General features: G+C 56.6%; 50 protein-coding genes and 2 tRNA genes (2 of these 52 running past the window's edge). 31 read left to right on the forward strand and 21 right to left on the reverse strand.

Annotated features, from left to right (window positions below):
* The 4 genes in view from GOW48_RS00280 to GOW48_RS00295 are tightly spaced (at most 6 nt apart) and all read left to right on the forward strand, a layout consistent with a single transcriptional unit that may run on beyond the window.
* Window positions 1–685 carry the 3' portion of a carbohydrate ABC transporter permease gene (locus tag GOW48_RS00280; protein ID WP_170750476.1) on the forward strand. Its footprint begins 209 nt before the window's first position, so the window shows 685 of its 894 coding nt (coding positions 210–894); its start codon lies off the left edge, out of view; it ends in the stop codon at window positions 683–685.
* Window positions 685–1,566 carry a carbohydrate ABC transporter permease gene (locus tag GOW48_RS00285; protein WP_170750478.1) on the forward strand — a complete coding sequence of 294 codons (882 nt, stop codon included), beginning with the start codon at window positions 685–687 and terminating at the stop codon, window positions 1,564–1,566. The genes GOW48_RS00280 and GOW48_RS00285 overlap by 1 nt, the downstream gene beginning before the upstream one ends.
* A gap of 6 nt (window positions 1,567–1,572) precedes the next feature.
* Window positions 1,573–2,685: an ABC transporter ATP-binding protein gene (locus tag GOW48_RS00290; protein WP_170352692.1), complete on the forward strand. Its 1,113-nt coding sequence runs from the start codon at window positions 1,573–1,575 to the stop codon at window positions 2,683–2,685.
* Complete coding sequence (locus GOW48_RS00295) at window positions 2,685–4,277, forward strand: GMC family oxidoreductase (protein ID WP_170750480.1); 1,593 nt, start codon at window positions 2,685–2,687, stop codon at window positions 4,275–4,277. The genes GOW48_RS00290 and GOW48_RS00295 overlap by 1 nt, the downstream gene beginning before the upstream one ends.
* Window positions 4,278–4,348: 71 nt before the next feature.
* Here the strand turns inward: GOW48_RS00295 and GOW48_RS00300 are convergent, their stop codons facing one another.
* Window positions 4,349–5,290: a response regulator gene (locus GOW48_RS00300; protein WP_170750482.1), complete on the reverse strand. Its 942-nt coding sequence runs from the start codon at window positions 5,288–5,290 to the stop codon at window positions 4,349–4,351.
* A 557-nt stretch (window positions 5,291–5,847) separates the two neighbouring features.
* On the opposite strand from GOW48_RS00300, the gene GOW48_RS00305 reads away from it, so the two are divergent.
* Together GOW48_RS00305 and GOW48_RS00310 are read left to right on the forward strand one after the other, a co-directional pair.
* On the forward strand, window positions 5,848–6,594 hold the full coding sequence (locus GOW48_RS00305) for an acyl-homoserine-lactone synthase (protein ID WP_234899400.1): 747 nt from the start codon (window positions 5,848–5,850) through the stop codon (window positions 6,592–6,594).
* Between the two features lie 303 nt (window positions 6,595–6,897).
* Window positions 6,898–8,025: a response regulator gene (locus tag GOW48_RS00310; RefSeq protein ID WP_170750484.1), complete on the forward strand. Its 1,128-nt coding sequence runs from the start codon at window positions 6,898–6,900 to the stop codon at window positions 8,023–8,025.
* Between the two features lie 16 nt (window positions 8,026–8,041).
* On the opposite strand, the gene GOW48_RS00315 is transcribed toward GOW48_RS00310, so the two are convergent.
* Window positions 8,042–9,400 carry a cytochrome P450 gene (locus GOW48_RS00315; protein ID WP_170352696.1) on the reverse strand — a complete coding sequence of 453 codons (1,359 nt, stop codon included), beginning with the start codon at window positions 9,398–9,400 and terminating at the stop codon, window positions 8,042–8,044.
* Window positions 9,401–9,647: 247 nt separating this feature from the next.
* Between GOW48_RS00315 and GOW48_RS00320 the strand changes: the two genes are divergently transcribed.
* Entirely contained in the window at window positions 9,648–11,078 is a 1,431-nt protein-coding gene (locus GOW48_RS00320) for a sensor histidine kinase (protein WP_170750486.1), read from the forward strand.
* A 36-nt stretch (window positions 11,079–11,114) separates the two neighbouring features.
* Here the strand turns inward: GOW48_RS00320 and GOW48_RS00325 are convergent, their stop codons facing one another.
* Window positions 11,115–14,933: a PA14 domain-containing protein gene (locus GOW48_RS00325; RefSeq protein ID WP_170750488.1), complete on the reverse strand. Its 3,819-nt coding sequence runs from the start codon at window positions 14,931–14,933 to the stop codon at window positions 11,115–11,117.
* A 178-nt stretch (window positions 14,934–15,111) separates the two neighbouring features.
* Here GOW48_RS00325 and GOW48_RS00330 point away from each other — a divergent pair, with 178 nt between their 5' ends.
* The 12 genes from GOW48_RS00330 to GOW48_RS00390 all read left to right on the forward strand — a co-directional run bounded on the left by GOW48_RS00330 (window position 15,112) and on the right by GOW48_RS00390 (window position 30,140).
* Window positions 15,112–16,818 (forward strand): ABC transporter transmembrane domain-containing protein, encoded by a 1,707-nt coding sequence (locus tag GOW48_RS00330; RefSeq protein ID WP_269149588.1) that lies wholly within the window; start codon window positions 15,112–15,114, stop codon window positions 16,816–16,818.
* Between the two features lie 422 nt (window positions 16,819–17,240).
* Window positions 17,241–18,911 carry an ABC transporter transmembrane domain-containing protein gene (locus GOW48_RS00340; RefSeq protein WP_170756396.1) on the forward strand — a complete coding sequence of 557 codons (1,671 nt, stop codon included), beginning with the start codon at window positions 17,241–17,243 and terminating at the stop codon, window positions 18,909–18,911.
* Between the two features lie 35 nt (window positions 18,912–18,946).
* Entirely contained in the window at window positions 18,947–20,236 is a 1,290-nt protein-coding gene (locus tag GOW48_RS00345) for an HlyD family type I secretion periplasmic adaptor subunit (protein ID WP_269149592.1), read from the forward strand.
* A gap of 133 nt (window positions 20,237–20,369) precedes the next feature.
* Entirely contained in the window at window positions 20,370–21,395 is a 1,026-nt protein-coding gene (locus tag GOW48_RS00350; RefSeq protein ID WP_234899399.1) for a GlxA family transcriptional regulator, read from the forward strand.
* Between the two features lie 113 nt (window positions 21,396–21,508).
* Window positions 21,509–22,648: an aromatic ring-hydroxylating oxygenase subunit alpha gene (locus tag GOW48_RS00355; RefSeq protein ID WP_170750498.1), complete on the forward strand. Its 1,140-nt coding sequence runs from the start codon at window positions 21,509–21,511 to the stop codon at window positions 22,646–22,648.
* A complete protein-coding gene (gene betC / locus GOW48_RS00360; RefSeq protein ID WP_170750500.1) occupies window positions 22,645–24,180 on the forward strand; it encodes a choline-sulfatase in 1,536 nt (511 codons plus the stop codon). The genes GOW48_RS00355 and betC overlap by 4 nt, the downstream gene beginning before the upstream one ends.
* Window positions 24,177–24,968: an SDR family NAD(P)-dependent oxidoreductase gene (locus GOW48_RS00365; RefSeq protein WP_170750502.1), complete on the forward strand. Its 792-nt coding sequence runs from the start codon at window positions 24,177–24,179 to the stop codon at window positions 24,966–24,968. Before betC ends, GOW48_RS00365 begins: the two co-directional genes overlap by 4 nt.
* A gap of 97 nt (window positions 24,969–25,065) precedes the next feature.
* Window positions 25,066–25,806: an SDR family NAD(P)-dependent oxidoreductase gene (locus GOW48_RS00370; RefSeq protein WP_170750504.1), complete on the forward strand. Its 741-nt coding sequence runs from the start codon at window positions 25,066–25,068 to the stop codon at window positions 25,804–25,806.
* The gene (locus GOW48_RS00375) at window positions 25,806–26,744 is read left to right on the forward strand and encodes a 3-hydroxyacyl-CoA dehydrogenase NAD-binding domain-containing protein (protein ID WP_170750506.1); all 939 of its coding nucleotides are present in this window, start codon (window positions 25,806–25,808) and stop codon (window positions 26,742–26,744) included. Before GOW48_RS00370 ends, GOW48_RS00375 begins: the two co-directional genes overlap by 1 nt.
* 214 nt (window positions 26,745–26,958) lie before the next feature.
* Window positions 26,959–27,150: a hypothetical protein gene (locus GOW48_RS00380; RefSeq protein ID WP_170352707.1), complete on the forward strand. Its 192-nt coding sequence runs from the start codon at window positions 26,959–26,961 to the stop codon at window positions 27,148–27,150.
* Window positions 27,147–28,640, forward strand: coding sequence for a GMC oxidoreductase (locus GOW48_RS22695; protein WP_170750508.1), 1,494 nt, complete (start codon window positions 27,147–27,149; stop codon window positions 28,638–28,640). Before GOW48_RS00380 ends, GOW48_RS22695 begins: the two co-directional genes overlap by 4 nt.
* Window positions 28,641–28,802: 162 nt before the next feature.
* Entirely contained in the window at window positions 28,803–30,140 is a 1,338-nt protein-coding gene (locus tag GOW48_RS00390) for an MATE family efflux transporter (protein WP_234899398.1), read from the forward strand.
* Window positions 30,141–30,148: 8 nt separating this feature from the next.
* On the opposite strand, the gene GOW48_RS00395 is transcribed toward GOW48_RS00390, so the two are convergent.
* From GOW48_RS00395 to GOW48_RS00430, 8 genes are all read right to left on the reverse strand, one after another.
* Window positions 30,149–31,246 carry a M56 family metallopeptidase gene (locus GOW48_RS00395; protein WP_170750512.1) on the reverse strand — a complete coding sequence of 366 codons (1,098 nt, stop codon included), beginning with the start codon at window positions 31,244–31,246 and terminating at the stop codon, window positions 30,149–30,151.
* The gene (locus tag GOW48_RS00400) at window positions 31,233–31,628 is read right to left on the reverse strand and encodes a BlaI/MecI/CopY family transcriptional regulator (protein WP_170352711.1); all 396 of its coding nucleotides are present in this window, start codon (window positions 31,626–31,628) and stop codon (window positions 31,233–31,235) included. The genes GOW48_RS00395 and GOW48_RS00400 overlap by 14 nt, the downstream gene beginning before the upstream one ends.
* A 66-nt stretch (window positions 31,629–31,694) precedes the next feature.
* Window positions 31,695–32,096: a DUF2160 domain-containing protein gene (locus GOW48_RS00405; RefSeq protein ID WP_170352712.1), complete on the reverse strand. Its 402-nt coding sequence runs from the start codon at window positions 32,094–32,096 to the stop codon at window positions 31,695–31,697.
* A gap of 8 nt (window positions 32,097–32,104) precedes the next feature.
* A complete protein-coding gene (locus GOW48_RS00410; protein WP_170750514.1) occupies window positions 32,105–32,902 on the reverse strand; it encodes a carbohydrate ABC transporter permease in 798 nt (265 codons plus the stop codon).
* The gene (locus GOW48_RS00415; RefSeq protein WP_170724206.1) at window positions 32,899–33,762 is read right to left on the reverse strand and encodes a carbohydrate ABC transporter permease; all 864 of its coding nucleotides are present in this window, start codon (window positions 33,760–33,762) and stop codon (window positions 32,899–32,901) included. Before GOW48_RS00415 ends, GOW48_RS00410 begins: the two co-directional genes overlap by 4 nt.
* Window positions 33,762–34,835 carry an ABC transporter ATP-binding protein gene (locus GOW48_RS00420; protein WP_170750516.1) on the reverse strand — a complete coding sequence of 358 codons (1,074 nt, stop codon included), beginning with the start codon at window positions 34,833–34,835 and terminating at the stop codon, window positions 33,762–33,764. Before GOW48_RS00420 ends, GOW48_RS00415 begins: the two co-directional genes overlap by 1 nt.
* Before the next feature lies 1 nt (window position 34,836).
* A complete protein-coding gene (locus GOW48_RS00425; protein WP_170750518.1) occupies window positions 34,837–35,886 on the reverse strand; it encodes an ABC transporter ATP-binding protein in 1,050 nt (349 codons plus the stop codon).
* A gap of 81 nt (window positions 35,887–35,967) precedes the next feature.
* Entirely contained in the window at window positions 35,968–37,707 is a 1,740-nt protein-coding gene (locus tag GOW48_RS00430) for an ABC transporter substrate-binding protein (protein WP_170352717.1), read from the reverse strand.
* A 309-nt stretch (window positions 37,708–38,016) separates the two neighbouring features.
* Here GOW48_RS00430 and GOW48_RS00435 point away from each other — a divergent pair, with 309 nt between their 5' ends.
* From GOW48_RS00435 to GOW48_RS00465, 7 genes are read left to right on the forward strand one after another with little or no spacing between them, the layout of a single operon-like run.
* Window positions 38,017–39,378 (forward strand): V-type ATP synthase subunit B, encoded by a 1,362-nt coding sequence (locus tag GOW48_RS00435; RefSeq protein WP_170750520.1) that lies wholly within the window; start codon window positions 38,017–38,019, stop codon window positions 39,376–39,378.
* A complete protein-coding gene (locus GOW48_RS00440) occupies window positions 39,356–39,961 on the forward strand; it encodes a V-type ATP synthase subunit D (RefSeq protein WP_170352719.1) in 606 nt (201 codons plus the stop codon). The genes GOW48_RS00435 and GOW48_RS00440 overlap by 23 nt, the downstream gene beginning before the upstream one ends.
* Window positions 39,958–41,754, forward strand: a complete 1,797-nt coding sequence (locus GOW48_RS00445) for a V-type ATP synthase subunit I (RefSeq protein ID WP_170750522.1) — start codon at window positions 39,958–39,960, stop codon at window positions 41,752–41,754. Before GOW48_RS00440 ends, GOW48_RS00445 begins: the two co-directional genes overlap by 4 nt.
* Window positions 41,751–42,194, forward strand: coding sequence for an ATP synthase subunit C (locus GOW48_RS00450; RefSeq protein ID WP_170352721.1), 444 nt, complete (start codon window positions 41,751–41,753; stop codon window positions 42,192–42,194). The genes GOW48_RS00445 and GOW48_RS00450 overlap by 4 nt, the downstream gene beginning before the upstream one ends.
* The gene (locus GOW48_RS00455; RefSeq protein WP_170750524.1) at window positions 42,194–42,871 is read left to right on the forward strand and encodes a hypothetical protein; all 678 of its coding nucleotides are present in this window, start codon (window positions 42,194–42,196) and stop codon (window positions 42,869–42,871) included. Before GOW48_RS00450 ends, GOW48_RS00455 begins: the two co-directional genes overlap by 1 nt.
* Window position 42,872: 1 nt before the next feature.
* The gene (locus GOW48_RS00460) at window positions 42,873–43,565 is read left to right on the forward strand and encodes a hypothetical protein (RefSeq protein WP_170750526.1); all 693 of its coding nucleotides are present in this window, start codon (window positions 42,873–42,875) and stop codon (window positions 43,563–43,565) included.
* Window positions 43,562–45,403, forward strand: a complete 1,842-nt coding sequence (locus GOW48_RS00465) for a V-type ATP synthase subunit A (protein WP_170750529.1) — start codon at window positions 43,562–43,564, stop codon at window positions 45,401–45,403. The genes GOW48_RS00460 and GOW48_RS00465 overlap by 4 nt, the downstream gene beginning before the upstream one ends.
* 5 nt (window positions 45,404–45,408) lie before the next feature.
* On the opposite strand, the gene GOW48_RS00470 is transcribed toward GOW48_RS00465, so the two are convergent.
* From GOW48_RS00470 to GOW48_RS00495, 6 genes are all read right to left on the reverse strand, one after another.
* Window positions 45,409–45,483, reverse strand: a tRNA-Glu gene (locus GOW48_RS00470).
* Between the two features lie 22 nt (window positions 45,484–45,505).
* Window positions 45,506–45,580: transfer RNA gene (locus GOW48_RS00475), tRNA-Glu, on the reverse strand.
* 98 nt (window positions 45,581–45,678) lie between these two features.
* Window positions 45,679–47,421 carry a single-stranded-DNA-specific exonuclease RecJ gene (gene recJ, locus GOW48_RS00480; RefSeq protein ID WP_170750530.1) on the reverse strand — a complete coding sequence of 581 codons (1,743 nt, stop codon included), beginning with the start codon at window positions 47,419–47,421 and terminating at the stop codon, window positions 45,679–45,681.
* 93 nt (window positions 47,422–47,514) lie between these two features.
* Window positions 47,515–48,495, reverse strand: coding sequence for a class II fructose-bisphosphatase (glpX, locus tag GOW48_RS00485; protein ID WP_170352726.1), 981 nt, complete (start codon window positions 48,493–48,495; stop codon window positions 47,515–47,517).
* Between the two features lie 69 nt (window positions 48,496–48,564).
* Complete coding sequence (locus tag GOW48_RS00490; protein WP_170352727.1) at window positions 48,565–49,851, reverse strand: homoserine dehydrogenase; 1,287 nt, start codon at window positions 49,849–49,851, stop codon at window positions 48,565–48,567.
* Between the two features lie 124 nt (window positions 49,852–49,975).
* Window positions 49,976–50,224 carry a hypothetical protein gene (locus GOW48_RS00495; protein WP_170751360.1) on the reverse strand — a complete coding sequence of 83 codons (249 nt, stop codon included), beginning with the start codon at window positions 50,222–50,224 and terminating at the stop codon, window positions 49,976–49,978.
* Between the two features lie 99 nt (window positions 50,225–50,323).
* Here GOW48_RS00495 and GOW48_RS00500 point away from each other — a divergent pair, with 99 nt between their 5' ends.
* Window positions 50,324–50,911 carry a TetR/AcrR family transcriptional regulator gene (locus tag GOW48_RS00500; protein ID WP_170750532.1) on the forward strand — a complete coding sequence of 196 codons (588 nt, stop codon included), beginning with the start codon at window positions 50,324–50,326 and terminating at the stop codon, window positions 50,909–50,911.
* Here the strand turns inward: GOW48_RS00500 and GOW48_RS00505 are convergent, their stop codons facing one another.
* Window positions 50,912–51,823, reverse strand: a complete 912-nt coding sequence (locus GOW48_RS00505; protein WP_170750534.1) for a pirin family protein — start codon at window positions 51,821–51,823, stop codon at window positions 50,912–50,914. It abuts the gene before it with no gap.
* Window positions 51,824–51,981: 158 nt separating this feature from the next.
* On the opposite strand from GOW48_RS00505, the gene GOW48_RS00510 reads away from it, so the two are divergent.
* Window positions 51,982–52,482, forward strand: a complete 501-nt coding sequence (locus GOW48_RS00510; protein WP_170750536.1) for a hypothetical protein — start codon at window positions 51,982–51,984, stop codon at window positions 52,480–52,482.
* On the opposite strand, the gene GOW48_RS00515 is transcribed toward GOW48_RS00510, so the two are convergent.
* Genes GOW48_RS00515 through GOW48_RS00525 form a run of 3 tightly spaced genes read right to left on the reverse strand, consistent with a single transcriptional unit; the run spans window position 52,430 to window position 55,258 of the window.
* Entirely contained in the window at window positions 52,430–53,029 is a 600-nt protein-coding gene (locus GOW48_RS00515; RefSeq protein WP_170352731.1) for a TadE/TadG family type IV pilus assembly protein, read from the reverse strand. The two genes, GOW48_RS00510 and GOW48_RS00515, sit on opposite strands and share 53 nt — an antisense overlap.
* Window positions 53,030–53,033: 4 nt before the next feature.
* Window positions 53,034–53,567: a TadE/TadG family type IV pilus assembly protein gene (locus tag GOW48_RS00520; protein ID WP_170352732.1), complete on the reverse strand. Its 534-nt coding sequence runs from the start codon at window positions 53,565–53,567 to the stop codon at window positions 53,034–53,036.
* On the reverse strand, window positions 53,564–55,258 hold the full coding sequence (locus tag GOW48_RS00525; RefSeq protein ID WP_170750538.1) for a TadE/TadG family type IV pilus assembly protein: 1,695 nt from the start codon (window positions 55,256–55,258) through the stop codon (window positions 53,564–53,566). The genes GOW48_RS00520 and GOW48_RS00525 overlap by 4 nt, the downstream gene beginning before the upstream one ends.
* 302 nt (window positions 55,259–55,560) lie before the next feature.
* Here GOW48_RS00525 and GOW48_RS00530 point away from each other — a divergent pair, with 302 nt between their 5' ends.
* The 3 genes from GOW48_RS00530 to dnaG all read left to right on the forward strand — a co-directional run.
* Window positions 55,561–56,991, forward strand: a complete 1,431-nt coding sequence (locus tag GOW48_RS00530) for a Glu/Leu/Phe/Val family dehydrogenase (RefSeq protein WP_170352734.1) — start codon at window positions 55,561–55,563, stop codon at window positions 56,989–56,991.
* A gap of 126 nt (window positions 56,992–57,117) precedes the next feature.
* The gene (locus GOW48_RS00535) at window positions 57,118–57,414 is read left to right on the forward strand and encodes a hypothetical protein (RefSeq protein ID WP_170352735.1); all 297 of its coding nucleotides are present in this window, start codon (window positions 57,118–57,120) and stop codon (window positions 57,412–57,414) included.
* A gap of 81 nt (window positions 57,415–57,495) precedes the next feature.
* Window positions 57,496–57,671, forward strand: partial view of a DNA primase gene (gene dnaG, locus GOW48_RS00540; protein WP_170750540.1) — the beginning only. 1,771 nt of this gene lie beyond the right edge of the window; only the first 176 of its 1,947 coding nucleotides appear in the window; it begins with the start codon at window positions 57,496–57,498; its stop codon lies beyond the right edge, outside the window.

Here is a 57,671-nt window from a genome sequence, read left to right on the forward strand (position 1 = left end):
TTGGGAAATCTCGTTGAAGAACATGGGGATTTTCGCGGGGCTTTATATCGTGATCTGCACCTGTATAGGGCTTGGGCTGGCGATTTTCCTTGATCAGAAAATCCGTGGCGAAGGGTTGCTGCGCCCGATCTACCTGTACCCCATGGCGCTGAGTTTCATTGTCACCGGCACCGCGTGGAAGTGGTTTCTGGACCCCGGTATCGGGCTGGAAAATGTCATGCAAACATGGGGCTGGACCAGTTTCGAGTTTGACTGGATAAAGAACCGCGACTTTGCGATCTATACTGTTGTGCTCGCCGCTGTTTGGCAAACCAGTGGATTTGTTATGGCGATGTTTCTGGCCGGTCTTCGAGGCATCGACAATGAAATCCTGCGCGCGGCGCAGATGGACGGGGCCTCGAACTGGAACCTCTATCGCCGGATCATCATCCCGCAATTGCGCCCAGCATTCCTGTCGGCCTTCGTGATCCTCAGCCACCTTGCGATCAAGACCTTTGATCTTGTGATTGCCCTAACCGGTGGTGGGCCGGGCCGGGCGACCGAACTGCCCGCGACGTTTATGTATTCCTACACTTTCACGCGGAACCAGATGGGCATCGGCGCGGCTTCGGCCACGATCATGCTGATGACAATTGCGGCGATCATGATCCCCTATCTCTATGCCGAATTGCGGGAGAAACGCTGATGTCTCAAGCCTCGCAAGATACCGCAATTCGCACGGGCCGCGTCACCCGCACGCTGATCTATCTGGTGTTGCTGCTGTTTGGTCTGTTCTACCTGCTGCCGCTTTATGTGATGCTGGTGAACTCGGTCAAACCGCTGGAAGAGATCACTGGCGGCGGCATGATGAACCTGCCGCAGGTCTTCACGCTTGAGCCTTGGCTCAAGGCGTGGTCTTCGGCCCAGATCGGGGTCGATCCGACCGGGCTGAAGCCCTATTTCTGGAATTCGATCAAAATGGTGGTACCGGCGGTGATCGTCTCGACCATTTTGGGAGCGCTGAACGGTTATGTGCTGACCAAATGGCGGTTCAAGTACGACACCATCCTGTTCGGACTGATGCTGTTTGCCTGTTTCATCCCGTTTCAGATCGTACTGATACCCATGGCACGGATGCTGGGCCTGATGGGTCTGGCGGGCACCACATGGGGCCTTGCTCTGGTGCATGTGGTTTATGGTATCGGATTTACCACGCTGTATTTCCGCAACTATTACGCCGTTTTCCCGACCGAGCTGATCCGGGCGGCACAAATCGATGGCGCAGGGTTCTTTCAGATCTTCTGGCGCATCCTGCTGCCCAGTTCAGGACCGATCGCCGTGGTCTCGATCATCTGGCAGTTCACAAATATCTGGAATGACTTCCTGTTCGGGGCCTCATTCGCGGATGCCAACAGCCAACCTATGACCGTGGCACTGAACAATCTGGTGCAGTCATCCACGGGGGTAAAGGAATACAACGTTCATTTTGCAGGTGCCATTCTGGCCGCCATGCCAACTCTGCTCGTCTACATCGTGGCCGGTCGATACTTCGTCCGCGGCCTGATGGCGGGTTCGGTGAAAGGATAAGACCTCATGGGTTTTCTAGACATAGACAACGCGACCAAATCCTATGGCGCGGTCGAGGTTTTGCACAAGGTCGATATCTCGGTGCAAGAGGGCGAGTTTCTGGTGCTGGTTGGCCCTTCGGGTTGCGGCAAGTCGACCCTGCTGAACATGATCGCGGGGCTGGAAGAAATCACCAGCGGTGAAATCCGCATTAAGGATCAGGTGATGAACGGCGTCCACCCGTCGAACCGCAACATCGCGATGGTGTTCCAAAGCTATGCTTTGTACCCGAACATGACCGTTGGGCAGAACATCACCTTTGGGCTTGAGATGCACGGCGTGCCCAAGCCCGAACGTGAAAAGGCCATGGCCGAGGTCGCCAAGCTGTTGCAGATTGAGCAGTTGCTGGACCGCAAGCCCGGCCAGTTGTCGGGCGGTCAGCGGCAGCGCGTTGCAATGGGGCGGGCCTTGGTGCGCAACCCTGATGTGTTTCTGTTTGACGAGCCGCTCTCGAACCTCGATGCCAAGCTACGCGTGGACATGCGGACGGAAATCAAGAAACTGCACCAGAATCTTGGCACGACCATTGTCTACGTGACCCATGACCAGATCGAGGCAATGACGCTGTCCAGCCGCATCGCGGTGATGAACGGCGGCTACGTTCAACAATTGGGTACGCCGCAAGAGATCTACGACACACCCGCCAATATCTTTGTAGCAACCTTTATGGGGTCGCCCGCGATGAACGTGGTGCCGGCCAAAGTGGTGGTGCTGAACGGGCGACCCCATGCCGAGGTGGCCGTCCATGACGGGTCCATGACACAGCTACCGTTCAGTCAAGATAACCTGGCCGCGTGGGACGGGCGCGAAATCCTGCTGGGCATTCGCCCTGAAACGATCACTGATATGGATGGCGCGGATCGCAAGTCCTCGAACATTGCTCAGATGGGCAATCGGATTGTTGTGACCGAACCGGCGGGCTCGGACACGTTCGTATCGATGCAGTTGGGTGGGCGGGACGTAATCGCTCGCATGCGGTCGGACGCCGAGGTCGCGCCGGGGCAGGATTTCACTTTTGCAGTGAACATGGAAAAGGCTGTGGCGTTCGATCCCGAAAGTGAGATGCGGATCACGCCGTGATGCCCGAAGGGTATGATTTCATAGTGGTCGGCGGGGGCTCGGCCGGGTCGGTGATAGCGGCGCGTTTGTCCGAAGAAACCTCGGCCACGGTCCTATTGCTTGAAGCTGGATCGTCGGATCGGCACCCGCTTTTTCATCTGCCTGCCGGGTTTGCCAAGATGACCAAGGGCATAGGCAGTTGGGGATGGACCACCGTGCCGCAGAGGCACATGCTGAACAAAGTGTTTCCTTACACCCAAGCCAAGGTGATCGGGGGCGGCTCCTCCATTAACGCGCAGATATACACCCGCGGCGCGGCGCAGGACTATGATGATTGGCGACAAATGGGCTGCGTCGGATGGAGTTACAACGACGTTTTGCCGTATTTTCGCAAGTCCGAAGACAATGACAGTTTCGAGGATGAGTTCCACGGCAAAGGCGGGCCGTTGGGGGTCTCCAGGCCTGTCGCGCCCTTGCCGATCTGCGATGCCTTCATCGAGGCCGCCGGGCAGGTCGGTATTCCCAAAACGTACGATGTTAATGGTGATCATCAGGATGGGGCAGGCTATTACCAACTGACCCAGAGGAATGCACGTCGGTCTTCGGCGGCGATGGCGTTTCTTGCTCCGAACCGCAACCGTCAAAACCTAACCATTCGTACTGGCGCGCAGGTTCACCGACTGGTGGTCGAAAATGGACGGGTGGCCGGGATAGAGATGATGGATGGCTCGGTCCTGACCGCGGCGCGCGAGGTGATCCTTTGCTGCGGGGCCATTGGATCACCGCGTCTTCTGCAACTGTCCGGTATAGGCCCCGCCGATCATTTGGAGTCTTTGGGGCTTAAAGTCACATACGATCAGCCACAGGTTGGTGCGAACCTACAGGATCATCTGGATCTATACGCAATCTGCGAGGTCACCGGTCCGCATACGTATGATCGGTTTGCCAAGCTGCCCTTTTCGGCTCTGGCTGCGTTGAAATACGTGTTCACGCGAAATGGCCCTGTTGCGTCGAGCCTGTTCGAGACTGGCGGGTTTTGGTATGCAGATTCACAGGCTCGTTCACCCGACATACAGATGCATCTGGGCCTGGGGACGGGGATTGAGGCCGGGGTTCAGGCTATGCCGAACGGCGGCGTCACACTCAACGCATGTTTCTTGCGTCCACGATCACGCGGGACAGTGCGTTTGCAAAGTTCGGACCCTATGGCGATGCCCTTGATCGACCCGAACTATCTGGCGGATCCTTATGATCGAGAAATGTCGATCCGTGGGTTAAAGCTGGTGCAACGCATTCTCGCCCAAGACGCTTTGAAGCCCTTTATTCTGGCCGAGCGACTGCCAGGGCCGGATATTCGAACAGATCAGGATTATTTCGACTTTATTTGCGTGCACTCAAAAACATCGCACCATTGTGCCGGGACGTGCCGCATGGGGGTGGATGACGGTGCGGTTTTGGACCCACGTCTGCGCTTCAATGGGATCGATGGATTGCGGGTTGCGGATGCGTCAATCATGCCCACGGTGAACTCATCGAACACCAATGCCCCTTCAATCATGATCGGTGAGAAAGCTGCCGACATGATCAAACTGGATCACGGTATGTCCCTTTAACCGCTCGCGCAGCTGCGAACACGCGAACTTTTAGTGCATTTTGGAAATGGCTTTCCCGGGCTCGGCTTGGATTAGCCGAACCGGGCAACCGGAGTATTTGGAATGTCTGCCAGTTCAACGGCCTTGTCGATCAGGAACAAAGCTTCCATCTTTGACGAGGCGCGCAATGCGACCACTTCGCCAACATGATACGAGAAATCTCGACCCGAAACACTGCCATGCGAGCCTTTTACGAAGCGATTGGCAAGTTTGTGCTGCAACTCGGCAGCGGAAACACCCGGCTTGCTTTCATGTATCAGTAGGAAAACGCCATTGCCCCAATAGGTGGCAAAATTCCGACCTTCCTGCGAGACAGTCAGTAGTTCATTGCCAGCGGTCGCCATGGCTTCGCGGAATTCCACCGAAGTTGCGGTTCGGAAGATGTCTTCGACCTCAGCCACTTTGACGGCCATCATCTTGGACGCGCGTGAGTGCATTGTCGACAACTGTACGACATAGTTCTCAAACTCGGCCAAGCCGATACAACCGGGCAGGTCACCGAAATAGAGCGGATCGCTAAGGCGGAAATTGGTGTTAATCTCGGAATCGTTGACGGCATACACATCCGCTTCGATCACTTCGATGGCTGCGCGTCGTTCAGCTGCCAGCCTGTAGGCGTCGGAAAGCCGTTGTTTCAGGTCAGCAAACTCGAACGGTTTCGTCACGTAGTCTGTGGCGCCGACCTCAAACGCTTCGTCGATGTACTGCTTTTGCACCATAGCAGTGATCATGATGATCGGCGTAAACTGATAGTCAGGAAGATTGCGCGCATGCTCGCAAAGTGTGATGCCGTTCATTTCGGGCATTTGGACGTCAAGCAAAAGACAATCGAAAATCTCGGTCGTTTCCGCAAGGATGTCGAGCGCCTCCTGACCGCTGCGAGCAGTCACTACGTCTTCGTACCCAAAAGCCCCCAGAACGCAAGTCAGAAGCTCCAGGATGCTGGGGTCGTCATCTACGGCAAGTATACGCATAAACAGTCACCAATCTTTGCCACCATACTGACCTTGAGGACTCAAAAAGTGCCGCACAAAGGCCGGAGGGGCGTTGAATATCGCTTACACGCAGGCTGTCCGAGAAAAACGGCAAAAGGATGACGTATGCTGGGCGCGGAAGTGACCGAATATTTTTTTTCGGGTTCAGTCATACTAGCCGCAGAAACTGACATGTTTGGCTCGTTAGGGCCGGTCGCGGCAATCACAGGTTGGGCGGCGAAGTGATGCAGAATGACAGTTTCACAACCACCAGCCCGCGAGAGGCTAAATTTTACGATGGTGTAAGCTCTAGAACTGGCGAATTAAGGAATACAATGATGATTCAAGACGTTGTCTAATCAGGTTGAAACCACGATGCAGTGCATTCTTCGCAAAACCGCATGCTAAATGTGCCAAAAACTCGCCCTGAATGCTCAATGTTTTGTATGGGATGTGAATTCGCCACACAATGACGCGATTACCGGAAAAAACATCATTTAGTTGTAGACGCAGCGATTCATATCTTGTCATAAGTGTGTCTAAAATAAGAGCAAAATATGGACCGACCACTCAGGTATGAACAGGCATACTCAGCGTCCAAGGTATTTCCGGACCTGGAGCCAGCCAATACGGCCCAACCCGTGCCCCAACCGTCGGCACGGCGTAAGCTATTTGCGTTCAAGCGCGACACGCCTGATCGCAAGCGCGAGCTAGGGAATGTCCGTGCGACCGCAATGAGCTTTCGCAACATGCACGAGCACGGCACATTGTTGGCAAAATATCTCGAGACTCGAAAAACGATCTTCATCGATCGCCTGCACTGGAATGTAGGTGAGGCGGATGGGATGGAGTTTGACCAATATGACACACCGGCCTGCCGGTGGGTCGTTCTGCATGAATTCGGCGAGGTTTTGGCGGGCGTTCGCCTTTTGCCGACGAACGCACGGTGTGGGGCCTACACCTATATGCTGCGGGATGCACAGAAAGGTTTGTTGCGCGATCTTCCGACGGACATTCTGTTTTTCGAGGCACCGGCGAACCCCAAGATCTGGGAAGCCTCCCGGTTTTTTGTCACCGAGAGCGTACCGGCTTCTCGCAGGTTGGCCGTACAGCAAGAGCTGTTTTTCAGGATGACCGCTACGGCAGAAGAAAACGGCGCGACCCGCATCCTGGGCATCGTTCCTTCAGTTTGGGCACGTTGGTCGCGCAGATTGGGTGTTGGGGCTGCTCCGGTCGGGGCAAAGTTCTCGATAGACGGTACAGTAAGCCAGTCGGTTTTGTTCAATATCCACAGCACGTCTTGACGCCGATCCGAGCCCTCGATCGTAGGACCGGTAAAACAACTTGAGCGATTTGTCCGCGACTGGTAGATTGTGTCAGGGTTTGATTTGACCCCAAGCTGGGTGATATGCTGCTAAATCGTTAAAATTAAACATAAAAACCTTTTAAGTCTCGGTGCTCGGCGACATTAGATCTGAGAGTTTTCGCCAAAATAACGCCAAGAAAAAACCCAATTTATCCAAGGTTTTTGCGATTTTTGCCGCTGTTTCGTCCTAGTCGTTTTCTATTCTGAGCCTGTTTAACAGGTTGAAAGCGGTTGACTAGTCATGAAGCATACGACTCCGACAAGTGATGAATTCCAGCGCAAATTGGACATGCGCGCGTTGAAGCGGACGCCTCTGAAAGTGCTGGCTGTTGACGACGAACCCGGAATTCTTGAGCTGTTGCAAACAGCTTTGGCCGAGTTTGAAAGCTGTCAGGTCTCTGTTGCCAGTTCCGCCAGCCAAGCGCTGCAGGTTATTAAAGAGGCGGAAACACCGTTCGATTGCCTTCTATTGGACATTCAGATGCCCGGAACCAACGGGATCGAATTGCTGCGGCAGATACGGAACACACCCGGAAACTCGGAAACGCCTGCCATAATGCTGACCGCCATGAGCGACCGAAAACATGTCGAAGACGCTTTTGCCGAAGGTGCGTTTGACTACGTTACCAAACCGTTTGATTTCTTCGAATTGCGCAGTCGCATGAATGCGGCTCATCTGTTGATGCAGGAAAGGGTCCGCAGCCGGATTTCATCGGTTTCGGTCAAGAACCTGCAAAACGTTCTCGACTACAACCAGCAGTTCAGCTTTGAGGACCCTCTGTCTGTCGACGGTCTGAAACGGTGTCTGCGTTATGTCGAATTCGACAACTATATCGAACAACTAGGCCGCAGTCGTTTATTTGACTCGTGGGTGACCGCCATCAGGTTGCAAGATGCAGCCTTTCGCTTTGATCTGAACGACTTCGGAGAGTTTCGTCGCATCATCGCGGATCTTGGAAAAAGCATTCAGACTGGGACAGCCGAGGCCGAAGCTATTTTCTCATACCGTGGCAGCGGCATCTATTTGGTCGTGACGCATGGACGGTATTGCGCAGCGAAACTGCCAAGTGAAGATCAACTCAATCAAGAATTCGCTCAGATTTTAGCGCAGCGGAACGTATCAGGCGATATCCGCACGGTCATGAGTACACCAATCTCAATGAGGGCGTTGTCTAAATCGGGTGCTCTTGCTGCGTTCGACAAGGCCGTCGCGAAGCTGGAACTGCGCGAAAAGGGCGCTCCGGCCGGGCAGCAGGTGACGCAAGAACAGACGCCACATTCGTCCAACAAGACCAAGCCACGAGGCAGCTTGTTCGAAACGGTGTTGCGAGAGATGTACGGTAGCCAGACTTACCTGAACCGGGGTTGAGCCAACAATGTCCTGCCTAGACAGGTGAGGCATTCAAAATAAGCGGGCCGCTTGTGCGCATCGTAAAAGTTAAAACCGGTTCTGGCAACGGTTCGTCTGACAGCGAAAACGCGACTTTGCGCAGCACTGAGGCCATGAGAACCATGATTTCCGTCTCGGCGTATTGAGCGCCAATACATATGCGCGGTCCGGCACCAAAAGGTATATATTGCCCTCGGGGTATGGTCCCGCCAAGAAAACGTTCAGGACGATATTGATCAGGTTCGTCCCACAGTTTCTCATTCCGATGTAACGAGTATACGGGGAAGAACAACGCGTCACCGTCTTCGATCTTAACACCGTTTATGTCCAGTTCAGCGCCTGCGTCCCTGGCGAAAAAGGCGGCTGATGGATACAGCCTAAGCGTTTCTTTGATGTGGGCCCTCAGCAGCGGCATGTTTTCCAAATCGGAATACTCCACAGGGCCATCCGGTCGAACCGACATGATCTCGTGTCGGACGCGGTTTTGCATTTCTGGGTGCAGCGCCAGCAGGTAATACCCCCATGCAAGCGCATTGGCCGAAGTTTCGTGTCCCGCGACCACGAAGGTCAGAAGGTTGTCCACTGTCGTCTCAGCATCTTCAAAATCCGACTTTAAAGCCTCAATCATCAGATCCAAAAAGTCTTCAGGCTCATCGCGGCTTTCAGCACGACGCAGGTCGATCACCTGGCGGGCCAGATCGCGCATAGTAGTAACTGGCGCCTTGCTGCTGAGCCATTTCTTGCGCGGTAACCATTTCGGAAGGCCCATTAAGTCAAACAGGGAAAGGTCTGAAATATAATTAAAATATGCGATCAGCCCAACGCGGATCTGCTCGGCGCTGACTTCTTCATTGCCCGAAAAAATGACGCGAGAGATATTGGTCAGTGTTGAGGCAGGCGCAACCTGGGCCACATCGACTGGCCCGGGATGCTCGGCCAATGAATCCGCTACTTCGATCCCTGTTGCGGCAAAATGGCGTGCCAGAACCGGCAAGTTGCGTGCCGCAAATAAGGGCGAGTAGCGATGCCGCTGCTTCCGCCATTTCTCTCCCTCGGACAGGATGAGACCGTTCCCGACAGCTGATCCGATGATGTCCTTGGTGAATTTCGCTTTGGGGAAAGCGCGCCCCTGACCGACCAGCAACTCGGTGATCATTTCGGGTTCGCAGATATAGTGGATATTCAGCGGACCCCGGACGTAAGTTTCGCGCAGCGTTTCTGCGGGAATGACCTCAAGCATGTTGCGCCCTGCCGAGCGGGCGAATTGAAGCAATGTGACCGGCTCTTCAGCAAGCTGTGCCGAAACGGGTGTCACACCCTCGTGATTGGCTTCTATCTTTCCAATAGCGACCACAACCCCACCTCTTTGTTTGTCTCGCTAGCCTGTTCTTGCATTAAGGGGTAAGGGGGTCAAAAAGGCAATAAAATCGTTAATTTATAACGCACAGTGTTGTGTCTTTACCGGCATAGGCCAGCGAAGCTATTCGACAATAATTCGGCCCGATGAAAACTATTGCCAAACTGTGAACGAAATTCCGACCAACTACGTCCTCATTGTGTCGATAAATCTCCTCTAACTGATCAGCAAAAAAGACTTTACGATGACCGCCATCGAAGCACCCCAACTAGACGGGGCACCCCAAGACAGCGACAGCAGGCTGCTACAGAATATCAAGGATTACACTGCCATGAGCTTTGCGCTGCTTTGGCAGCGACAGGCCATTTTCCTTGCAACCACGATCCTGACAGCGTTTTTCTTCAATCCGCTGAACGCACTGTTTTTCTACGGGACAATATTGATCTGCGAGGCGCAAGACCTTTACCTGGCTAAGCGGGTAGCACGCCTTACGCCCAAGGAACGCCGGTCTATCGCAATGATGGTGGCGTGGATTTTGTTCAATACGGTCCTGAGTTCTACCGCTATCTGCCTATACGCGGTGTCTGTTGCGCTGAAACAACCAACAGGCGGTCACTTCACCCCGCTTTTTTTCTTGTTCGCCGCCGCCCTATTTGCGGCCATGAACAACCACCAATTCGTTTGGGCCATGATTGTGCGCCTCGCCATGTATGGCATCTCGTTCATGGTGATCGTGGTCAAAGACATCTGGATCGAACAGCCCGACCTTTCATCGGACTTGTGGCTGCATTTCTTTACCGTCGTTTTCGTGATGTACTTTCTGATCGATTGCTCGCTGGTGTTTCTCAAACTGTACCAGACCAACTTAGAGCAGCTGGAAAAGCTCAGGGAGGAGCATGAGCGGACCAAAGCGGCTTATATTGCGAAGACTCAGTTTATCTCGACGGTCAGCCATGAGCTGCGTACGCCATTGACGTCAATCAAGGGTTCTTTGGACCTAATCAAGTCAGGCGCCGTGGGTGAGGTACCAGACAAGATGCAAAACCTTGTAGAGCTGGCGAGTAAGAACAGTGAGCGTTTGGCCTCTCTGATAAACGATGTTTTGGACATCCAGAAAATGGAAGCCGGCGAGATGGTCATCAAAGAGACGCGGATCAACGTGAACTCGCTTGTGGATGAGGCAATCGCTTGCAACCTAGGATTTGCCAGCGCCCACAATGTCGAACTGGTCGAAGAACGTTCGTCCGAACAAGATTTGTTCATCAAAGGTGACGCCTCGCGGTTGATCCAGGTTCTGACCAACATGATCTCGAACGCGGCGAAGTTTTCGTTTGAACGTGGCGTCGTCACTGTAGGGTGCGAGGTCGTCGGATCGCGGGTGCGGGTATACGTGAAAGATCAGGGGATCGGCATCCCCGAGGGTAGTCGCGACAAAGTATTTGATCGTTTTTCGCAGATTGATTCATCAGATGAACGGCACGCTGGAGGAACCGGCTTGGGGATGAGTATTTCGAAGGAGATTGTTGAGCATTTCGGCGGGACAATTGACTACGAAAGCACACTAGGTGTCGGCACCGTATTCTTTGTGGAATTCCCGTTGCTGGAGGTCAGCAAGAAAAAGGCACTGTCTGAACAGCGCCTTTCACTGGGACAGAATGCGCTGGCCGGAGAGTAGGGACAGTTTCTAAACTCGCCCGGCCATATTCGGATATCACCAGTCCACACGCTCGTAGGCATCGCTTTGAATGCTGGTGATCTCAGCTTCGGGTGAGGTCTGGACAGTCTCTGCCATGACATCGGTTTCGGCGCCATCGTCCGCAGGAGAAGAGTGTGCATCCCACGCCAGTAACTCGTCTGTTTCGCTTTGAAGCAGGTTAGACAGATCTTGCCCCTGCTGCATCATCGCGCCTTCTGTATCGTCAGCTTGCCCGACAACAAGATCAATCTGAGTTTCCGAGGAAATATTTGCGCCATTGAAACCTTTGTCTGAGACAGTGATCTCGGCTTTTATCGTGCCCTCAAACCCTGGCGGAGGCGAAATCTCAAGCATGTCCAGGTTCCACCCCTGAAGCTCTACCGAGCCACCATCTGACAGGGCTGCGTCTTCGCCACTAAGTATCATGGTGTTTGGGGGCAAACCTTCCAGCGAAACGGATGCTGTCGGACTCGCGTGGCTAAGGTCTATCCCAAGCTCGAAACTGCCATCTTTCTCTATGGTCGTCCCGGCATCGGCTTGAACGAATTCCCGTCCGTTGGTGTCGGGGCCTTCCCATTCCAGTTTCAGACCAGCTCGGCCACGGTTCTCGAAATACCGGACTTCGATGTCATACGTTCCGGTCTCGAGCTCGATCTCACCAGAACGGGTTCGAAACCCATGGCGACCGTCGTTGTCAACTACCTCGACGCCATTGATATAGACAGCGACACCGTCGTCCCCTCCGGCAAAAAAGGTGTAGGACCCGCCTTCTTCGATCGTAATTTTTCCTTCGAACTGGGCGCCAAAAGTGTCTTTTGACCCATCTGCCCAGAATGAGCCTTTGGTGGTTTCGAAATTTATTTCCGATATCAGCTCTTGATGGCTGGGGTCTGCGGACCAGTCTACGTCGTCTAAGTTTTTCAGTTTATGGTCGACGTCAAAATAGCGCGCAGTGAAACCGCCAAATATTTGGGCCGATGGAAGGGTTTGTTGTGCTGCATTAACGTCGAAAGCAATCATTTCCACGCCATCATAGCTAGTGTTGCCACCCGTTGGGGTGGAATGGTGCAACGTTGCCTGCACTGGTCCCGTAAACTCTGCAGGAGGCGTGATCATAAGAGCTTGCACATTCCAGCCGCTCAGTTCGACGGTGCCGTCAGGGCCTGCAATCACTGATCCGGACTCTGTCTCGACCTGTGTGCCCTCTGGCAAATCACTCAGCGCGAAGTGAGACTCTTCCGTAAAGCCGACGGCGCCTGCGCTGATTTCAAAGGTAATCGGCATTCCCGATACAGTCTGTGCATCCACTAGGTCCGGCGCCGTGACTGGCTGTCGCCCAACAAGACCGGGGCCTTCCCATTCCAGGGTTGGCCCTGCGGCACCGGGTGTGCCGACATTTCGAACTTCAATTACATGCGTGCCGGGCGCAAGGTCGATTTCGCCTGTTTGCGCAGAGCCATTCGGAATGACAGTCACGCCGTCGACAACCAGTGTCGCTGAGTTGTGGTCATCCAGATGGAATGTAAAAAGTCCGCCTTCTTCAACGTCAATATTGCCAGAAACTTCGATGCCGAATGCATCGTTTGACCTGCTGTCCTGGTGAGGGACCTGTCCAAAGTCGGTGGTCGAAACAACTTCTGTATGGACCGGAGCAGCGTTCCAGTCGACGTCCCTCAGACCGTCTTGGGAGGTGGTTCCAAAAAATTTAACGCTGAAACCACTGGATACCGAGACGTCGGGCATATCGGCGACGTTCACTTGATAGTTGACGGTTTGGCTCAGCCCTCCCGCGTCAATCACTGTTACATCGACACTAACAGAGGCGGCTTCCTCGAAATCCAACGAAACACCTTTTTTTAGGCGCAGAAGGTTGTCGACGACTTCAAATCGGTCATCCGATACTTCGAACCGGTGAGTGTCCCCTTGATCGGGGTCGTCAAAACTGATTTTTCCGACAATGGCTCCGGCGACATTTTCGGCAACCGTTTGCATGGCCGCCGTCAGGGTGATGTTGTCGATCAAGGCCCCGTAGCTGTCGTTCTGACCCTCGGGTTCGCGGAGCTCCAACGTATCCTGTCCTGTCCCGACGACCTGTAGTTGAAACGTCTCCCAATCCGATGACTGGGGATCCAACTCGGCAACGAGGTTTCCGTTCCAATAGACTTCGACCGTATCGGTGCCGCCGGCAAGCCGCTCGCGAAGGTCCAGCCCCAGATCATAAAGCTGGCCGTCCACTGTTTGGATCACTTGCGAAATACTGTCTACGCCGTGACCGTGGTCCAATTCCATCAATTGGTCGCCATCCGAGGCTTTGGTGCCGCCGAACTGGTCCCAGATTTCGATGCCGTGTGAATCCGTCCAAGACCCCGACGGGTCATTGTTAAATCCACGCCACCTTCCTTGATCGAGGTCGAATTCTTCAAAGCTGCCGTTGGAAACCAGATTGTCTGTGTTGATGCTGAGGGTCAGGTTTTCAGGACCTTCATTCATGTTCTCAATGGAGATGACGAAGTCTTTCGTTGTACTCAGGCCACCAGAATCTGTAGTTGTGATTTGCAGCTCGATCTGGTCAGTCTCTTCGTGGTCGAACTGTACATCTGGTTTTAGCCGAAGCTCACCATCAACCACCTCAAACCGGTCGTCCGAGACGTGATAAGCATGGTCTTCTTTGATGTCGGGATCCAGCGTCGATAGATTTCCAATCACAGTTCCAGCGGCGTTTTCTGCGACCGAGTGGTTGTCCAGGGTCACATCTTGGGGTGCTTCGTTAATGTCTTGAACGTCGATTGTGAAGCTCTCGGTCAGGCTTAGCCCGCCGGTGTCCGTCGCGGTCACGTTGACTTCGACCTGGGCGGCGTCTTCGTAGTCCAATGAAACGCCGGGCTTTAACTGCAGAACTCCGTCGACCACTTCGAATCTGTCATCGGAAACACTGATGTTGTAGTTATCATCCGCATCTGGGTCGGTAACCGTAAGAGCTCCAATAATTGCGCCTGCCGCGTTTTCCGCGACAGCAACGCCGTCTAACTTGATAGTGTCGGGCGCTTCGTTGACGTCCAATACTTCGACGGTGAATCGTTCTGTGAGTGTCAGGCCGCCTGAATCCGTAACGGTGACTTCGACCTCGATCTGGGCTGCCTCCTCGTGATCCAAGGTCACTTCGGGTTTCAGTTGTAGCTGTCCGCCCACAACCTCGAACCGGTCGTCGGACACATGAATTGAATGCGTGTCTGATGTATCAGGATCTACGACCGTCAGTGTTCCCACCACAGCTCCGGCGGCGTTCTCACTGACTTCTAGGGCATCCAACAGGATTTCTTCGGGGGCGTCATTTTCATCCTCAGTGGAAGTGACGAAGTTATCACTCGGAGTGCCTGGATTTAAGGGGGAGGGCACGAAGGGAGTTGGTCCTGAATCATACTCGACCGTTTGATGTGTTTCGTGCGTATTGCTTTGAATTTCGAATCGCGCGGTGTGATCCCCGGTATCTGGCCCAAGTTGCGCTTCCGCCTTCGGTTTCGTATCGGCCGTTGGCCCGGTTGCCAAAGTTTGATCCACGGTTTGTTCTGTTTCGGGTGCGGCGTTGCTTTTGTAAGGCGCCTGTTCCTGCACGGAATGAACCCGCCCAGGCTGGCCGCCCGGTGCGCCGTCTGGTCTGAGCCGCGTCTCAAGGGAACCTGCCCGGTCTTCACCCGTGTGCAGTGCGGATCGGGTGGGATCATTCGAAACCTGCGGTGTCCCATGGGAAAACTGCGCCGCGAATTCCTCTTTTTCTTCCGTCTCTGACAGCTGGGATTGCGCGAAACTTGAAATTTCGTGTGTGGATTTGTTCATTGCGCTACCTCGATTCATCTGTCGGTCCGAACGATAGATATCATGAAGGGTGCTACAGATAGGTTTCATAAATATCTGCAATTTAAAGGAAATTATTCACGACGGCATCTGGGTTCTTTACCATTCCTAAAGCGGCGGTCGCGCAACCTTCTGGGACAGGAAAGGGTGATAGTGCATCATGGAACCGCAACCGCTTGCTGGAAATTTGTCCCGATCTGGATTTGGATTGCCAATCTGGGCTGCATCGTTTTCGTTGAATGTTCTGGCGCTTCTGATGCCCTTGTCCATTCTGATGATCTTCGATCGGATTATTCCGTTTCAATCCACAGATACGTTGCGGGTACTAACCGTCGTATTGATCATCAGCGCCGCGGCAGAACTTGTTTTGCGCCAGTGCAGAACAATTATGCTGACCAGCACCGCCGAAGGCACGGCGATAGGCAACCGTCGGCGGTTTTTGAAACAGGTTCTAAATGCGAACACCCGGTCATTTTCGCAAAATACTGACAGCACTTATTTTGAACGGTTTGCCGCCATTGATCAGTTGAGGGATTATCAATCAGGGCAAAGCCAGACGCTTTCTATTGATTTACCCTTTACTGTGTTGTTCGCGGTGTTGATCGGGTTGATCGGAGGCTGGCTGTTTCTTGTTCCTCTCGGCGCGTTTTGCATCGTGCTTGGTTTTGCCTTTGTGATGAAGCGCGCTCAGTGGGTGTTGTTCGAACGGCGCAAATCTCTGGACGCCCGAAGATACGCCTTTTTGTTAGAAACTCTGTCCAACGTGCAGACTGTAAAAGCTAACCGGATGGAACCGCAGATGGCGCGCCGGTTTGAAATGCTCGAAGAGCAAACCGTAAATATTAGTAACAAATTAATCCAATTTGCGGGGATTGCACAGAGTTTCGGAGCGATTTTTTCACAAATGATGGTCGCGGCAATGGGGCTTTGGGGGGCCTGCCTCGTCATCCAGAACCATATAGGCATTGCCGAGCTTGCAGCCTGTATGTTGTTGAATGGTCGTATCATCCAGCCTTTGAACAAGTTGATGACATTGTGGGTTCAATCCGAAAATGTCTCGGTTGCACGAGGGCGGTTAAATGACATGGAGGAGTTGGAAGTCAACGAAATACCTTCTGGCCAAGTACCTGAAATACTGGGGCAAATTTCGGTGCGCGAGATGGCTGTCGAGCGCACGGATAGTACAGGCGCACTCATGGCTCCGGTAAGTTTTTTAGTACCACCCTCTGGTTGCGTTTTGTTGGAAGCCGAACAGAGTTGGATGGTTGACTACGTTTTCGATGCGATCTCTGGTCAACGGCTTCCCTCGAACGGAGAGGTCTTGATCGATGGCTTTTCCGGGGCCAAACGTGTCAATCAAAAAGGGCAGGGCGCGACGATCGTGCTTGAGGCGGACCCTGCAATGTTTTCAGGCACTTTACTTGAAAACCTGAGCGCATTTGGGGACGCGCAAGTCGTTGAGAAGGCGAAAAAGTTTGCTGCTGCGTTGGGATTGGAAAAACGCATTCACCGGCTCCCCGCAGGGTACAACACCGTCATGACTGCGCGAACAAGTTTCGAGAAAGACCCAGTCAACCGTCACTTGGTTTCTTTGACACGGGCATTGGCGTTGCAACCCAAAATTTTGCTCATGAATGAGCCGTCGGCGGCTCTGGACACACCAGAACGCCAGGCTTTGGCGGATTGTTTAAGAACCCTTGCGCCGCGGCCGACTATTGTTTTGTCCAGTCCGGACCCGCGCTTACGACAACTGGCAGATCAGGTCGTTCATCTAAAGGCAAAGCTGTCTGACGAGATCACGTCTTGGAGGGATGATGCAGAGCTGGATCGCCAGGCCGCGCTGCTTAAACAACGGGGGGCGGCATGACAAGTCTAAGCCCGCAAAGCGCAAGGGGACTTCTACAACGACTTCTATTGGCGGAGGGTTGGAAAAATGGAAAGGACACTATTGCCGAAGCGTTCCCTCATTTGTCGTCCGAACTGCACCGCGACGACATAATAGAAGCGCTTGGCAACCTGAATATTCCTTTCTGGAGAGTCAGGTGCAGGGAAAGCGAGATAACTGATCAAGAATGTCCCGCGCTTGTCTTTCCCAAGTCCGGCGGGTGTTACATTGCCCTTGGGCGTTCCGCGCGGACGATCAGGGTCAGTGACAGCCAAAACCCCGACCTGCGTCACTATCTTCCAGGTTCAGGCCTTTGCACCGTAATCAAGTTGCAAACCGCGACACCAGGGATATCGGAGAAGAAATTTACATCTGTACGTTCGGCTTTCGCGGGTATGCGCGCGATGCTGCCTTGGTTGTTGGTTACGTCGCTGCTTACAAACGTTTTGGGCCTGCTGACTCCATTGTTGATCATGGCGATCTATGATCGTGTCATTCCGTCGGGATCCATTGATATGTTGGTTTCATTGGCAGTCGGTGTCGCCATAATCGGAATATCGGATTTCGCCTTCCGTCTTGCGCGATCTCGCGCGCTTGCTTACGTCGGATGGCACGGTGAGCGTCAGTTGATGATCGCCCTGTTTCAAAAACTGATGTCCCTTCCGCTTAGCCAGCTGCAAAAGTCAGATGTGACGCAGCAATTGACTCGATTTCGCCAATTCGAATCTTTGAGAGAAGTTTTCACAGGTCAGGTGATGCCAGCCGTTCTGGATTTGCCATTTGTGTTGATTTTTCTGACCCTTCTGTTCTTTCTCGCACCCGAAGCCGGATTGTTGTGTCTCGGCATGGTTGTCGTGTTCATTTTGGTCGGTTGTCTTACCATTCCGCGTCAGCGCAACTTGGACCGCGCCGCTGCCGAGGCCGCTGAAGTCGGCCAATCGTTGGCGCAGGATGCGATCGTTCATCAGAAAGTAATTGCAAACCTGGGCTTGCAGGAAAGATGGATGCGACGTTCGACGCCAATGATCGGAGTCGCCGAAGCCGCAGCCCGTCGCGCCCGCCAATTTCAGGCGTTTACCCAGTCGCTTGCGCAAATTTTGACCGCTTTGACGGTCGTCGGCTCAATCATCCTGAGCGCCCATGGGGCGGTAACTGCCGATCTGAGTTTTGGCGCTTTGATTGCGGCCATAGCCCTGGTTTCCAAGGTGCTGACTCCGGTGCAGACTTTGTATGCCAGCTTCCCTCAGATGTTAAATTCAGTTTCCAGCCGAGCGCAGGCGGACCGGGTCCTGGGATTGCAGGAAGAATTGGAACTGCGTTTGGCCCAATCGCATCGAAAAACACTTCGTGGAGCGATTTCACTGTCCTCGGTTACGTATCGGCCGGACCCGCTGAATGGCCCGATTTTGTCGCAGGCCAGTTTGAATTGCGAACCGGGTGAAATTGTTTTGCTCATGAGTAGTGATGCTACCAGCCGGACTGCGGTTTTGGATCTGATCGACGGGCTGCACACGCCATTGGCCGGTACGATCGAACATGATGGCATCGACATTCGTCAGATAGCGCGGGATGAGCTGCGTAAGTCAGTCACCTACGCCCCTTATGAGAAGTCTCTGTTTTACGGTACGGTCGCGCAGAATTTCCGTCTTGCATGTTCGTCGCTTTCGGATGCCGAAATCGTTGCCGCCCTGGATCATATGGACTTGTTGAATGACACTGGGTTGTTGGCAAAGGGGCTGGAAACGCGCCTGACGGACGTGACACTGGCGCAATTGTCAGATGAAACCGTCAAAGCGCTGACCTTAGCGCGCAGTATCGCGCGCCCGTCTACTGTCTATCTGTTCTCCGAGCCTACAAACGGTCTTTCGGACATGCGCCGTGACGGGTTTAAAAGATGGGTTTGGGAGCAAAGAGGGCGAAAAACGATACTCATTTCCAGCGCGGACCGCTCGTTCCTCAACATTGCAGACCGTTTCGTTTTTCTGAACGGCGATAGGGTCGTTGTAAATGCAACAGGGGATGCCGGGTTAAAGAAAATCCAAGCTGCTCTGAAAACTGCTGAGGGTCGATCATGACACGTAAGGAATACACCAATACCAAGCCGGGACCGATGGCCAGGGCGGTGGAAAGAAGGCGCAAAAAACCTCCTCGTTTTGCGGCTTTTTTGACTTTGGTCTTTTTTTTGATGATCTGTGGCCTCGTGACGGTAGCCGGGCGAACAATGATGCCACAGATCACGCGCGCCCCGGGTACGATCATGCCAATTGGGGACTACCCGCAGATTGAAACTCTACATGGTGGAATCGTAAAAGAGGTCCACGTCCGAAACGGTCAAAGAGTTGAGGCAGGCGATGTACTGGTAGAGTTGGAGCATCCGGATCTGACGCAAGAAAGGGATCTGGCTGCAGAACAGATCGAGGCAATCCAGCGAGATCTGGAAAATGCGATGACCGTACTTGCGATGCTCAACAGGGCTGTGCCTCCAAGCGTGTCCGAGATCAAAGCGCTCGAAGCTCAGGGGCTTGTGACGGCGTCATCCAGATTGCAGCTGTTCTTTGAACGTCAGAGAATCCAACAAACATCATTGGAGCAGCAAAAGGAAACGCTGGATATTTTGCGGCAGGCGGCGGACCTTGCCAATAGGCGTGTGGTCAAGAAAGAGGAGCTTCTGGCGAAGTATGCTCAGCTTCAGGCTCAAGGTTTCAAGTCGCTTAGCGATTATCTCGAAGAGGAAGACGAAGTCGACGCGGTACGCTCAGCCGCATCTGCAGCTTCGGTGCGTCTTGCCGAGGCGCAAAGTGCGCTCATCTTGGCAAGTTCGACATTGCAAGAAGAGACACTGTCTTTGCGTGATGACGTTCTCACCCGGATTTCCGAATTAGAGAAGGAACGAGATCGTCTGCGTGTGTCCCAACAGATCGTAGCGGGTAAACTCGCCGGGCTCCGCATCGTTGCGCCAGCGCGTGGAGTTATTCAATCGGTCGCATTTCCCAACCTAGGAGAAGTGATCGCGCCCGGAGAAACCATCTTTGAGATCCTACCAACCAGACAGGCGCTGATAGTCGAGGCACGTATTCCGAATGCCGAGGTCGGGCATGTCAATGCCGACGATCCGGTGTCGATCAGCGTGGACACATTCGACGTGCGCCGTTTTGGCAAAGTCGAGGGGCAATTGAACTCGATTTACCCCTTGCCATTGACAGATGAAAAAACGGGCGAAACCTATTTCCGCGCCTCTTTGGCGTTGGCGCAGGTGTCGGTCGGAACCGGGTCTTTCGCTCGACCACTGCAGGCAGGGATGACCGTGGTTGCCGAAATGAAAACCGGAGAACAGACGTTGCTGGCCTATCTTCTCAAGCCGGTCCAGACAACATTGGATCGCGCATTCAAGGAAAGATAGCCGGCTGACGTCGAAATGGGGCCGTAAGACTGCCGCGATCCATCTCTGCGGCGGGCGAGGCGCAGCGGTCTTGCACTGCGGTCACAAAACCCATCATGTTCGAATTTAGGGAATATGAGGCGGGAGCTCCTGAATGGCTGATACCATGCTGCAAGAAACGCGGGTTTTGGTCGTCGTCGCGCCCAGTTTCAACATCGCGACAACAATGGGTTTTATCGATCCGCTGAGGGCGGCGAATTACCTCGACGGCTCGGGTCATTTCAAATGGGAATTTGCGTCCGAAGCCGGAGGATCCTGCACGTCCAGCAACGGGGCCTCAATCTGGACACGCGCCTTGAGCGAGGTCGCTGCATCCGAAGTGGACATCGTTGTCGTATCGGCCAGTTGGGCCCCGGAAAAGCATGCGACCGATCGCACCGAAAAGGCGCTTAGGAATTGGGCGCGTCGAGGCGCGAGTATGATCGCGCTGGATACTGGAGCATTCATTCTTGCCCAGGCAGGGTTGCTACGGGGGCGTAAGGCGACAGTGCATTACGAACATATCGACGCGTTCCAAGAGCTTTTCCCCGACGTGGAAGTTGTCGAGAACTTGTTTGTTTTGGACGGCAACCGGATCACATGCTGTGGTGGCGGGGCTTCGGTCGATCTGGGGTTGCAAGTGTTACAGGGTCTGCATGGAAGCGCGCTTGCCAATGCGGCGGCCCGGTACGTGTTCCACGACACACTACGCGGCCCGGCCAACAGGCAGCAACCCGACGGCGCCGAGCCGCTGGGGGCAACGGTTCCAGCGAAACTGCGTCTAGCAATTCAGGCTATGGAGGCAAATTTGGAAGACCCATTGCCTGTGCCCGAAATATGCAAAGTCGTCGGTATCTCGCATCGGCAACTCGATCGCTTGTTTGCGGTTCATGTCGGAAAGACACCAGCCTTGTATTACCGGGATATCCGTCTTGATCGGGCGCGGGGCCTTGTGACGCAGACGCGCCTTCCCTTGGCCGAGATTGCCATTGCATCAGGCTTTGCCAGCCAGGTGCATTTCAGCAGGTCATACAAAGACAGGTTTGGCTTGCCACCCAGCGTGGATAGGGTCGAAGGCAGGGTGCCATTTGAATTTCGTGCTTGGCCAATGCACAGAAATCCCAAGGACCGAGATGGCTAAAAAAATAAAAAATATGGCAAAAAAAGTTAAGGAAAAAGTGTTTTTTCCACGGATCATGAGCCTGATGACCCAATTGGCGGGCCAATTTACGGCCCGATTTCGCGGAGAGAACGATGAGCGAGCTACCCTCAAAAGCGCAATTTGATACGATTTGTGAAGGCTTTAGCCCCGATCCGTTCAACTCAAGCTCGCTCAAAGCTGACGCCTATGTGGATCCTCGTTGGTACCAGGCAGATGTGGCAGCGATTCTTGCGAAGACATGGCAATGGGTGTGTCATGTCGAAAAGCTGCGTCGACCGGGATCTTATTTGACGACTGAGATTGCAGGCCGACCGATTGCGGTGGTTCGGGATCGTCAGGGGGTATTGCGTGCGTTTTATAACGTCTGCAAACACCGGGCGCATCACTTGTTAACCGGCGAAGGCGAAACGACGCGCATCATGTGCCCATATCATGCATGGGTCTATAAACTGGACGGTCAGCTTGTTCGGGCGCCCGAGACCGAAAGCCTGACAGGTTTCGATACTGCGGATATCTGCCTGGACCAAGTTGGAGTGGAAGAGTTCGCCGGTTTTATCTTTGTGAACCTCGACCCCGGGGCGCGCCCGTTATCCGAGGTCTCTGGCGATCTGCAGACTGAAATCCGCCATTGGGCGCCCGATATCGATAATCTGACTTTTGGTCATCGACTGACCTATGACATCAAGTCGAACTGGAAGAATGTCGTCGACAACTTTCTTGAGTGTTATCATTGTCCGACTGCACACAAAGATTTCTGTGACCTGGTCGACATGGACACCTACAAGGTCACGACCTACGGGATCTATTCCAGCCATATGGCAGAGGCGGGCAAGGGCGCAAACTCGGCCTATGACGTGTCCAACGCGACCGTTCGTACGCATGCGGTCTGGTGGTTGTGGCCCACGACCTGCCTGATGCGCTATCCGGGAAGATCGTCGATGATTGTCTTGAACGTTATCCCGGTAGGCCCTGATCGCACGCTGGAAACCTATGACTTCTTTTTGGAAACTCCTGAGCCTGACGATATGGAGCTTGAAGCGATCCGCTATCTTGACGAAGTACTGCAGCGCGAAGACATAGATATTGTTGAAAGTGTGCAGCGCGGCATGAATACCCCGGCTTTCTCGCAGGGGCGGATCGTTCACGACCCCAGCGGATCGGGTAAATCCGAGCATGCGGTTCACCATTTTCATGGTCTTGTGCTGGACGCCTATGAAATGGTTGCGCCGTGAGGCGGCCCAATATCGTCGTCATCATGGCCGATCAGCTAGCACCGCATTTTTGCGGCGCTTATGGCCATCCGACGGTGAAGACACCTCATATTGATGCGTTGGCGGCTCGGGGGATGCGGTTCGATGCGGCGTATTGCAATTCTCCGCTGTGCGCGCCGTCGCGGTTCGCATTTATGTCGGGACAACTGATCAGCCGGATTGCAGCCTATGACAATGCCAGCGAGTTCAAAGCTTCGGTCCCCACCTTTGCGCATTACCTAAAGGCGCTGGGATATCGGACTTGCCTGTCCGGTAAAATGCACTTTGTCGGCCCCGACCAGAAACACGGGTTCGAGGATCGGGTGACGACCGATATCTATCCGGCTGATTTCGCCTGGACGCCGGATTGGGAGGCTCCGGATGAACGGATCGACAAATGGTACCACAACATGCAAACCGTCAAAGAAAGCGGCGTGGCCATCGCAACCTTCCAGACAGACTATGATGACGAGGTCGAATTTGCAGCTCGTCGATGGCTGATTGATCGGGGCAGGGATCGGGCCGCGGGGGATGCCGCGCCGTTTTGCATGGTCGCAAGTTTCATCCACCCGCACGATCCCTATGTGGCAAAACCCGAATGGTGGAACTTGTACTCGGACCTGGACGTTCCGATGCCGGATTACACGCTTACACCAGAGGAGCAGGATCCGTACTCACGCCGCGTGATGGACGGGATCGAAGCAAGCTATGTGCCGTTGAATGATGAGGAGGTTCGTCGTGCACGCCGCGCTTATCTGGCAAATGTCAGCTATTTCGACAGCAAAGTCGGTGCCATCATCAAGGCGCTGGAAGATATCGGAGAACGCGACAACACAATCGTCATCGTGACCGCAGACCACGGCGACATGCTGGGCGAGCGCGGGCTTTGGTACAAGATGAACTTCTTTGAACACTCGGCACGGGTGCCGCTGATCATGGCGGGGCCAGAGATCGCTTGTGGGGCGGCCGCGAGTGCGTGCTCTTTGGTGGATCTGTTGCCGACCTTCATTGATATTGCCGGTGGAACAGATGCCATTCTGGGCGAACCGATTGATGGCCGATCGTTGATGTCTCTGGCGCGAGGGCAGGTCGACACGGTGGATGAGGCCATCGGCGAGTACTGCGCCGAGATGACGCCCTATCCTGTATTCATGATCCGTCGGGGGGCGCTCAAGTACATTCATTGTGACCCCGATCCGCCGCAGTTGTATGATTTGGAACAGGATCCCGGTGAACGGACGAACGTCGCGAATGACCCTGCCTACATCAAACAAGCCAGGGCTTTTGCGGCCGAGGTCGCCCATCGCTGGGACAGCGAGGCGTTGCGTAAGGATGTGATCGCGACCCAGAAATCGCGACGTGCCCTACACGCCGCAATGGAGGCCGGTGCCTGCGAAGCGTGGGACTATACGCCTCGGCGCGACGCGACGCAGGAATACGTCCGTAATCATATGGACTGGACTGCGGCCGCCGCAAGATATCGGTACCCGCCCCGAAAGGAGAACAGTGAATGATGCTGAAAGGCAAAACCGCTTTGGTCACCGGCGGACGCGGGGGGATCGGACGCGCCATCGTTTCGCGTTTCCTGCGCGAAGGGGCCCGCGTTTACGCTGCAGATCTTTCACCCGAGGGGTCGCTGGCGAAACATAATGAAGATGGCAGCATCTTCATAACACTCGACGTCACGCAAGAAGCTGACGCGGTCGCGGCGATGCAGAAGGTCGGGGCAGAATCTGGACAGTTGGACATTCTGGTCAACGCGGCAGGGATCGAGATTGAAAAGACGATCGAGGAAACGACACTGGAAGAGTGGAACCTGTCGTTTGCGGTCAATGTCACCGGGACATTTTTGACATCGAAACACGCGCTGCCGCTGATGCGTAAGGCAGCACAGGGAACCACGGCGTCTATCATCAACTTCGGCAGCTATGACGGCTTTATAGCCGACCCCGGTCTGGCTGCTTATTGTGCGACCAAAGGCGCGGTTCATGCGTTGACTAGGGCCATGGCCTGCGATCACGGCCCTGAAGGCATTCGCGTGAACGCGATTTGCCCGGGCTATGTCGACACTCCGATGTTGCAGAGCTTTTTCTCGGGTGACGGTTCAGGCGGAGGTGGCAAGTCGATCGACCAGTTGCAGCAGGCGGTTCGCGACGTCCACCCGATGCGGACCTATGGCACACCTGATGATATCGCAAACCTCGTGAATTGGCTGGCCTCGGACGAGGCGCGTTACGCCAGCGGACAGCTTTGGGTCTTGGACGGGGGCTTGAGCGCTCAGGTTCAGCAGATGAAGTTATGACGGCCCCTGATCTTAGGGACGAACCGGGCATGCCGTCGACAAGCGGGGTTGCGGTAGGGATAGACGCCGCCTTGCAAAGCAGTTCAGGAGAATAGTGATGCGTTTGGCTGGTAAAAGAGCGCTGGTGACAGGCGGTAGGCAGGGTATCGGGCGCGGGATCGTCGAGGCGTTTGTTCGCGAAGGCGCAGCTGTCACCACGTGTGGTCGCGGTACCCGTCCGACAGATCTGGGCAAGGAGGTGATCTGGTACACGCTGGACGTAACCGATGCTGCTGCCGTTGCGGAACTGGCCTTCACAACCGACGGTACGGATATTCTGGTAAATAACGCCGGTGTGCAGGTGGAAAAGACTGTCGCGGACAGTACGGACGCGGATTGGAAGGCGGTCATAGGGACAAATTGCCGGGGCGTATTCAATCTCTGCCGCGCTTACATCCCCCGCATGCCCGAGGGCGGTTCGATTATCAATATTGGTTCTATTTCTGGCCATGTCGCTGATCCGTCTATGGCGCTGTACAATGCGTCCAAGGCATTTGTGCATGGGTTGACACGGTCCATTGCTGTGGATCACGGCCCGCGCATTCGCTGTAACGCGATTTGCCCGGGGTGGATCGAGACAGGAATGCTCGACGCCGGTTTCGATTTGGCTGGCGATCCGGATGCCGCGCGAAAAGATGCGCTGACCCGGCACGCGATGCGCCGTTTTGGCAAACCCGAAGATATCGCATCCATGGCCCTTTGGCTGGCCTCGGACGAGGCCGGGTTCGCAACAGGGCAATTGTTCACAGTGGACGGCGGCATGACCGCTGCCTCCCCACTCAATCCGGGGCTGTTTTGATGGATGTTAAACATACGGCTTGTCTTGGCGGTGGCGTCATCGGTGCCAGTTGGGCGGCGCTTTTTCTGGCCTCTGGCCGCTCGGTCGCGATCTATGATCCCGCTCCGGATGTCGAAGGTAAGGTTCGCGCCTATATCGAAGAAGCGTGGCCGACGCTGGCCGCGCTTGGCTTGACTGAAACCGTCGGGCCTAACGCGATCACCTTTTGCACAGACCCGGCAGCAGCCGTTGAAGGCGCAGATTTTATTCAGGAAAACGTCCCCGAAAGGCTAGAGGTCAAACACGCGACCTTTGCCAGTATTGAACCTTCGCTTTCAGCGCATGCAATCGTTGCCAGCTCGGCGTCCGGTTTGACGTTAAGCCAGATGCAATCTGGCTGGAGAGACCCCTCTCGGTTTGTTCTGGGGCATCCGTTCAATCCTCCGCACTTGATCCCCTTGGTCGAGGTGTTGGGAAATGACAGGACGACATCGGGAGTGGTCGAAACCGCCCAGCGGTTTTACGAGAGTTTGGGTAAGACCACCATTCGCCTGAACAAGGAAGTCCCGGGTCACGTCGCCAATCGCCTGCAGGCGGCTTTGTGGCGCGAGGCTATCCATCTTGTGATATCGGGCGTCGCGTCGGTCGAGGATGTGGACAAAGCTGTTTGGGCCGGGCCGGGCCTGCGATGGGCGGCGATGGGGCCGACAATGCTGTTCAACCTTGGCGCGGGCGATGGTGGGTTGGATGCGTTTTGCGATCATTTTTCCCAGACCTTCAACCGGTGGTGGGATGATCTGGGTCAGGTCTATTTGACAGATGATGTAAGGCAGCAGCTGACCGCAGGGATAAAAGCGCAAACACAGGGAATGCCGCCTGCGGCCCTGTCGCGAGAACGCGATGCACTGATCGTGGCACTGCAAAAGTCGGTTTCGGATGTGCGCCGAAATCAGGCTTAACGGCAGGCACACCCACCGGCTTTTTGCCTACGTAAGAACAGATTTCCCAGATATGCGCGCCCTCCGAAACATCGCCCAATCCGGCGTAGTATGGAAATATTTGAAATTCTGGTGTGTTCCGCCTAGCATTGATGACATGTGGCCCTCGGGTGTTTGCTTTACCCGTGTCAGGTCTTCGTAGTGTGAATGAGTTTTCTAGTTTGCGGTGACTGAAATGAATCTATTTTCCAGCCGTCGGCGGGTCCTTGCGATGCTTCTTTCTGCGGTTGCGGTGGTGCCAGTCGCGCGGATCGGCTTGATGAAACTTAAAGACAATCCCCTTCCACAGGTGCCAGAGCCGCGACTGACTCTGGTCGACGGATGGCTGCTGGATGAAAGTGACCCCGGCGCAGGAGAAGCGTCGTGATCCTTGATGCGCGTTCCGAAATTCCAAACCTCGACGGGACGTATGATTGCTGTGTCATAGGTTCGGGGCCGGCGGGTTTGTCGCTGGCATTAAAAATGGCCGAGGCGGGCAAACGGGTGCTTGTACTAGAGGCCGGTGACAGGGACATCGAGTCAGAGTCGCAAGACCTTTACGAAGGTCAGGATCTGGGCGTTGAGTACGGATCTCTTTCTGCCACGCGCATGCGGGCCTTGGGTGGGTCGACGTCTGCATGGTATGGCCGTTGCCCTATGCTTGATCCCTTTGACTTTTTGCCTCGTGAAGATGTGCCACTGAGTGGTTGGCCTATCGGCTTTGATGACCTGCAGCCTTATCAGGCGGGCGCAGAACGTATGTTGGGCACGGGTAAATTCGGCCCTCGACTTCGCAAACCAGCAGACGAAACCGGACAAATCGACATCGTCGAGCAAAGGTTCAGTTCGGATCGCGAGTTTTATGACGTGCGTGATGACGAAGCAGCCCGCTTTGGAACCAAATACTTGTCGGATCTGGAGACTTCGGAGAACATTGATCTGGTCCTGAATGCCAACGTCGTGGGCTTCACAGTTGATGGCGACAGCGGCAACGTCACTCAAGCACATGTTCGAAACTATGCTGAAGGTGAAGGAAAAGTTCAGGCAGACACCTTCGTGCTGGCGATGGGTGGCGTTGAAAACAGCCGTATGTTGCTGCATTTGAATGCGCAGGAAAACAACCGGTTTGGCAATCAGAATGACATGGTCGGTCGCTGTTTCATGGAGCACCCGATTGTCGTGTTTGGTGCCTACTTTATCACCAAGCGCCTATACTCTCATTCAGCGTCATGGGAGTTCGAACGCCTTCTGCGTCGCTCGGTTCCGGAACTGATGTTAAGTCCCAGCCAAGAGACAATGATGGCAAATGGCTGGTTGAATTCCAGCGTCAGGCTGGAACGTCTGAAACAGCGTCCGATTGCGAAAGCGCTGGTAGGGGATTCTGAGTTCATCAAGGGGCTGACCTACGATCAGGACTATTTCTTTACGGGTGATTGTTTCGTTACGGGCGAACAACAGCCCAATATGGACAGCCGTATCGTTCTGACCGAACAACGTGATCGCTTTGGGCTGAATGTTGTTGGGCTTGATCTGCAATTCACTGACAAAGATATCGAAACCATGCGCGGTTCGGCAGGTGAGGCGGCTAAGTTCTTGATCCGAAATGGACTGGGGCGGATGCGGATGGTGCCTGAGCTTTGGGACTTAGCGCCAGTTGAAGAGATCGGGCTGGGCTATTCAAACCATCACATGGGCGGGGCGCGGATGTCTGCGACGGCTGAAACCGGGGTCGTGGATTCTGATTGCAAAGTGCATGGGGCCACTAATCTCTACGTCGCGGGTTCTGGTGTATTTCCGACATGTGGACAGGCGAACCCCACTTTCACCATCGTGCAATTATCGCTGCGTCTGGCCGACCATTTGATCGCACGGAGTTAACGGGCACTGGTTTCAGCGATGCAACGGTCAATTTCGGGTTGCTCAGATCGGTTGTGCGTTGTCTCTGTATGACAACAAATGGGGGCGGGAAATCCAATGGCAAATCAAGCGTCCGGTAGGGCGGTCTTTTTGACAGGCAGCCTCATGCGGCATGTGACACGCATGTCCTTGACCACAAGTATTGGCTTGATGGCCATTTTCGCTGTCGATTTTGTGGATATGGTTTTCATCGCGATGCTCGGGAATGATGCGTTGGCTGCGGCGGTGGGATATGCGGGAACGCTGTTGTTCTTCACCAATTCCGTCAACGTGGGCCTGTCCATCGCGGCCGGGGCGCTTGTCGCTCGCGAACTTGGTGGCGGTCGGGGCGATCGTGCCCGCCATTACGCCACCAGCGTCGCCATGCTGGGGGTCATGTTCGGGATTCTGGTATCCGGGATTGTCCTGTTCAATCTCAGCTTTTTCCTCTCACTGCTGGGGGCAGAGGGCGAGGTCCTACGGCTGGCTGCACGCTATGTTTCGATAATTCTGCCAACGATGTGGGTCATGGCTTTGGCCATGGCGGGTATGGCTGTTCTGCGTGCCCATGGAGATGCGCGTCGTTCCATGATGGCGACGATTTATGGCGGAGTAGCAAATGCCGTGCTGGATCCGATTCTGATCTTTGCTGTCGGGTTGGGACTGGACGGTGCGGCTATTGCATCGGTGATCGCCCGTCTCTGTATGTTGGTTTTTGCGCTTGGGCCGGCGATCAGGGTACACCGCGCTTTTGCGCGGCCTTCGATGCGGCAAGTCGCCCAGGATTTCCAGGCGGTGCGCGGCATCGCCGTACCTGCGGTGCTGACCAATATCGCAACACCTGTGGGCAACGCTATTGTCATACGCGAAGTCGCTCAATTCGGAACAGATGCCGTGGCGGGCATGGCAATCATCGCGCGGCTGATGCCTGTTGCGTTTTCAGTCGTGTTTGCGTTGTCGGGGGCCATTGGTCCAATCGTCGGTCAGAATTTTGGGGCCGGGCAGTACGATCGCGTCAAGGAAACTTTTCTGGCAGGGGTGAAATTTACCGGCGTCTACGTCCTGTTGATGGCCGCAGTTTTGTTCGTGCTGCGCGCGCCCATCGCCGATCTGTTTCAAGCGCAAGAAGAGACGCGGTCTTTGATCTACTTGTTTTGTGGGCCGTTGGCGCTGGCGTCGTTTTTCAACGGCGTGATCTTTGTCTCCAATGCCAGCTTTAACAATCTGGGGCACCCCATTTATTCCACTTGGGTGAATTGGGGACGGCATACACTGGGGACGTGGCCGTTTGCAGTCGCGGGCGCATATGTTGCCGGAGCACCGGGAGTGTTGTTGGGCCAAGCCTTTGGTGGGGTCATATTCGCTTTGGTCTGTTGGGTGCTTGTGCGCCGCGTTGTGTCCGGCCTGAAAGCGCCACAGCGTGTTGATCCTTTTGCAGGGCAGAACCGCCTGCAGGCCCTGTTTGGCCGCCGGGGGTGGTAGCCCCCGGATCAGTTGCCAGCGTTGCGGGCCTCAAGACGCTCCAGATTGACGACCGTGGACAGCATAAGCCGGTCGTGGCTCCAGTCTTCGGTCTGCTGGACAGAAGCAGCGCCCAAGCCCAGAACGGCGGCGAATGTCAGCGTTAGGACAAGGAAAACGACCGGTGCCGTGGATTGCACCGACGGGGCCTCGGTCAGGGCCAATACACGTTGGCGCAGGACTCGCTTGGCTTTTCCACCGGTCACAAGCGCGACGTTCAGAACACGCGGGCTGCCGCGGCTGATCGTTTTGGCGCAGTAGTCCAGCAGGCAGTTCGTATAGTCGCGCGCGTCGATACCCCTGCGGGAGACCACCGACTGGTCACAAGCCAGTTCGCGCAAGCGGTCGAATTGATATTTCAGCGCAATATAGGCTGGATTCCAGAACAGCAGGGGGCGAAGCAGTTCAAAACCCAATTCCCATTCCACATCGCCGGCGCGCACGTGTTGCAGCTCATGCGCAAGGGCAAATCGCAGCTCGCGCGGGGTGTCCAGCAGGTGGCTGGGCAAAACGACATGACGGCGGAACAGGCCGCGAACCGCAAAGGGCACGGTAATCCGGTCCGACAGACGAATGTCTACTTTGGCCGAGCGACGCCAAAGAAAGCTGTTTTGAATAGTTTGGCGGATCGCTATCCCATCGCGGACGGCCCGCAATAGATAGACAACCGCCATAACCGCCAAAAGGGACAGAGCAGCAGACACCAATGGATAGGCGCCCGAGAGCAATATTTCGACCCAGCGTTCACGCGTGTTCAGAAGCGCTTCAAACTGGGTTGCAGGCATTGCGATTTCTCCGCGCAAGTAGGCCGCTACGGCGATGTCGCCTATTGCGACTGTCCCGTTAGACGACGTTTGCGCCGCAAGCGCGCCTATACCCACAGCCAACACTGGGCTGATCAAAACGCACAGGCACAACGCTTTGAGCGCCCTCAACTGCGCAACAAATCCATATTGCATCGGAGTTTTGGTCAGAGCCACCCGGGCGGCCATCCAAATCAGGGCAGCAAGACCCAGCACGATGTTTAATTCCAGATATACGTCGAGAACCGGTTTAACCGCTGTCATTTTGCAGTCTCCTCTCTACCAGTGCCCGAATATCCTCCAGATCGGCTTCGCTCAGGCCCGCATCGTCAACCAGACGCGCCACCAGCGAGGCAGGCGTGTCATCGAACAATGTACGCGAGAGGTTCTGCAACGACCGTGCCTGATACTTGTCCTTCTCCAGCAGCGGCGTATAGATCAGCGTCTTGCCGTCCTTGCGGCTTTCGACAAAGCCTTTCTCGTCGAGAATCCGCAGGATGGTTGCGCCAGAGGTATAGGCCAGATTGCGTTCTGGTGGCAGACGATCAAGCACGTCACGGACCGAGCCCTGACCAAGTGCCCAGAGCTCATTCATGAACTCCAGCTCTACCTCGGTCAGAAGGTTTGTTGTCTTTTTCTTTCGCATCGGTCTTTCGTGTCGCATTTTTTAGTATGCCTGACAGACAAGCATCCTTTCGCTGTTTCGCAAAGCTCAAACTTTCCAGAAGACGAAAATCCCCCAGCCGATCGACAGGAATAGCGGGGTCCAGACGGGCTGACCGACGATCCCAAGCCAAGCGAGGAAGATATAGGCCGATCCCAGCAGGGTGATGAACAGCCGGTCGCCTAGGGTGGTCGTCAGGCCCAGCACGCCGCGCCGTTCGATCCCGTCGCGGAACTTGAACCCTTCGAGCACGCCAATCAGGGCGATGGCCGAAAAGATGCCGACGAACAGCGCCAGCGTTGCGGGCGTCCAGGCCATCCAGAAATCGGGCCACAAGGGATCGGTCCAGGAAAACCCTTTTTCCTCTTGCTGGCCGACACTGCCCCAGCCCGCCTGTTGGGCCGCCGCCATCGACGGCAGGAAGGGGAGGGTGAGAAGTAGTTTACGCATATCGAACCTCACACACGGCCCATCGCGAACCCACGCGCGATGTAGTTGCGGACAAACCAGATGACGATGGCACCGGGGATGATGGTCAGCGTACCGGCCGCAGCCAGCAGGCCAAGCTCATACCCAGCGCTGGAGGCGGTGCGGGTCATCACGGCGGCGATGGGTTTCGCCTCGACCGCCGTGAGGGTTTTGGCCAGCAGCATTTCGACCCATGAGAACATGAAGCAGAAGAACGCCGCGACACCCACGCCCGCTTTGATGTTGGGCAGGAAGATCGTCACGAAGAAGCGCGGGAAGGAATAGCCGTCGACATAAGCGGTTTCGTCCAGTTCCTTGGGGATGCCGCGCATGAAGCCTTCCAGAATCCAGACCGCCAACGGGACGTTGAACAGCGTATGCGCCAGCGCCACGGCCAGATGGGTGTCAAACAGCCCGATCGAGGAATAGAGCTGAAAGAACGGCAGCGCGAACACGGCGGCCGGGGCCATCCGGTTGGTCAGCAGCCAAAAGAACAGCTGCTTGTCGCCCAGAAACCGATAACGCGAGAACGCATAAGCCGCAGGCAGGGCCACACAGACCGACAGCACCGTGTTCAGCGTCACATAGACGATCGAGTTGATATAGCCCCAATACCACGTCGGATCGGTGAAGATGGTAATGTAATTCTCCAGCGTAAAAGTCTGGGGAAACAGGGAAAAGCCCGACAGGATCTCGTTCGTGGTCTTGAAGGACATCGCGACCAGCCAATAGATCGGCAGCATCAGGAACGCGACATAGAGAATCGGGATGATGGAGCGCTTTTTCATTCTGCGTCATCCTTTGTCATCAGAGTGTAGAAGACCCACGACACAAGCAGCGTGATGGCGAAATAGATCAGGCTCATTGCCGCCGCAGGGCCAAGGTCGAACTGTCCCAGCGCGATCTTCACAAGGTCGATCGACAGCAAGGTGGTTGAGTTGCCGGGGCCACCGCCGGTCAGAACGAAGGGCTCGGTATAGATGTTGAAACTGTCCATGAACCGCAGCAGAACGGCGATGGTCAGGACGGTTTTCATCTTGGGCAGCTGGATATAGCGGAACACCGACCACGGGCTGGCTCCGTCGATCTTGGCCGCTTGATAATAGGCATCTGGGATCGACACGAGGCCCGCATAGCACAGCAGGACAACCAGCGAGGTCCAGTGCCAGACATCCATGACAATGACCGTGATCCAAGCCGACAGCGGCTGCTGCGTCATGTCATAGTTGATGCCCAGAACGTCATTCAGGAAGTATCCCATCAGGCCGATTTTCGGCAGGGTGAAGATGTTCCACATCGAGCCCACCACGTTCCAAGGAATAAGCATCGGCAGGGCCATCAGCACCAGACAGACTGGCACCCAGAACCCTTTGCGGGGCATCGATAGGGCTACAATAATGCCAAGAGGCACCTCGATCAGCAGGATCAGGAAGGTAAAGAGGAACTGCCGACCGAGGGCTGCTTGGAACCGATCTGAGCGCAGGATTTGTTCGAACCAGCCCAGTCCTTCCCAGAAGAACTGGTTGTTGCCAAAGGTTTCCTGCACCGAGTAGTTGACCACCGTCATCATCGGCACCAGCGCGTTGAACGCGACCAGCGCCAGTACCGGCAGGACAAAGAACCACGCTTTTTGGTTTTCCGTTCTCATCAGCTGCGCTCCTCGGTTGCGATCCAGCCGTCGCGGTATACGCGGGATTGTTCTGGTTTGAATTGCAGGAAGACCTCTGAGCCCGGTTCAGGCACAGAGTGTTCGGTCACGGCCTTGAGGGCCGTGTTGCCGACCATCGCGCTGACCACATAGTGGCGGCCGATATCGGACACTTTAGTGACATGCGCCGGAATGCCTGTATCGCCAAAGCCCACATATTCCGGGCGGATACCCAGATCAGTGCGTCCTCCGTCGCCATGGGTTGGGCCTTCCAGCACCACTTCATGGCCCTCAAACACGGCCCGGTCGCCCTTGGCCTCGCAGGGTAGAACATTCATGCCGGGTGAGCCGATGAAGTGACCCACAAACGTATGCTGAGGGCGCTCGAACAGTTCAACCGGCGTGCCGATCTGCACCACTTCGCCTTCTTGCATGACAACGACTTCGTCGGCGAAGGTCAGGGCCTCGGTCTGGTCGTGGGTCACGTAGATCATCGTGGCTTTGACCCGCTGGTGCAGCTCTTTCAGCTTGGACCGCAGTTTCCATTTCAGATGTGGGTCAATCACGGTCAGCGGTTCGTCAAACATCACCGCGTTCACGTCGTCGCGCACTAGCCCGCGTCCCATCGAGATTTTCTGCTTGTTATCCGGGCTGAGGCCGCTGGCGCGGGTGCTCAGCATATCCGTGACATCCAGCATTTCGGCAATCTCATCGACTCGGCGTTTGATCGTTGCCGGGTCAACGCCTCGGTTTTTCAGCGGAAAGGCCAGGTTTTCGCCCACAGTCATCGTGTCGTAGATCACTGGAAACTGGAACACCTGCGCAATGTTGCGCTGGTCGGGGGGCAGGGTGGTCACGTCCCGATCATCGAACAAGATTTGTCCTTCGGACGGGGTCAGAAGGCCCGAGATGATGTTCAGCAAGGTGGACTTGCCGCAGCCCGACGGCCCCAGCAGCGCATAGGCTCCGCCATCGCGCCATGTGACGTCGATTTCCTTTAGCGCATAATCTTCGGGGCCTTTCGGCGCGGGCATATAGCTGTGTCGCAGGTTCGAAAGTTTTATCTGTGCCATGTCAGGCCACCCTTTTGCCGTCTTGGCTGAAATACCGGCAATGCGCCGGGTTCATGTAGAAACTGTGATCTTCGCCAACTTGGTAGGGATGCACCCCCGCCGCCAGCGAGACCCAATCATCTGATCCATGCCGGAAATGCGCGCTGGAATCTGAGCCAGACAGCTCGGTCACAATGACCCGGCCTGTCAGTTCCACATCCGCATCAGATGTGCGGAACGGCGTCACCCGGTGCGGGCGCACGGCGACCATGTAGTCTCCATCGTCCATGTCCGAGACGGCCCAGCCTCCGCCACCTGCCAGTTGCGCTTGAGCGCCCGATACGGTGATGTGGGCCACGTTGATCGGTGGGTCCGAGAACACACGCGCGGCGGCGATGTTTTCAGGATTACGATAGATATCTGCTGTGGGGCCGAACTGCGTGACGCGGCCATCCTCCATCAGGGCGGTGTAGCCGCCCAGCAGCAGCGCCTCTTCTGGTTCCGAGGTCGCATAAACCACCACGGCCCCGCGCCCCGCGAACAAATCGGGCAGTTGCTCGCGCAGTTCTTCGCGCAGTTTGTAGTCGAGGTTTGCCAGAGGCTCGTCCAGAAACACCGCGCGGCTTTCCTTGGCAATCGCGCGGGCGAGAGCTGTACGCTGTTGTTGACCCCCCGACAGCTCATGCGGGCGGCGGTGCAGCATGGGGCGCAACTGCAGCAGGTCGGCGGCCTCTTCCACGCGGCCTTCGATCTCGGATTGCGCCATGCCCGCCACGCGCAGGGGCGAGGCGATATTGTCGAAAACAGTCATATGCGGGTAGTTCACAAAGAACTGGTGCACCAGGCTGATCTGTCGCTTTTGCGTGTTCAGCCGGGTCACATCCTGCCCATCTATCAGCACTGTGCCCGAGGCCATCGGATCCAGCCCGGCCATCATCTTGATCAGAGAGGTCTTGCCCGATCCCGTAGCCCCCAGCAGCACATTGAAATGGCCGGTCTGCAGCTTCAGGTTGGTAGGCTTGATATGAATAACGTTGCCAACCCGCTTGGTGGCGTCTTGAAGTTCGATCATGTCCGTGGGTTCCGGTCCTTCAGTGCAGCGCACTGGTCGTGGGGTGGGGATGCCGCGCACGGCACCCCCGGTTGCATTGGCTTAGTTGGCCTGCCAGCGCGCAACCAGTTCGTCATAGTTGACGGTCTGGCCCTGCGGCTTTTCGTTGTCCAACTTGGCCTTGGGCGAACCCGCTTTTTCCAGCCAGAAGGCAGGGTCCTGCGGCTCGTTCAGGCGTGGGCCACAGCCGCCATAGACGTTGGCGGCCTCATCGGCGGCCTGCATCCGGGCCATGGTGATGTCCATCTCCTCGGCCAGACGATCCATCGCCTCTTGCGGGGTGAAGGCGCCCGAGTTCACGTCACCGATCTGCTGCCACCAGATCTGGGCCAGCTTCGGATAGTCCGGAACATTGATGCCAGTCGGCGACCATGCCACACGATCGGGCGAGCGGTAGAACTCGACCAGACCACCCAGCTTGGGTGCGCGTTCGGTGAAGGACTCGTGGTTGACCGAGCTGTCGCGGATGAAGGTCAGACCCACGTGGGACTTCTTCACATCGACAGTCTTGGACGTCACGAACTGAGCGTAAAGCCACGCGGCCTGGGCACGATCCGAGGGGGTCGACTTGAGGAACGTCCAGGAGCCCACGTCCTGATAACCAACTTTCTGACCTTCTTCCCAGTAGGGGCCATGCGGGCTGGGCGCCATCCGCCACAGCGGCGTGCCTTCGTCATCCACGGTGTTGTTGCCTTCGGACTTCGGCTTGACCATGTCGGCGGTAAAGGCGGTGTACCAGAAGATTTGCTGGGCCACGTTGCCTTGGCTGAGCGCCGGCAGCGACTGGTAGAAGTCATAAGACGCCGAACCCGGAGGCGCATAGTTCCGCAGCCATTCGTCCCATTTTCGGATCGCGTAGACCGCAGCCGGACCGTTTGCAGCACCACCGCGCGACACAGACGCGCCAACGGGGTTACAGGTGCCCGCTTCCATGCGGATGCCCCATTCGTCGACCGGAACACCGTTCGGCTCGCCCACGTCACCGGCACCGGCCATCGACAGCCAAGCGTCGGTCATACGCCAGCCCAGGTCCGGCGCGCGCTTGCCGTAATCCATGTGGCCATAGATTGCGACACCGTCGATTTCTTTCACGTCATTGGTGAAGAACTCGGCGATGTCCTCGTAGGCTGACCAGTTGACAGGAACACCAAGGTCATAGCCATACTTCTCTTTAAATGCGGCCTTGTTGGCCTCATCATCGAACCAGTCCTTGCGGAACCAATAGAGGTTCGCGAACTGCTGGTCGGGCAACTGATACAGGTTTCCGTCCGGGCCAGTGGTGAACTGAATGCCCATGAAGTCATCCAGATCCAGCGTCGGCGATGTGGTCGCCGCCCAGTCACCTGCCATCTGTTCGGTCAGGTTATAGGCCAGTTGAAGGCGCGAGTGCGTACCGATCAGGTCACTGTCGTTGACATAGCCGTCATACAGGTTCCGGCCCGTCTGCATCTGGGTCTGAACAGCTTGAACCACTTCGCCTTCGCCCAGGATCTGGTGGTTGACCTTGATGCCGGTGATTTCCTCGAATGCCTTGGTCAGAACCTCGGATTCATACGAGTGCGTGGGGATGCCTTCGGACAGAACGTTGATTTCCATCCCGGCATAGGGTTGTGCAGCTTCGATGAACCACTTCATCTCGCCCATCTGTTCGTCTTTCGACAGGGTCGATGGCTGGAATTCGTCGTCGATCCAACGTGTTGCTGCGGCTTCGTCGGCCCAAGCAGAGCCGTGGCCCGCAATGACGGCCGCCGCCGCCACTGCGCAAAGTAGATGTCTCCGCATCTGTCTCCTCCCAAAGATTATGTGATCCGGTGCGGACCGGATAGCGCTCAGCATCAGCGATTTTTTGCATATGTGTCAAACTAAATTTTTAGTAAATGAGATTGGTCACCTTACAGCCTTAAAAACATGCGCTTTTTGATGATGAGGGCCTTTGACGGACGGATTCGCGCGTCTTGTCGGGTAACTCATTCGTTGATCGGCATCTATCCTTGCCAAGTTGTTGATTCTTAGTAAGCTGCTTCCACGTACAAGCCCCGAAGCGGTGCGCGCCCGGGCGACAAATTTTATTTTTATGACTGAGGATGTTTCATGTCCCAAAGTCTTTTGAAGTACACACGCGTTCTGGAAATTGTCGGCGACACGATCAAGGTTCGGGTGCCGCTGGACGGGTCGGCTGACGCCGCTGTGCGGTTCAACGATCTGGCGGTGATCGAAACCATCGACGGACACAAAACGCTGGCGCAGGCGATTTTCATCGACCGGGATGTGGTGACGCTGCAGGTGTTCTCGGGCACCAAGGGTATCTCGACCGAGGCGACAGCCACTTTTCTGGGTCATCCGATGCAGACGCCGTACTCGGCGAATATTCTGGGCCGTGTTTTTGACGGGGCAGGGGTGGCAATCGACGGTGGGCCGGACCTTTCGTCCGAGCCGCGGATCGAGATTGGCGGGCCGACGGTGAACCCCTCGGAACGTGCAGTGCCCAACAAGATGATCCGCACCGATGTCCCGATGATCGACGTGTTCAACACGTTGGTGGAAAGCCAGAAAATCCCGATCTTTTCGGTCTCGGGCGAGCCGTTCAATGCCTTTCTCAGCCGGATCGGCATTCAGGCGGATGCTGATATCGTTGTCTTTGGTGGGCTGGGGCTGATCTTTGACGACTATCACACGTTCCGGACGTCGTTCGAGGATGCGGGCGTGTTCTCGCGCACGGTGATGTTCGTCAATCAAGCGATGGACCCGCTGGTGGAACGGCTGCTGGTGCCGGATATGGCGCTGGCGGTGGCCGAGAAATTCGCGGTTGAGGAAGGCAAGCGGGTGCTGGTTCTTCTGACCGACATGACCGCCTATGCTGATGCGATGAAAGAGGTGGGGATCAGTCAGGAACGCGTGCCCTCGCAGCGCGGCTATATGGGTGATCTTTATTCGCAATTGGCGCGGCGGTATGAGAAGGCGTGCGATTACGCAAAGGGGGGCTCGGTCACAGTGCTGACCGTGACGACAATGCCCGGCAATGACGTGACGCACCCGGTGCCCGACAACACGGGCTATATCACCGAAGGCCAGTTCTACCTGCATTCGGGGGTGATTGACCCGTTCGGCAGCCTGTCACGCCTCAAGCAGAACGTGATCGGCAAGACCACGCGTGAAGATCACGGGCAGATCATGAACACGATGATCCGCTTCTATTCCGAAAGCCGCGATGCGGCGCAGAAACAGGCGATGGCCTTTGATCTGTCGGATTACGATCACCAGTTGCTGAAATTCGGCGCGCTGTTCCGGGCGCGGTTCATGGATATCAACGTCTCGATCCCGCTGGAGGACGCGCTGGATCTGGGGTGGAAGACGCTGGCCGAGTGTTTCCAGCCTGAACAGTTGCTGATGAAGCAGGCCTTGGTCGACAAGTATTTCCCAAAGGATACCGATGGCGCGGTTGCAGCTGAATAAATCGTCGCTGGCGCGCCAGCAGACCCAGCTGAAAAGCTATGAGCGGTTCCTGCCGTCGCTGGACCTCAAGCGCCAGCAGTTGATGGCGGAACGCGCCAAGGCGCGCGAAGATGTCCAACGCCTTCAGCGAGAGGTGCATGATCTGGCGCAGCAGGTCGGGGAAAAGCTGCCGATGCTGGCACAGCAGGGGGTCGACCTGGACGGGTTGGTCGAGTTGAAGGATTACCAGTTGAAAGAGGTCAACGTGGTCGGCGTCAAGATGCCCGATCTGGACCGGATCGAAGTTGCCGTGCGACCCTATTCGCTGTTGGCCAAACCCCATTGGGTCGATGCTACCTCCAGCCTGTTGCACGACATGATCGAGGCGCGGCTGCGTGTGAAGGTCGCCGAGGAACGGGTGCGCATCTTCGATAAGGCCGTGGCCACGATCACGCAGCGGGTGAACCTGTTCGAGAAGGTTCTGATCCCGCGCGCCAAGGCCAATATCAAGAAGATCCGCATCTATCTGAGCGATGAACAGATGCAATCGGTTGTGCGCTCGAAGATCTCCAAACGCAAACATGCGCAGGAGGCACTGACATGAGCGTTGCACGGCTGAAGAAACTGTCCCTCGTCGGACCGGCCGCGCATAAGGGCGACACGTTAGAGGCGTTGCAGGAGCTAGGTTGTATGCATGTACTGCCGCTGGCGCCTCCACCCGCCGAGCCGGAAAAGATCAGCGAACGTGGCGCGCATGACGCCTATAAGGCGCTGCGCTTTTTGACCGACGTGGCCGACCCGCGCCGCCAGATACAGCGCGATCCGGCCTTCGACATGGACCAGTTCGTGCGCGACGTGCTTGACCTGATGCAGCGCACCCGAGAGGCAACAGATCGGCGGGATTTTCTGGCGCATCGGATTGCGCAGGTGCGTCCGTGGGGGGACCTGGACTTTCCACCCGATGACGTTCTGGCGGGCAATCGGCTGTGGTTCTACCAACTGCCGGTGAAACACCGCGAGGCGCTGTCCGAGGTCAAACTGCCCTGGGCCATTCTGGAACAGGATCACCGCTATATTTACGCCGTGCTGATCGCGCCCGACGATCCGGGCGACGATATCCTGCCGGTGCCGCGCACCCATACCGGGTCACTGCCGATCCATGAGCTTGAAGCGCAGCTGGAAGAGGCCGAGATCGCCATTGAGGCGCTGGAGGCCGAACGCATCGCCCAAACCCGATACCTGACCCTGATGCGCCGCAACCTGTCGGCGGCGGAAAGCGCAGCGGAACTGGCCCACGCCACACAGAAGGTCCGCGACGAGGGCGCGATGTTTGCCCTGCAGGGCTGGGTGCCCGAAGATCGTGTGGATGCGGTGCTGGAGATGGCGCAAATGCGAGACGGTGCTGTTCTGATCGAGGAACCGGGCCCGGATGACGCGCCGCCGACGCTGCTGGAGCAGCCCGAAAACCGCAGCGCGGCTGTCGATCTGGCGCTGTTTTACCAGATACCGGGCTACAAGGATTGGGATCCAAGCATCATTGTTGCGGCCTCATTTGCGATCTTCTTTGCAATGATCGTGGCGGATGCGGGTTATGGCGCGGTGATCCTGCTGGGCCTGCTGGCCTTCTGGAAAAAGATGGACAAGACCCCGGCGCAGCGGTCGTGGCGGCTCTATGGTGTGATCATCGCGGGTGCGACGGTGATTTATGGGGTCATGGTCGGCAGCTATTTCGGCGCGTCCCCGGCAGAGGGGTCGATCTGGGCGCGGCTCAAGATACTGGATCTGAACAATTTCAACGCGATGATGATGATCTCGATCGTGGTGGGGGTGTTCCATCTGGTGCTGGCCAACGCATTGGCCGCGCGGGCGGCGTGGGGACGGCGCCGAGCGGTTGCCAATATAGGTTGGATCGGAGTGCTAATCGGCGGGTTTGTTCTGTGGTTGGCCTACATGAACGACGGCGCGACCCTGCCCGGAGCGGTCCTGATGGTCGCAGGCTTTCTGACCATTCTGCTGTTCACTAGCGAGCGACAGATCACCAAACCAACCGACTGGCTGTGGCGTCTGATCGAAGGGCTGCAGGGGCTGGCGGGTGCGATGGGGGCGTTTGGCGATGTCCTGAGTTACATGCGCCTGTTTGCGCTGGGGCTGGCCTCGGCCTCGCTGGCGATCACGTTCAACGATCTGGCGGTCCAAGTGATGCAGGCGCTGAAAGGGCCGGGCATCCTGTTCGGGCTGCTGATTCTGATTGCCGGGCATCTCCTCAATTTCGCCCTCGCGATGATGAGTGGCGTCGTCCACGGGTTACGTCTGAATTACATCGAATTCTTTAAATGGGGTCTGCCGGATGAAGGCATCGTCTTTCGCCCGTTCGCCCGCAAGGAGGTTCAGGAATGAATGAGCTTGTATTGACACTGGGTTGGCTGGGAATCTACGCACCCATGGCTTTGGGTGCGGCGTCCAGCGCCATAGGTTGTGCCATCGCGGGGCAGGCCAGCATCGGCGCGATGACCGAGACCGAGGGCGGCTATGGCCGGTTCATCGGCGTTTCGGCGTTTCCGTCGACCATGGTGATTTATGGCATTGTGATCATGTTTACGCTGAACCGCGATGTGACCCCGGAAAACGCGGGCGGGCTGTTCGGTATCGGCATCCTGTCGGGGATTGCGCTGATGTATTGCGGCATCTGGCAGGGCCGGGCCTGTGCGGCGGCGATCAATGCCACCAAGGAGAAACCGGAAATCTTCGGCCTGTCGCTGGCTCCGGCGGCGATCATCGAAGGCTTTGGCGTCTTCGCCTTTGTCTTTGCGTTGGTCATTAGCGCGGGGATCAGCTGATGGCACAGGACGGGATGATCTCGCACGGGGTTGATGCGCTGATCGACAAGCTGCGCAGCGATGGCGTGGCAGCGGGGCAGGCGGATGCGGATAAGCTGCGCAACGACGCCAGGGCCGAGGCGGCGAAGATCCTCGCCGATGCCAAGCGCGAAGCGGATGAGTATCAGAAAAAGGCCCGTACCGAATCCGACAATTACCGCGCCGCCGGGGAAGAGGCGCTGAACACCGCCATGCGTGATGCGGTGTTGACCATGAAGGCGGGTCTGACCGATCGGTTCCGCGAAGATGTCGAACGCCTTGTCACCAAGGAAATGGCTGATCCCGAGATGTTGAAACAGATGATCCTCGAGGTCGTCGGGCGCGCGGCGGAAGGGGCCAAGCTGGACGGTAAGGTGCAGGTGATCCTGCCCGCCAAGGTGGCCACGCAAGAGGATATCAAGCAGAACGCTGACGATATCCAGTCGGGCAAGCTGACGAAATATGTGCTGGGCCTGACCGCCGACATGCTGCGCGAACAGGTGGAACTTCACGCCGCAGACGGCACGCAGGACGGTATCCGGGTGCGCGCCGAGGATCAGGGCGTGGTACTGGATTTGACGGATAAGGCCGTGGCCTCATTGCTGATGGAGCATCTGCAACCCCGGTTCCGTGCCGTGTTGGAAGGGGTGATCCGGTAACATGTCGGACCCCGACGCCTATATCGCGCTGATCAGCAGCCTTCCGGGGTCAGAGCGGTTGTTTGTCGCCAAACAACCTCCGATCTCGCGTCTGCGGTTGGACCGGCGGCTGCGCGCGTTGACGCCCGAGGATGTGAAGGTGCTGCAGGTGTTGGAGCACGCCCTGAACTGGGGCGATTACGATATGGACGTGACAGACGTGCAGGCCATCGAGCGGTGCAAGGCCGCGCTGGGCGATATCCCGCAGCCGACGCTGCAGAAGCTGTTTCTGGAGCGGATGGATTTGCGCACCGCCGTAGCCGCATTGCGCCTTCGCAAACAGGGTGGCAGCTCGCCCGCCGGAACCTTCGGCATGGGCCGCTGGGTCCGCCACATCCCGGCCAACTGGAGCGATCCGACCTTTAAGCTTGAGAGCTCGATGCCGTGGCTCAAGGAAGCGCATCAACTGCTGGAGGCCGAGGACCCGCTGGGTCTGGAGAGGCTTCTGCTTTCGGTTAGCCATAAGCAGCTGAAACGCCACGCCGCCCGCCATCTGTTCGATTTCGAGGCCGTAGCGATTTACGTTCTGATCTGGAATATTTTCGACCGCTGGGCGCAGAGCAATGCGCAGGATGCGGCAACGCGATTTGAAAAACTGGCACAACAGGCAATGGCCGACGTCGCCGATATCGACTTTGAGGGAGCCTACGCATGACCGCCCCAACCCCCGTCACCCAAACCGCCACTGCCCGCGTTGTCGCGGTGCAAGAGGGGCTGGTGCAAATTCAGGCCAACGCAGATGCCTCGGGCGCGCCGGGGCAATTGGTCAAGAACGAGGTGGTCTTCATCCTGCCCACGCGCCCCGGCCCCGGTGGCCGTCAGGAGCGTTTGAAAGCCGAAGTGCTGCGCGTGCGCGGCGACACTGCGGATGTGCAGGTCTATGAAAGCACCGATGGTGTGGCTGTCGGTGACCCTGTGGAACAATCGGGCCAGTTGTTGTCGGTTGAACTGGGGCCGGGTCTGCTGGGTCAGGTGTTTGACGGGCTGCAATCGCCCTTGCCCAAGGTCGCCGCTGAGTTTGGCACTTTCCTGCCGCGCGGCGCGGACGTGGCCCCGCTGGATACGCTGGCGAAATGGTCGTTTACACCTTCGGTAAAGGTGGGCGACACGGTGACAGCGGGCGACAGCATCGGCACGGTGCCCGAGGGGCGGTTCGAGCATAAGATCATGCTGCCGTTCAACTGGGTTGGCGATTACAAGGTCGTCTGGGTGCAGAAAGGGGCTGCCACGATCCACGACATCGTGGCCCGGCTTGAAGATGAGCAGGGCGGCGAACACACACTGACATTGTCGCAGAAATGGCCTGTCCGGCGGGCGCTACCAGAAAGCATCCTGAAACGCGCCTTGTCTGAACGTCTCTATCCGACCGAACCGGTTCTGACCTCGCAACGCCTGATCGACACGTTTTTTCCCATCGCGCGCGGTGGGACGGCCTGTATTCCCGGCCCGTTTGGCGCGGGCAAAACGGTGCTGCAGAACCTGATCGCGCGGAACTCCAAGGTCGATATCGTGATCGTTGTAGCCTGTGGCGAGCGCGCGGGCGAGGTGGTGGAAACTATTGCAGAATTCCCCAAAATGACTGACCCGACCTCGGGCGGCAGCCTGATGGACCGGACGATCATCATCTGCAACACCTCGTCCATGCCGGTTGCAGCGCGCGAGGCGTCGATCTTCACCGGCATCACGCTGGGCGAATATTACCGTCAGATGGGCTATGACGTGCTGCTGATTGCCGACAGCACCAGCCGATGGGCGCAGGCCATGCGCGAGACCTCGGGCAAGCTTGAGGAAATTCCGGGTGAAGAGGGCTTCCCCGCCTATCTAGAAAGCTCGATCAAGGGATTATACGAGCGCGCGGGTGCGATGAAGACCAATGATGGCGCGTTGGGCAGCCTGACGCTGATTGGCACCGTGTCCCCCGCCGGGGGCAATTTTGACGAGCCAGTCACGCAGTCGACCTTGTCCACGGTCAAGTGTTTCCTCGGCCTGTCATCCGAGCGTGCCTACAAGCGATTCTACCCGGCGGTGGACCCTATGCTCAGCTGGTCGCGCTATCTGGATCAGCTATCGGACTGGTATGACAAGAACGCCGAAGCCGGTTGGACCGGCAAGGTCCGCGATCTGCTGGCGCTTATTGAGAAGGGCGAACAGGTCGATCAAATGATGCAGGTGACGGGCGAAGAAGGCGTCACGATCGAAGACTTCGTCACCCAGCAAAAGGGGCTGTTTGTGGATATGGTCTATCTGCAGCAGGACGCATTCGATCAGGTGGACGCGACCGTCCCGCTGGAGCGGCAGAAGATGACATTCAAGCTTGTCTATGGCGTGACCCAATCCACCGCCGATTTCAAAGATAAGGCCGAGGTGCGGCAGGTTTTCACGCAGCTGACAGGGTTGATGAAAAACTTCCACTATGCAGCGGAAAACACGCCAGAATTCAAATCCACGTGGGGGCAGATCGAAGACCTGTGCCGCGAGAAATTCGGAGTGTAAGGAAATGGTAGCCCGTAGGGGAATCGAACCCCTCTTTCCAGGTTGAAAACCTGGCGTCCTAACCGATAGACGAACGGGCCATTTAGGCAAAACAAGCACAAGTGGTAGCCCGTAGGGGAATCGAACCCCTCTTTCCAGGTTGAAAACCTGGCGTCCTAACCGATAGACGAACGGGCCACGCTGGCTTGTGGAGGGCCTTTTACGGTTTACCTACCACCCCCGCAAGCCGAAAAATGCAGGGAGGGACAAGTTTTTTGCTGGGGCCGGGGACGGGCTCAATTTGCATCGGCGGCATCTTCCAACCGAAGCTGCACGGATTGCCGTCCGCCCCATGTATTGACCTCGAGCCGACCGGCGAAATGGAACCGCGCGCCGCCTTGATTGGACAGCTTTTCGCCCATTGGCCCGTCGAACGCACCGAAGGCTATGGCGTCCAGACCGCCGCCCACGCCATCGGACAGGGACAGTTTCAAATGAGATTCGCCCACGCGTTTGGCAAAACGCACCTGTAGATCGGGCAGGGCATAGCGTGGGGCAGGGGCGCTGGCCCCGAACGGTCCTGCTTTTTCGATCTGTTCGAACAGGTCCACTGTGGCCGCACCCGGCATCAATGTGCCGTCGAGTTTCAGATCCGCCGGGCCGCCTTCGCCCGCGCCTTGTTTGGCCAGCAGTTCCGAAAGCCGCGCCATGGCCGGTTCCAGCTGATCGCGCATCACTGTCAGCCCGGCGGCCATCTTGTGCCCGCCACCTTTGACCAGCAGCCCCTCAGCCGCCAGCCGTTGAATCGAGGCCCCCAGATCAACACCGCTCACAGATCGGCCCGAGCCTTTGCCCTCATCTCCATCAAAACCGATGACGATGGCGGGGCGGTTCGCAGCCTCCTTCAGGCGCGAGGCAACGATGCCCACGACGCCGGGATGCCAGCCCTCACCGGCGGCCCAGACCAAAGGCGCGTCCAGCCCGCGCTCCTCGGCCTGTTCGATGGCGGCCGCGCGCACGGCGTTTTCGATATCGCGGCGCTCGGTGTTCAACTCATCCAGCCGTTGCGACAGGGCCTCGGCCTCGTGCATGGAATCGGTGCTGAGCAATCGCGCGCCCAGATCGGCCTGACCGATCCGCCCCCCGGCATTCACTCGGGGGCCCAGCAGGAACCCCAAATGATAGCTGTTCGGGGCCGAATCCATCCGCGCCACGTCGGACAGGGCCACCAGACCGGGCCGCTGCCGCTGGGCCATCACCTTCAACCCCTGACGCACCAGTGCGCGGTTCGCCCCGATCAGAGGAGCGACATCTGCCACGGTCGCCAGCGCCACCAAATCCAGCAGCGAGATCAAGTCCGGTCCCTTAACCCCGGCCTCACGCAGTTGCCGCCCGGCCTCGACCAGCATCAAGAACACCACGCCAGCCGCACACAGATAGCCCAGATCGCCGCTTTCATCCTGCCGGTTCGGGTTCACCACGGCCACGCATTCGGGCAGGGTCTCACCCCCCAAATGGTGATCCAAAACGATCACATCCGCATCCTTGGTTGCCGCGATCGGTTCATGGCTCAGCGTGCCGCAATCGACACAGATAATCAGATCGTGCTGCGCCGCCAACTCCTGCATTGCGGGCACATTGGGGCCATAGCCCTCATCAATTCGGTCGGGCACGTACAGCGTCGCCTGCAACCCCATCTGACGCAACCAGACCAACAGCAACGCAGCTGAGCTTCCGCCGTCCACATCATAGTCCGCAAAAACAGCAATCCTCTGTTTGGCGCGCACCGCCGTCAGAAACCGGGTTGCTGCGACCTCCATATCCTTCATGTCTCGCGGATCGGGCAGCAGCTCTTTAAGCTTGGGGTCCAGGAAACCGGGGGCCTCCATCGCGGGAACGCCACGGCGCGCCAGTACCTGACAGACCGCGCGCGGCAGGCCTGCCTGTTGCACCAGCATCTCGGTCGCGCGTTCCACATCCGCCGAGGGGCCGACCCACCGCCGCCCGGACAAAGACTGTTCAACCCCAAGAAAGCTCATGACCCGCCCCTGATATGCCAAGGCCGGATACCTTTCGGACCCGGCCCTTCTTCTCGTTCAAAATACGACCGCCGGAGGCCGCGGCGCAAGCCGCTAGTTGTCGTGAGACCACAGCGGGGTGCGGTAGGACATGCGCCGAACCGATCCGGTCTTAGACCGCATCAGCAGGGTGGTGGTTTCCAGCCAACCCGGCTCGCGCTTGATGCGCGGCAACAGCGACCCACCGGTCACGCCGGTTGCGGCGAAGATCACGTCGGCTGTCACCATCTCATCGCGTTCGTAGATACGGTCCAGATCGGTGATGCCCGCCTTGGCCGCGCGGCCGCGTTCGTCATCGTTGCGGAACAGCAGGCGGCCAAAGATCTGACCACCCATACATTTCAAGGCCGCTGCAGCCAGCACACCTTCAGGTGCGCCGCCTTGGCCCATATACATGTCGATGCCGGTCTCTTCACTTTCGGCGCAATGCATCACACCGGCCACATCCCCATCGGTAATCAGGCGGATCGAGGCGCCGGTCTCGCGTACTTCGGCGATCATCGCCTCATGCCGGGGGCGTTCCAGAATGCAGACGGTAATGTCGGCAGGTGCGCAGCCCTTGGCTTTGGCCAGAGCCTCGACCCGTTCGCGCGGGCTCATGTCCAGATTGACGACGCCTTCGGGATAGCCCGGACCAACGGCCAACTTGTCCATGTAAACGTCTGGCGCATGCAGCATCGAGCCGCGCGGACCCATGGCGATCACGGTCAGGGCGTTGGGCATGTCCTTGGCGGTCAAGGTGGTGCCTTCCAGCGGGTCCAGCGCAATGTCCACGCCGGGGCCATTACCTGTACCGACCTCTTCGCCGATATAAAGCATCGGCGCTTCGTCCCGCTCACCTTCACCGATGACCACGACGCCTGCGATATCCAACAGGTTCAACTGTTCGCGCATCGCATTGACCGCCGCCTGATCGGCCGCCTTCTCGTCACCGCGTCCAACCAGCGAGGCAGAGGCCAGAGCAGCCTGTTCCGCAACCCGCGCCAGGCCCAGCGACAGCAGTCGGTCGTTGAAATCAATCTTGGCAGCACTCATTTTCACTATCCTCAGGTCAGTATAGGCGTTTTCTTGGGCATAGCCTGCGGCCTAGGCAGGCCGCAAGGGTCAAACCTCTTCTATGCGCAGCGCGACCGGTTCGCCCGAGACCACATCGGTGTCGCGGAACCCATCCAATGCCACGTCCAAAGTGGCCCGTGTTGTCTTGTGCGTGACGATCAGGACCGGAGCTGTGCTGTCCGAGTGGCCATATTGGCGCATCCGGTCGATCGACACACCAGCATCGCCCAGAATGGCAGCCACTTTCGCCAGCGCGCCGGGTTTATCGAACAGCGCAAGACGCAGGTAATAAGGGGCAGGCAGGCCGGTGATCGCCGGTGCCGCATCCTGCAACGAGGTCGCGGGCCGGCCAAAGGTCGGGATTTGCAACCCGCGCGCCAGATCGCAGACATCGCCCATCACGGCACTAGCCGTGGGGCCTTCGCCCGCGCCGGGGCCGCGCAGAACGACTTGATCAACTGCGTCGCCCTCGATCACCACCATGTTGGTCCCGCCTTCTAATTGTCCCAAGGCCGAGCCACTGGGCACAAGGCAGGGCTGCATCCGCTGGACCAGCCCACGCGCGGTTTTCTGTGCGACGCCAAGCAGCTTGATGCGATAGCCCATGTCGTCGGCCTGATGGATGTCATCGAGACTGATTTGCTGAATGCCCTCAATCTCGATTCCGTCGAAGTTGGGTTTGGTGCCGAAGGCAATCGACGACAGCAGCGCCAGTTTATGCGCCGCGTCAATACCGCCGACATCCAGATTAGGATCGGCTTCGAGATACCCCAATTCAGCGCATTCTTCGAATAGGGCGTTATAGCCCAGCTCCTGCGATTGCATCCGGGTCAGGATATAGTTGCAGGTGCCGTTCATCACGCCCATAACGCGGGTGATTTCATTGCCGGCAAGACCTTCGGTCAGGGATTTGATCACCGGGATACCGCCTGCTACGGCGGCCTCGAACCGGATCACGCGCCCGGCGGCCTCGGCCTTTTCGGCCAGCTCTTGCCCGTGGATCGCCAGCAGGGCCTTGTTTGCGGTGACAACATCCTTGCCACTGGCCAGCGCCGCCTCGACCGAGGCTTTGGCGGGGCCGTTCTCACCGCCCATCAGCTCGACATAGACGTCGATATCGTCCCGTTGTGCCAAGGCTACAGGGTCGGTTTCCCAGGCATAGCCCGACAGGTTCACGCCGCGATCCTTGGACGCGTCGCGCGCTGACACGGCGATGATTTCGATTGGGCGACCAGTGCGCGCTTGCAGCAAATCCGCATGTTGCCGAACGATCTTGACGACACCCACGCCGACCGTTCCCAAGCCCGCAATTCCAAGCCGCAGCGCCTGTGTCATCCCGTGGGTTCCTTTCGCTCGAATTTATCGCCTTTTGGGCCTTGCCCATTCCCGGGTGCCTTACCGGGTTCGGCGCATGGGCGCAATGCGTTGCAGGCCGGCCTGAACCGGGAAATGCAGACGGTCAGTTAATTTCTTCGCTTTGTAGCTTGTCCGCCTTTTTCTGCAGCGCTTCTCGTCGGGCAGACAGGTCTTCTTCGACCTCAGCGGCCTCGCTCACTGGGTCGATCGGGGGGCCAAGATTCTCTTTCAGAGGGATCAGTTTTGGATACCGTGTGGTTTTCAGGCTTTCAGGCTCGCTGCCTTCAAGTTCAGGAAAGTCGACACAGCTGGCGCAAAAACTCAAAACAATCAGCAATGGCAGGGGTTTCATGCCGAACCCTTTCGATGGCGGTTCTGCATGTGATGCACCTTTTGAATAGCGCATTCAAGCGGGGTTCTATCTGAACGGACGCTCAGATACATTTGCAATATGGCGCGGACACAAGGTTCACACTCCGATATCACTGGCCCCCGTATTCGCAAGGCGGCCCTGTCGTTGTTTGCGCGCCACGGCTACGCGGCGGTTTCCATGCGCCAGATCGCGGCCGAGGTCGGGGTGCAGGCTGGCGCGCTTTACAACTACACGCCGGATAAGCAGAGCTTGCTGTATCGCCTGATGAACGACCACATGCAGGAGCTGCTTTCTACATACGCGAAATTGACACCCGCGGACTCGCCAGTCGAAGCCTTGCGGCAGTTCGTGAGCTTTCACATTCGATTTCACATGGAGCGCCCGGACGAAGTCTTTATCGCCTATATGGAACTGCGCAACCTAAGCCCCGAAAACTTCACGGAAATTGAAGCGGTGCGGCGCAAATATGAAGACTCCTTAGAGGCCATTTTGAAAGCCGGACAACAGCAAGGGCTGTTTACTGTTGCCGATACCAAAATCGCCACACTTGCGGTTATCGCCATGTTGAATGGCGTGATAACTTGGTATCGCGCAGGGGGGCGTTTGTCGCTGGACGCCGTCGAGCAAATCTACTGGGACATGGTTCTGAGATCGGTGACAGCTTGATCAGTGCGTTGGGCGGATAAAGGTGCCGTTCCGCAATTCTCGAAACGCCTGTTCCAGTTCAGCGCGGGTGTTCATCACAATAGGGCCGTGCCACGCGACGGGTTCATCAATCGGCGCGCCCGAGATCAACAGGAACCTGACGCCACCGGGACCGGCCTGAACCGTGACCTCATCGCCCGTTCCGAACCGAACGAGAGTTCGATCCCCCGACATGTCACGAATGTTGACCTCTTGCCCTGCAACCTCTTTCTCTAGCAGTACCCCCGTCGGTTGCGAGGCGTCTGCGAAGGCGGCCTGGCCCTGAAAAACATAGGCAAAGGCACGGCGATACGTGTCAATGCGGAATGTCTTTTTCACGCCGGCCGGGATCGAGATATCCAGATATTGCGGATCTGCAGCGATGCCGTCGACTGGGCCGGTCTTGCCCCAGAACTCGCCGACGATGACTCGGACAGTTGTGCCGTCGTCATCGGTTATTTCCGGAATGTCCCTGCCTTGAACATCCTGATATCGCGGTGCTGTCATCTTTTGACTGGACGGCAGGTTACCCCAAAGCTGGAACCCGTGCATTTGACCGGTCGCGTTTCCTTTTGGCATCTCTTGATGCAAGATGCCGGACCCGGCCGTCATCCATTGAACGTCTCCGGCACCCAACGTGCCAGTATTGCCTAGCGAATCTGCATGTTCGACCGTGCCGGACAGCACATAAGTTATCGTCTCGATGCCTCGATGAGGGTGCCAAGGGAACCCCGCCATATAGTCTTGCGGGCGTTCGTTTCGGAAATCGTCAAACAGCAGGAACGGGTCCAGCTCGGACGGATCCTGAAATCCGAATGCACGATGCAGCTTGACCCCTGCGCCTTCCATTGTCGGGACAGCATTCCGGGTTTCCAAAGTGGGTCTAAGGGACATGAGGGCCTCCTGCTTGCTTGGGCCATACTTAGCCGTTGGATGACATGCGTCAATTTGCGGAAAGGCACCGCCTATGTGCAAAAAATTGTAGGTCGCGCCCCTCTGTCTTTCAGCGGGGAAAGGCGCTAAACCCTGACCACATCGAACGGGGAGAGAAGATGCAGGAAGAAGTACTGGCTCGGGTCAAGGCTTCGACACCACGGCGGTGGCTGGGTGTCGGAATGTTGACGGTTGTAGGAGCGATGGTTCTGTATGTGGCCATGGCAACGCCGCCCGAGCCTGCGTGGCTTGTGTTTTTGCTGGTCGTTGGCGCTGCAGCATTCTGGCTGGCGCATCGAATGTGGTATGCCACGAGCGACAGCATCGAATTGACCGATACAGTGGTTCGAACCGGGGCAGGGCGTGTGATCGCCCGGGTTCAGGATATCGAAGCCGTAGATCGCGGAGTGTTTGCGTTCAAACCGTCAAACGGTTTCTTGATCCGCACGCGGACCAAGGATGCAAATGCCTGGGCCCCGGGGCTATGGTGGCGCCTCGGTCATCGGGTGGGCATCGGCGGCATGACAGCCGCCGCTGAGACCAAGTTTATGTCGGAAATGCTGTCGGTTAAGCTTGCGAGCAGGACTGAGGACCAAGGTTCTGAGCAATCTCATTCGTAAATCGTGGGCGAGTAAACACGAAATTACGGAAAGTGTGATCTTCAGAAACCCACGATCCGACCACCCAGTTCGAGCCGAAAATGGGCTGATACCTATTGGAGGTCTCGACAATGATCAGCGTGTCCTGATCGGGCATCGGGGGCAGGTTATCCCGCATGTTACCGATGTTGTCGTTAGTCCAGGCCTCACAATAGCCGCGGATGGCTGACCATCTCACGTAGTGCCGATCATCTTCGGCATCGTAGACAATCAGCGAAATACGCAGTTGAATATCGTTTCGGCTGTTGACCATTCGATCCAAAAGCTCATGCATGGAGTCGACGTAGGTGTCGGTCACAGTCCCGGTTTCACGCGAGATGAGGTCGCCGACCGTGTAAGCAGCCTTTAGGTTAGCCGCGCTTTGCCGGAACCCATCGAAAAAGGCAAAGGCGCCCGTGATCGTCCAAACCAGCATTGGGAAAATCAGGATTGCTTCGACAGTTAGTATACCGCTTTCATCCCGTTTGACCGAGCGAAAGAGATTTCTGAGTCTATGGATAATAGTCATAGTCTTACGAAGGCTCCTGAACGAAGGCTGTGGTCGCCGTTAGTGCGATTTGTCCGGTGTCATCTACCAGCGCCCGCCCCATGGCCGAAGTCGGAAACAGAGGATCAACCCTGGCGCACGCGCGCAGAATCATAAGCTCATTCGACAGACCGTTTTGGAAGGTCCGAACAGGGCGTACTTCCTCAGTGTTGTCGGTGCAGTCTACGGTTTCGGGCAGATTGACACCGGCAAACGCGCTCTGTTGGATCATTTCCAGTCGCAAATTTCGCGAGCAGTTACGAACTAGCAGCGTATTCTCACAGATCGAGTCCTTGATTGTATCGTGGTCCGGGTTTGTTCCGGTTCCCAGTCGAATCTCGCGAACTGTTATGTCCACCGCGCGTTCCAGCATAGATTGCTGGACCGTAACCACCGCGTATTCCATTGCGCTGAGGATAAAGAACATGAAAACCGGGAAAATGAGGACAAATTCCACAACGACGTTGCCGTCCTCAGATGCCTTGAGTTTTCCTAGATATGTTCGAAGATTTTGGATCATTGGGTCAGCCTCAGCTTCTTGATCGACGATGCGATTGACGCAAATGCGTCTTGCAACGAGATGCCTTCGGGGTCATCGAACTCGTCCACTTCGTAGACGTGGCTGTCCGAACTTGCACAGTTCTTGATGGTCGTCAGGCCCGCATTGGGTGCTTCGAACGCAATTCCATAGATGATCACACCATTATTCTTTGCAGCGCCGCAAATGCTGGTTGTCCGTGAATTCTTGGTTGTTGGTCCGACACTTATTCGAGGGTTCTGGAACCAGTTGAACACGTGATTGCTCTGCCAGAAGTAGTTGTTGGTCGCGTTCCAGTACAACGAGGCCTGATTGAACAGCTGAGGGAACGTCATGCGCGTCGCTGTTCCCGGCTCATTGTTAAAAGAGTTCTCGTTCGGAGGGTTGCCATAAGGATAGTCGGCAGTAATGAATCCTCCGCCGAACTGCGCGCCGTTTTCGATGCTTTGTTGCATCCACACGTAGCGGTCCGGGTTGCGCCGGAACCGAACGCTATATTCCCCTGTGGACCCATCGTCGCGGGCGTATTCCGGGTTGAACCAAATGTCCGAAAAGCCTGAGCGGTACTGGTCTTTCAGCATGTATTGAGTGGTGTTCTGTCCGTCGGTCATGACGATAGCGACCTTTAGCACCTCTGAGTCATAGGCTTCGGGTCGATCTTTAAACTTATCCGGAACGATGTTCTCTCTGGCCAGTTCTCCGACAACGTTCTGGAATTTGGGATCCAGCATGCCGACACCCCATTTCATGCCCACGTCGATCGAAGTGTTGCCGTTGGCCGTAAGCGCATCGATGCGGTTGTGCAGAACATCGATATCGTCGGTCACGGCGGTAATGTCACTGCCTGCGCGGACAGGACAAACAGGGAAGCGGGGGAATTGCTCTGCGTTGTTGGTGTATTGGAAGGGGTCGAACGGAGCGGTTCGGTCATAGGAAATCGTGGGATCCAATGCCGAACTACCAAACTGGGCCGAAGTAAAGTTGATACAGTGAGAAAAATCATGCTCGGACGATACATTGCTGAAGTGCTTCAGTATGTCGTCACCCGCGCTGACCTGGGTTGCGTAAGGAATGATGGACATCGAAATTTGGCTTTCGCCGGGCTTGTCCAGCATCAGGGTCACGAACTCTTTGGCGGCAGAGCGCAAGACCTCGATTTTCGTTCTTCCCGCTTCCGCAGACGCGCGATTCATCGATCCGGACATGTCGAGTACGAGCGAGATTTCGACTGATCCAATCGATTCCTCCGCTGTACTTGCCGCTTGTGCAGTCAAGGTCTTGTGACCCGAAAAGCGCATGAAATTGGTGTTCACGATCGTTTCTGCAGTTGCAGACACGGTCCGGGACCCAAATCCTTCCTGCACGTTGACCGATTTCAGTTTGTCACTGAGGCCGGCTTTGTCCAAGTATGACTCGACCACCTGTCGCGGCGGGAGCGTTTGGTCAAGGTCGGCAGCGGCAAGAACAGCGCGGTCCAAGGTCGACTGCAACGTCGCACGGTCGCGTTCAAAATTCATGACGTCGACCCCAATACCTGTGGTCGCAAAAATCACCAGCACGCCAAGCAGTACGAAAATGGTGAACGACCCGTCTTCTTCGCGCTGGAAGGCCTCGGGCGTTGGTAGTTTTTTAAAGCGTTTAGTAATGCCGCTTTTGAAACCGCGGTTAATCATATTGCCGTCCTCACTGAACAGTCATCCACTACTGCTAAGGAAAAGTTAACGTTGAGAAATTAACGCTCAAACGTGGCGGGAATTGGGCGAAACCGCCTTGGATCAGGCCCATTTCTTGTCAAACCTGGAATAATATGATCGGCGCTCGGGTTCTGTTGTCTTCTTGTCGACAATGCACGCGCGCGTGATCGCATTCAGCGACTCAGTTTTTCGAAATTTATTTTTGCTTAAATATTGATCGTTTATCCAATGGGTGCGACAAAACGACAGAACGCAAGTCGTTCGTTGGCACGGAGGTATAGATGACGGCCACAAAAGAACCCAGCTTTCGCGAAAGTGTTGACCTGATGTTCAACAGGGCGGCGTCCCTGATGGATCTGCCTCCGGGGCTGGAAGAGAAGATCAGGGTTTGCAACGCCACTTACACGGTGCGGTTCGGTGTTCGCCTGCGCGGTGATATTCATACGTTCACCGGCTACCGGTCTGTTCATTCCGAACACATGGAGCCCGTTAAAGGTGGCATCCGCTACGCTTTGGCCGTCAATCAGGATGAAGTTGAGGCGCTGGCAGCGCTGATGACCTACAAATGTGCGCTGGTTGAAACTCCTTTTGGCGGCTCGAAAGGCGGGCTGTGTATCGACCCGCGACAGTATGAGGATCATGAGCTGGAGCAGATCACGCGCCGGTTTGCGTACGAACTGGCCAAGCGGGATCTGATCAACCCGTCCCAGAACGTTCCAGCCCCCGACATGGGGACCGGCGAGCGTGAGATGGCGTGGATGGCCGACCAATATGCCCGGATGAACACGACGGACATCAATGCGCGGGCCTGTGTGACCGGCAAGCCGTTGAATGCGGGTGGTATCGCCGGGCGGGTCGAGGCCACTGGGCGCGGTGTACAGTACGCGTTACGAGAGTTCTTTCGCCATCCTGAGGACATTCAGAAAGCCGGGCTTACTGGAAAGTTGGACGGCAAACGCGTGATCGTCCAGGGCTTGGGCAATGTGGGCTATCATGCCGCAAAATTCCTCAGCGAAGAGGATGGCGCGATTGTCACCGGCATCATCGAATGGGATGGCGCGCTGTATAATCCGGAAGGGATCGACGTTGAATCCGTTCGGCAGTGGATCGTCAAACATGGTGGCGTTAAGGATTACCCGGACGCGACCCATTCTGCCGAGGGGGCGGTGGTGTTGGAAGAGGACTGCGATATTCTCATCCCGGCGGCGCTGGAAGGCGTGATCAATCTGTCAAATGCCGAACGCATCAAGGCCCCGCTGATCATCGAGGCTGCGAACGGTCCTGTGACGGCGGGTGCGGATGAAATATTGCGCAAAAAGGGCACGGTGATCATTCCTGACATGTATGCCAATGCCGGCGGTGTGACGGTGTCGTATTTCGAGTGGGTCAAAAACCTGAGCCATATCCGCTTTGGCCGGATGCAGCGCCGTCAGGAAGAAGCCCGGCATGAGCTGATCGTCAGCGAGTTGGAGCGTCTGGATCGGTATCTGGGCGATGCGTGGTCTATGTCACCGGATTTCAAGGCCAAGTACTTGAAAGGTGCGGATGAGCTTGAGCTGGTGCGCTCGGGCCTCGATGACACGATGCGGATTGCGTATCAGTCCATGCGTGAGGTTTGGCATAGCCGCGATGATGTCGAAGACCTGCGCACAGCCGCTTATATCGTGGCGATCGACCGGGTCTCGAAAAGCTATCGGGCCAAAGGACTTTGAGGAAAATGCAGGGGCGGAAATTGGTCGCCCCTGCGCAACACGAAGGCGCGAGGTTCAAAACGGCAATGGCCGGTTGGCTTTGCGGCGGATAAGCTGCTGCGACAGAAACGAATCCCGGAGACCCTCATGTTGCGTATCGCCATAGCGGCCATTGTTCTGGCTACTCCTCTGGCCGCTCAAGAAACCAAGGAACAGAGCTGCAAATTCCAGTCAGACGTCGTGGCTGCCGTCCAGCAGGCACGGCTGGACCGGGTAAAGGAACGGGACGTGGCACAGGCAGTGGCAGAGTCAGGGCCGACATGGCCCGAGAACTACAACGCGGCGATTCCCCTGATCACTCCGTGGGTCTATGAGCAAAAGATGCGCGATGTGAGAAAAAAAGACCTCGGCGCTGCTTGGCTGGAGCTGTGTCTGCAGCAGTAATCCACATCCATTGCATTTCGCTGTGGATAAGCGCAGGCCATCCCCTTGGCCTGCGTTTTCATTTCTGGCAGGTTTGTCCCCATGTCTTTGCCCCCCGGATTTCTTGACGAATTGCGCACGCGCCTCAGCCTGTCTCAGGTCGTCGGCCGCAAGGTCATGTGGGACCCGCGAAAGTCCAATCAGGGCAAGGGTGACATGTGGGCACCGTGCCCATTTCACCATGAAAAGACCGCCTCGTTCCATGTGGATGACCAAAA

The sequence above is a fragment of the Ruegeria lacuscaerulensis genome, from assembly GCF_013033355.1.
GTDB classification, from domain to species: domain Bacteria; phylum Pseudomonadota; class Alphaproteobacteria; order Rhodobacterales; family Rhodobacteraceae; genus Ruegeria; species Ruegeria lacuscaerulensis_A.

Excerpts from the sequence above, each read along its gene's own strand:
- GOW48_RS00500 (WP_170750532.1), top strand. The coding sequence starts at position 50,324 with ATGGCGCGGACACAAGGTTCACACTCCGATATCACTGGCCCCCGTATT.
- recJ (WP_170750530.1), bottom strand. The coding sequence starts at position 47,421 with ATGAGCTTTCTTGGGGTTGAACAGTCTTTGTCCGGGCGGCGGTGGGTC.
- GOW48_RS00320 (WP_170750486.1), top strand. The coding sequence starts at position 9,648 with ATGACCGCCATCGAAGCACCCCAACTAGACGGGGCACCCCAAGACAGC.
- GOW48_RS00290 (WP_170352692.1), top strand. The coding sequence starts at position 1,573 with ATGGGTTTTCTAGACATAGACAACGCGACCAAATCCTATGGCGCGGTC.
- GOW48_RS00300 (WP_170750482.1), bottom strand. The coding sequence starts at position 5,290 with ATGCGTATACTTGCCGTAGATGACGACCCCAGCATCCTGGAGCTTCTG.
- GOW48_RS00440 (WP_170352719.1), top strand. The coding sequence starts at position 39,356 with ATGGCGCGGTTGCAGCTGAATAAATCGTCGCTGGCGCGCCAGCAGACC.
- GOW48_RS00495 (WP_170751360.1), bottom strand. The coding sequence starts at position 50,224 with ATGAAACCCCTGCCATTGCTGATTGTTTTGAGTTTTTGCGCCAGCTGT.
- GOW48_RS00415 (WP_170724206.1), bottom strand. The coding sequence starts at position 33,762 with ATGAGAACGGAAAACCAAAAAGCGTGGTTCTTTGTCCTGCCGGTACTG.
- GOW48_RS00375 (WP_170750506.1), top strand. The coding sequence starts at position 25,806 with ATGGATGTTAAACATACGGCTTGTCTTGGCGGTGGCGTCATCGGTGCC.
- GOW48_RS00505 (WP_170750534.1), bottom strand. The coding sequence starts at position 51,823 with ATGTCCCTTAGACCCACTTTGGAAACCCGGAATGCTGTCCCGACAATG.
- GOW48_RS00510 (WP_170750536.1), top strand. The coding sequence starts at position 51,982 with ATGCAGGAAGAAGTACTGGCTCGGGTCAAGGCTTCGACACCACGGCGG.
- GOW48_RS00340 (WP_170756396.1), top strand. The coding sequence starts at position 17,241 with ATGCTGCCTTGGTTGTTGGTTACGTCGCTGCTTACAAACGTTTTGGGC.
- GOW48_RS00405 (WP_170352712.1), bottom strand. The coding sequence starts at position 32,096 with ATGCGTAAACTACTTCTCACCCTCCCCTTCCTGCCGTCGATGGCGGCG.
- GOW48_RS00425 (WP_170750518.1), bottom strand. The coding sequence starts at position 35,886 with ATGATCGAACTTCAAGACGCCACCAAGCGGGTTGGCAACGTTATTCAT.
- GOW48_RS00350 (WP_234899399.1), top strand. The coding sequence starts at position 20,370 with ATGGCTGATACCATGCTGCAAGAAACGCGGGTTTTGGTCGTCGTCGCG.
- GOW48_RS00330 (WP_269149588.1), top strand. The coding sequence starts at position 15,112 with ATGGAACCGCAACCGCTTGCTGGAAATTTGTCCCGATCTGGATTTGGA.
- GOW48_RS00400 (WP_170352711.1), bottom strand. The coding sequence starts at position 31,628 with ATGCGAAAGAAAAAGACAACAAACCTTCTGACCGAGGTAGAGCTGGAG.
- GOW48_RS00390 (WP_234899398.1), top strand. The coding sequence starts at position 28,803 with ATGTCCTTGACCACAAGTATTGGCTTGATGGCCATTTTCGCTGTCGAT.
- GOW48_RS00520 (WP_170352732.1), bottom strand. The coding sequence starts at position 53,567 with ATGATCCAAAATCTTCGAACATATCTAGGAAAACTCAAGGCATCTGAG.
- GOW48_RS00445 (WP_170750522.1), top strand. The coding sequence starts at position 39,958 with ATGAGCGTTGCACGGCTGAAGAAACTGTCCCTCGTCGGACCGGCCGCG.
- GOW48_RS00465 (WP_170750529.1), top strand. The coding sequence starts at position 43,562 with ATGACCGCCCCAACCCCCGTCACCCAAACCGCCACTGCCCGCGTTGTC.
- GOW48_RS00420 (WP_170750516.1), bottom strand. The coding sequence starts at position 34,835 with ATGGCACAGATAAAACTTTCGAACCTGCGACACAGCTATATGCCCGCG.
- GOW48_RS00305 (WP_234899400.1), top strand. The coding sequence starts at position 5,848 with ATGGACCGACCACTCAGGTATGAACAGGCATACTCAGCGTCCAAGGTA.
- GOW48_RS00450 (WP_170352721.1), top strand. The coding sequence starts at position 41,751 with ATGAATGAGCTTGTATTGACACTGGGTTGGCTGGGAATCTACGCACCC.
- GOW48_RS00460 (WP_170750526.1), top strand. The coding sequence starts at position 42,873 with ATGTCGGACCCCGACGCCTATATCGCGCTGATCAGCAGCCTTCCGGGG.
- GOW48_RS00525 (WP_170750538.1), bottom strand. The coding sequence starts at position 55,258 with ATGATTAACCGCGGTTTCAAAAGCGGCATTACTAAACGCTTTAAAAAA.
- GOW48_RS00515 (WP_170352731.1), bottom strand. The coding sequence starts at position 53,029 with ATGACTATTATCCATAGACTCAGAAATCTCTTTCGCTCGGTCAAACGG.
- GOW48_RS00395 (WP_170750512.1), bottom strand. The coding sequence starts at position 31,246 with ATGACAGCGGTTAAACCGGTTCTCGACGTATATCTGGAATTAAACATC.
- GOW48_RS00345 (WP_269149592.1), top strand. The coding sequence starts at position 18,947 with ATGGCCAGGGCGGTGGAAAGAAGGCGCAAAAAACCTCCTCGTTTTGCG.
- GOW48_RS00410 (WP_170750514.1), bottom strand. The coding sequence starts at position 32,902 with ATGAAAAAGCGCTCCATCATCCCGATTCTCTATGTCGCGTTCCTGATG.
- GOW48_RS00355 (WP_170750498.1), top strand. The coding sequence starts at position 21,509 with ATGAGCGAGCTACCCTCAAAAGCGCAATTTGATACGATTTGTGAAGGC.
- GOW48_RS00285 (WP_170750478.1), top strand. The coding sequence starts at position 685 with ATGTCTCAAGCCTCGCAAGATACCGCAATTCGCACGGGCCGCGTCACC.
- GOW48_RS00535 (WP_170352735.1), top strand. The coding sequence starts at position 57,118 with ATGTTGCGTATCGCCATAGCGGCCATTGTTCTGGCTACTCCTCTGGCC.
- GOW48_RS00490 (WP_170352727.1), bottom strand. The coding sequence starts at position 49,851 with ATGACACAGGCGCTGCGGCTTGGAATTGCGGGCTTGGGAACGGTCGGC.
- GOW48_RS00365 (WP_170750502.1), top strand. The coding sequence starts at position 24,177 with ATGATGCTGAAAGGCAAAACCGCTTTGGTCACCGGCGGACGCGGGGGG.
- GOW48_RS00530 (WP_170352734.1), top strand. The coding sequence starts at position 55,561 with ATGACGGCCACAAAAGAACCCAGCTTTCGCGAAAGTGTTGACCTGATG.
- GOW48_RS00370 (WP_170750504.1), top strand. The coding sequence starts at position 25,066 with ATGCGTTTGGCTGGTAAAAGAGCGCTGGTGACAGGCGGTAGGCAGGGT.
- GOW48_RS00380 (WP_170352707.1), top strand. The coding sequence starts at position 26,959 with ATGAATCTATTTTCCAGCCGTCGGCGGGTCCTTGCGATGCTTCTTTCT.
- glpX (WP_170352726.1), bottom strand. The coding sequence starts at position 48,495 with ATGAGTGCTGCCAAGATTGATTTCAACGACCGACTGCTGTCGCTGGGC.
- GOW48_RS00295 (WP_170750480.1), top strand. The coding sequence starts at position 2,685 with ATGCCCGAAGGGTATGATTTCATAGTGGTCGGCGGGGGCTCGGCCGGG.
- GOW48_RS00435 (WP_170750520.1), top strand. The coding sequence starts at position 38,017 with ATGTCCCAAAGTCTTTTGAAGTACACACGCGTTCTGGAAATTGTCGGC.
- GOW48_RS00325 (WP_170750488.1), bottom strand. The coding sequence starts at position 14,933 with ATGAACAAATCCACACACGAAATTTCAAGTTTCGCGCAATCCCAGCTG.
- GOW48_RS00430 (WP_170352717.1), bottom strand. The coding sequence starts at position 37,707 with ATGCGGAGACATCTACTTTGCGCAGTGGCGGCGGCGGCCGTCATTGCG.
- GOW48_RS00310 (WP_170750484.1), top strand. The coding sequence starts at position 6,898 with ATGAAGCATACGACTCCGACAAGTGATGAATTCCAGCGCAAATTGGAC.
- GOW48_RS00455 (WP_170750524.1), top strand. The coding sequence starts at position 42,194 with ATGGCACAGGACGGGATGATCTCGCACGGGGTTGATGCGCTGATCGAC.